Annotated in this window: 59 protein-coding genes (2 of these 59 cut by a window edge); 32 read left to right on the top strand and 27 right to left on the bottom strand. The window is 69.2% G+C overall.

Features of this window, described 5'->3' with window-relative positions:
* From ACWF7A_RS14210 to ACWF7A_RS14200, 3 genes are all read left to right on the top strand, one after another.
* Positions 1-161, top strand: partial view of a DUF4230 domain-containing protein gene (locus ACWF7A_RS14210; protein ID WP_452250869.1) — the 3' end only. It extends 433 nt beyond the left edge of the window; the window shows 161 of its 594 coding nt (coding positions 434-594); the start codon falls outside the window, past its left edge; the stop codon is at positions 159-161.
* A 70-nt stretch (positions 162-231) separates the two neighbouring features.
* Positions 232-1,836 carry a serine/threonine-protein kinase gene (locus tag ACWF7A_RS14205; RefSeq protein WP_452250868.1) on the top strand — a complete coding sequence of 535 codons (1,605 nt, stop codon included), beginning with the start codon at positions 232-234 and terminating at the stop codon, positions 1,834-1,836.
* Positions 1,837-1,919: 83 nt separating this feature from the next.
* Positions 1,920-2,411 carry a hypothetical protein gene (locus ACWF7A_RS14200; RefSeq protein WP_452250867.1) on the top strand — a complete coding sequence of 164 codons (492 nt, stop codon included), beginning with the start codon at positions 1,920-1,922 and terminating at the stop codon, positions 2,409-2,411.
* A gap of 4 nt (positions 2,412-2,415) precedes the next feature.
* On the opposite strand, the gene ACWF7A_RS14195 is transcribed toward ACWF7A_RS14200, so the two are convergent.
* From ACWF7A_RS14195 to ACWF7A_RS14180, 4 genes are read right to left on the bottom strand one after another with little or no spacing between them, the layout of a single operon-like run.
* Entirely contained in the window at positions 2,416-4,428 is a 2,013-nt protein-coding gene (locus ACWF7A_RS14195) for a DUF3488 and transglutaminase-like domain-containing protein (RefSeq protein WP_452250866.1), read from the bottom strand.
* A gap of 32 nt (positions 4,429-4,460) precedes the next feature.
* The gene (locus ACWF7A_RS14190; RefSeq protein WP_452250865.1) at positions 4,461-5,567 is read right to left on the bottom strand and encodes a DUF58 domain-containing protein; all 1,107 of its coding nucleotides are present in this window, start codon (positions 5,565-5,567) and stop codon (positions 4,461-4,463) included.
* Positions 5,564-6,529: an AAA family ATPase gene (locus ACWF7A_RS14185; RefSeq protein ID WP_452250864.1), complete on the bottom strand. Its 966-nt coding sequence runs from the start codon at positions 6,527-6,529 to the stop codon at positions 5,564-5,566. Before ACWF7A_RS14185 ends, ACWF7A_RS14190 begins: the two co-directional genes overlap by 4 nt.
* Positions 6,526-8,670 carry a hypothetical protein gene (locus tag ACWF7A_RS14180; RefSeq protein ID WP_452250863.1) on the bottom strand — a complete coding sequence of 715 codons (2,145 nt, stop codon included), beginning with the start codon at positions 8,668-8,670 and terminating at the stop codon, positions 6,526-6,528. The genes ACWF7A_RS14185 and ACWF7A_RS14180 overlap by 4 nt, the downstream gene beginning before the upstream one ends.
* 187 nt (positions 8,671-8,857) lie before the next feature.
* On the opposite strand from ACWF7A_RS14180, the gene ACWF7A_RS14175 reads away from it, so the two are divergent.
* Positions 8,858-9,502, top strand: a complete 645-nt coding sequence (locus ACWF7A_RS14175; RefSeq protein WP_452250862.1) for a hypothetical protein — start codon at positions 8,858-8,860, stop codon at positions 9,500-9,502.
* Between the two features lie 178 nt (positions 9,503-9,680).
* Here the strand turns inward: ACWF7A_RS14175 and ACWF7A_RS14170 are convergent, their stop codons facing one another.
* Positions 9,681-10,355 (bottom strand): fibronectin type III domain-containing protein, encoded by a 675-nt coding sequence (locus tag ACWF7A_RS14170; protein WP_452250861.1) that lies wholly within the window; start codon positions 10,353-10,355, stop codon positions 9,681-9,683.
* Positions 10,356-10,365: 10 nt separating this feature from the next.
* The gene (locus ACWF7A_RS14165; RefSeq protein WP_452250860.1) at positions 10,366-10,968 is read right to left on the bottom strand and encodes a hypothetical protein; all 603 of its coding nucleotides are present in this window, start codon (positions 10,966-10,968) and stop codon (positions 10,366-10,368) included.
* A gap of 80 nt (positions 10,969-11,048) precedes the next feature.
* Here ACWF7A_RS14165 and ACWF7A_RS14160 point away from each other — a divergent pair, with 80 nt between their 5' ends.
* Entirely contained in the window at positions 11,049-11,936 is an 888-nt protein-coding gene (locus tag ACWF7A_RS14160; RefSeq protein WP_452250859.1) for a LysR family transcriptional regulator, read from the top strand.
* Here ACWF7A_RS14160 and ACWF7A_RS14155 read toward each other — a convergent pair.
* On the bottom strand, positions 11,839-12,702 hold the full coding sequence (locus tag ACWF7A_RS14155) for an EamA family transporter (protein ID WP_452250858.1): 864 nt from the start codon (positions 12,700-12,702) through the stop codon (positions 11,839-11,841). The genes ACWF7A_RS14160 and ACWF7A_RS14155 overlap by 98 nt on opposite strands.
* Positions 12,703-12,795: 93 nt before the next feature.
* On the opposite strand from ACWF7A_RS14155, the gene ACWF7A_RS14150 reads away from it, so the two are divergent.
* Complete coding sequence (locus tag ACWF7A_RS14150) at positions 12,796-13,704, top strand: RluA family pseudouridine synthase (protein ID WP_452250857.1); 909 nt, start codon at positions 12,796-12,798, stop codon at positions 13,702-13,704.
* On the opposite strand, the gene ACWF7A_RS14145 is transcribed toward ACWF7A_RS14150, so the two are convergent.
* Positions 13,699-14,592 carry a hypothetical protein gene (locus tag ACWF7A_RS14145; protein ID WP_452250856.1) on the bottom strand — a complete coding sequence of 298 codons (894 nt, stop codon included), beginning with the start codon at positions 14,590-14,592 and terminating at the stop codon, positions 13,699-13,701. The two genes, ACWF7A_RS14150 and ACWF7A_RS14145, sit on opposite strands and share 6 nt — an antisense overlap.
* A gap of 69 nt (positions 14,593-14,661) precedes the next feature.
* Between ACWF7A_RS14145 and ACWF7A_RS14140 the strand changes: the two genes are divergently transcribed.
* Positions 14,662-15,732 (top strand): acyltransferase family protein, encoded by a 1,071-nt coding sequence (locus ACWF7A_RS14140; RefSeq protein WP_452250855.1) that lies wholly within the window; start codon positions 14,662-14,664, stop codon positions 15,730-15,732.
* On the opposite strand, the gene ACWF7A_RS14135 is transcribed toward ACWF7A_RS14140, so the two are convergent.
* The gene (locus ACWF7A_RS14135; protein WP_452250854.1) at positions 15,680-18,967 is read right to left on the bottom strand and encodes a GH92 family glycosyl hydrolase; all 3,288 of its coding nucleotides are present in this window, start codon (positions 18,965-18,967) and stop codon (positions 15,680-15,682) included. The two genes, ACWF7A_RS14140 and ACWF7A_RS14135, sit on opposite strands and share 53 nt — an antisense overlap.
* Between ACWF7A_RS14135 and ACWF7A_RS14130 the strand changes: the two genes are divergently transcribed.
* On the top strand, positions 18,928-20,190 hold the full coding sequence (locus ACWF7A_RS14130; protein WP_452250853.1) for a BNR-4 repeat-containing protein: 1,263 nt from the start codon (positions 18,928-18,930) through the stop codon (positions 20,188-20,190). The two genes, ACWF7A_RS14135 and ACWF7A_RS14130, sit on opposite strands and share 40 nt — an antisense overlap.
* Here ACWF7A_RS14130 and ACWF7A_RS14125 read toward each other — a convergent pair.
* A complete protein-coding gene (locus ACWF7A_RS14125) occupies positions 20,187-20,621 on the bottom strand; it encodes a hypothetical protein (protein WP_452250852.1) in 435 nt (144 codons plus the stop codon). The genes ACWF7A_RS14130 and ACWF7A_RS14125 overlap by 4 nt on opposite strands.
* A gap of 58 nt (positions 20,622-20,679) precedes the next feature.
* Here ACWF7A_RS14125 and ACWF7A_RS14120 point away from each other — a divergent pair, with 58 nt between their 5' ends.
* From ACWF7A_RS14120 to ACWF7A_RS14095, 6 genes are all read left to right on the top strand, one after another.
* Positions 20,680-21,063, top strand: coding sequence for a VOC family protein (locus tag ACWF7A_RS14120; protein ID WP_452250851.1), 384 nt, complete (start codon positions 20,680-20,682; stop codon positions 21,061-21,063).
* A gap of 118 nt (positions 21,064-21,181) precedes the next feature.
* On the top strand, positions 21,182-21,877 hold the full coding sequence (locus tag ACWF7A_RS14115) for a chitinase (protein WP_452250850.1): 696 nt from the start codon (positions 21,182-21,184) through the stop codon (positions 21,875-21,877).
* A gap of 122 nt (positions 21,878-21,999) precedes the next feature.
* Entirely contained in the window at positions 22,000-23,067 is a 1,068-nt protein-coding gene (locus ACWF7A_RS14110; RefSeq protein ID WP_452251149.1) for a glycoside hydrolase family 19 protein, read from the top strand.
* Between the two features lie 53 nt (positions 23,068-23,120).
* Positions 23,121-23,612: a DinB family protein gene (locus ACWF7A_RS14105; RefSeq protein WP_452250849.1), complete on the top strand. Its 492-nt coding sequence runs from the start codon at positions 23,121-23,123 to the stop codon at positions 23,610-23,612.
* Positions 23,613-23,692: 80 nt separating this feature from the next.
* Positions 23,693-23,950 (top strand): hypothetical protein, encoded by a 258-nt coding sequence (locus tag ACWF7A_RS14100; RefSeq protein ID WP_452250848.1) that lies wholly within the window; start codon positions 23,693-23,695, stop codon positions 23,948-23,950.
* A gap of 14 nt (positions 23,951-23,964) precedes the next feature.
* Entirely contained in the window at positions 23,965-24,267 is a 303-nt protein-coding gene (locus tag ACWF7A_RS14095; RefSeq protein WP_452250847.1) for a hypothetical protein, read from the top strand.
* Positions 24,268-24,271: 4 nt separating this feature from the next.
* Here the strand turns inward: ACWF7A_RS14095 and ACWF7A_RS14090 are convergent, their stop codons facing one another.
* Positions 24,272-24,517, bottom strand: a complete 246-nt coding sequence (locus ACWF7A_RS14090) for a mycoredoxin (RefSeq protein ID WP_090069138.1) — start codon at positions 24,515-24,517, stop codon at positions 24,272-24,274.
* Between the two features lie 296 nt (positions 24,518-24,813).
* On the opposite strand from ACWF7A_RS14090, the gene ACWF7A_RS14085 reads away from it, so the two are divergent.
* Together ACWF7A_RS14085 and ACWF7A_RS14080 are read left to right on the top strand one after the other, a co-directional pair.
* Positions 24,814-25,437 carry a DUF4360 domain-containing protein gene (locus ACWF7A_RS14085; RefSeq protein WP_452250846.1) on the top strand — a complete coding sequence of 208 codons (624 nt, stop codon included), beginning with the start codon at positions 24,814-24,816 and terminating at the stop codon, positions 25,435-25,437.
* Between the two features lie 62 nt (positions 25,438-25,499).
* A complete protein-coding gene (locus tag ACWF7A_RS14080) occupies positions 25,500-26,144 on the top strand; it encodes a DUF4360 domain-containing protein (protein WP_452250845.1) in 645 nt (214 codons plus the stop codon).
* Positions 26,145-26,223: 79 nt separating this feature from the next.
* Here ACWF7A_RS14080 and ilvA read toward each other — a convergent pair whose 3' ends face one another.
* Positions 26,224-27,459 carry a threonine ammonia-lyase IlvA gene (ilvA, locus tag ACWF7A_RS14075; protein WP_452250844.1) on the bottom strand — a complete coding sequence of 412 codons (1,236 nt, stop codon included), beginning with the start codon at positions 27,457-27,459 and terminating at the stop codon, positions 26,224-26,226.
* An 86-nt stretch (positions 27,460-27,545) separates the two neighbouring features.
* Between ilvA and ACWF7A_RS14070 the strand changes: the two genes are divergently transcribed.
* Entirely contained in the window at positions 27,546-28,382 is an 837-nt protein-coding gene (locus ACWF7A_RS14070; RefSeq protein ID WP_452250843.1) for a lytic polysaccharide monooxygenase auxiliary activity family 9 protein, read from the top strand.
* Between the two features lie 83 nt (positions 28,383-28,465).
* Complete coding sequence (locus ACWF7A_RS14065) at positions 28,466-29,707, top strand: ThuA domain-containing protein (protein WP_452250842.1); 1,242 nt, start codon at positions 28,466-28,468, stop codon at positions 29,705-29,707.
* Here the strand turns inward: ACWF7A_RS14065 and ACWF7A_RS14060 are convergent.
* Complete coding sequence (locus ACWF7A_RS14060; protein ID WP_452250841.1) at positions 29,694-30,095, bottom strand: hypothetical protein; 402 nt, start codon at positions 30,093-30,095, stop codon at positions 29,694-29,696. The two genes, ACWF7A_RS14065 and ACWF7A_RS14060, sit on opposite strands and share 14 nt — an antisense overlap.
* A gap of 144 nt (positions 30,096-30,239) precedes the next feature.
* Here ACWF7A_RS14060 and ACWF7A_RS14055 point away from each other — a divergent pair, with 144 nt between their 5' ends.
* The 5 genes from ACWF7A_RS14055 to ACWF7A_RS14035 all read left to right on the top strand — a co-directional run bounded on the left by ACWF7A_RS14055 (position 30,240) and on the right by ACWF7A_RS14035 (position 34,037).
* Entirely contained in the window at positions 30,240-30,677 is a 438-nt protein-coding gene (locus ACWF7A_RS14055; RefSeq protein WP_452250840.1) for a helix-turn-helix domain-containing protein, read from the top strand.
* Between the two features lie 3 nt (positions 30,678-30,680).
* On the top strand, positions 30,681-31,193 hold the full coding sequence (locus ACWF7A_RS14050; RefSeq protein WP_452250839.1) for a hypothetical protein: 513 nt from the start codon (positions 30,681-30,683) through the stop codon (positions 31,191-31,193).
* Positions 31,194-32,303, top strand: a complete 1,110-nt coding sequence (locus ACWF7A_RS14045) for an MAB_1171c family putative transporter (RefSeq protein ID WP_452250838.1) — start codon at positions 31,194-31,196, stop codon at positions 32,301-32,303.
* 70 nt (positions 32,304-32,373) lie between these two features.
* The gene (locus tag ACWF7A_RS14040; protein WP_452250837.1) at positions 32,374-33,441 is read left to right on the top strand and encodes an ATP-dependent DNA ligase; all 1,068 of its coding nucleotides are present in this window, start codon (positions 32,374-32,376) and stop codon (positions 33,439-33,441) included.
* The gene (locus ACWF7A_RS14035) at positions 33,438-34,037 is read left to right on the top strand and encodes a YigZ family protein (RefSeq protein ID WP_452250836.1); all 600 of its coding nucleotides are present in this window, start codon (positions 33,438-33,440) and stop codon (positions 34,035-34,037) included. The genes ACWF7A_RS14040 and ACWF7A_RS14035 overlap by 4 nt, the downstream gene beginning before the upstream one ends.
* A 172-nt stretch (positions 34,038-34,209) precedes the next feature.
* On the opposite strand, the gene ACWF7A_RS14030 is transcribed toward ACWF7A_RS14035, so the two are convergent.
* Complete coding sequence (locus ACWF7A_RS14030) at positions 34,210-34,989, bottom strand: alpha/beta hydrolase (protein WP_452250835.1); 780 nt, start codon at positions 34,987-34,989, stop codon at positions 34,210-34,212.
* 91 nt (positions 34,990-35,080) lie between these two features.
* Here ACWF7A_RS14030 and ACWF7A_RS14025 point away from each other — a divergent pair, with 91 nt between their 5' ends.
* On the top strand, positions 35,081-35,638 hold the full coding sequence (locus ACWF7A_RS14025; protein WP_452250834.1) for a TetR/AcrR family transcriptional regulator: 558 nt from the start codon (positions 35,081-35,083) through the stop codon (positions 35,636-35,638).
* Between the two features lie 25 nt (positions 35,639-35,663).
* Here the strand turns inward: ACWF7A_RS14025 and ACWF7A_RS14020 are convergent, their stop codons facing one another.
* A complete protein-coding gene (locus tag ACWF7A_RS14020) occupies positions 35,664-38,267 on the bottom strand; it encodes a glycoside hydrolase family 3 protein (RefSeq protein WP_452250833.1) in 2,604 nt (867 codons plus the stop codon).
* Positions 38,268-38,588: 321 nt separating this feature from the next.
* On the bottom strand, positions 38,589-40,235 hold the full coding sequence (locus tag ACWF7A_RS14015) for a glutamate--tRNA ligase (protein WP_452250832.1): 1,647 nt from the start codon (positions 40,233-40,235) through the stop codon (positions 38,589-38,591).
* A 100-nt stretch (positions 40,236-40,335) separates the two neighbouring features.
* On the opposite strand from ACWF7A_RS14015, the gene ACWF7A_RS14010 reads away from it, so the two are divergent.
* On the top strand, positions 40,336-40,956 hold the full coding sequence (locus ACWF7A_RS14010; RefSeq protein WP_452250831.1) for an L-threonylcarbamoyladenylate synthase: 621 nt from the start codon (positions 40,336-40,338) through the stop codon (positions 40,954-40,956).
* Here ACWF7A_RS14010 and ACWF7A_RS14005 read toward each other — a convergent pair whose 3' ends face one another.
* Positions 40,957-42,780, bottom strand: a complete 1,824-nt coding sequence (locus ACWF7A_RS14005) for a S8 family serine peptidase (protein WP_452250830.1) — start codon at positions 42,778-42,780, stop codon at positions 40,957-40,959. It lies immediately after the preceding gene.
* Positions 42,781-43,021: 241 nt separating this feature from the next.
* On the opposite strand from ACWF7A_RS14005, the gene ACWF7A_RS14000 reads away from it, so the two are divergent.
* Both ACWF7A_RS14000 and ACWF7A_RS13995 read left to right on the top strand, forming a co-directional pair.
* On the top strand, positions 43,022-43,975 hold the full coding sequence (locus tag ACWF7A_RS14000) for a hypothetical protein (RefSeq protein ID WP_452250829.1): 954 nt from the start codon (positions 43,022-43,024) through the stop codon (positions 43,973-43,975).
* 68 nt (positions 43,976-44,043) lie between these two features.
* Positions 44,044-44,202, top strand: a complete 159-nt coding sequence (locus ACWF7A_RS13995; protein WP_452250828.1) for a hypothetical protein — start codon at positions 44,044-44,046, stop codon at positions 44,200-44,202.
* A 106-nt stretch (positions 44,203-44,308) separates the two neighbouring features.
* Here ACWF7A_RS13995 and ACWF7A_RS13990 read toward each other — a convergent pair whose 3' ends face one another.
* Entirely contained in the window at positions 44,309-44,890 is a 582-nt protein-coding gene (locus tag ACWF7A_RS13990; RefSeq protein ID WP_452250827.1) for an NUDIX domain-containing protein, read from the bottom strand.
* 122 nt (positions 44,891-45,012) lie between these two features.
* Between ACWF7A_RS13990 and ACWF7A_RS13985 the strand changes: the two genes are divergently transcribed.
* Positions 45,013-46,116, top strand: a complete 1,104-nt coding sequence (locus ACWF7A_RS13985) for a helix-turn-helix domain-containing protein (RefSeq protein WP_452250826.1) — start codon at positions 45,013-45,015, stop codon at positions 46,114-46,116.
* Here ACWF7A_RS13985 and ACWF7A_RS13980 read toward each other — a convergent pair.
* The 6 genes from ACWF7A_RS13980 to ACWF7A_RS13955 all read right to left on the bottom strand — a co-directional run bounded on the left by ACWF7A_RS13980 (position 46,113) and on the right by ACWF7A_RS13955 (position 49,971).
* Positions 46,113-46,595 (bottom strand): DUF6346 domain-containing protein, encoded by a 483-nt coding sequence (locus tag ACWF7A_RS13980; RefSeq protein WP_452250825.1) that lies wholly within the window; start codon positions 46,593-46,595, stop codon positions 46,113-46,115. The genes ACWF7A_RS13985 and ACWF7A_RS13980 overlap by 4 nt on opposite strands.
* Positions 46,592-47,641: a WXG100 family type VII secretion target gene (locus ACWF7A_RS13975; RefSeq protein WP_452250824.1), complete on the bottom strand. Its 1,050-nt coding sequence runs from the start codon at positions 47,639-47,641 to the stop codon at positions 46,592-46,594. The genes ACWF7A_RS13980 and ACWF7A_RS13975 overlap by 4 nt, the downstream gene beginning before the upstream one ends.
* Positions 47,641-47,937: a hypothetical protein gene (locus ACWF7A_RS13970; protein ID WP_452250823.1), complete on the bottom strand. Its 297-nt coding sequence runs from the start codon at positions 47,935-47,937 to the stop codon at positions 47,641-47,643. Before ACWF7A_RS13970 ends, ACWF7A_RS13975 begins: the two co-directional genes overlap by 1 nt.
* The gene (locus tag ACWF7A_RS13965; RefSeq protein WP_452250822.1) at positions 47,934-48,488 is read right to left on the bottom strand and encodes a YbaB/EbfC family nucleoid-associated protein; all 555 of its coding nucleotides are present in this window, start codon (positions 48,486-48,488) and stop codon (positions 47,934-47,936) included. Before ACWF7A_RS13965 ends, ACWF7A_RS13970 begins: the two co-directional genes overlap by 4 nt.
* A gap of 114 nt (positions 48,489-48,602) precedes the next feature.
* Complete coding sequence (locus ACWF7A_RS13960) at positions 48,603-49,499, bottom strand: streptomycin biosynthesis protein (protein WP_452250821.1); 897 nt, start codon at positions 49,497-49,499, stop codon at positions 48,603-48,605.
* Between the two features lie 79 nt (positions 49,500-49,578).
* On the bottom strand, positions 49,579-49,971 hold the full coding sequence (locus ACWF7A_RS13955; protein WP_452250820.1) for a CoA-binding protein: 393 nt from the start codon (positions 49,969-49,971) through the stop codon (positions 49,579-49,581).
* Between the two features lie 117 nt (positions 49,972-50,088).
* On the opposite strand from ACWF7A_RS13955, the gene ACWF7A_RS13950 reads away from it, so the two are divergent.
* Positions 50,089-50,511, top strand: coding sequence for a YciI family protein (locus ACWF7A_RS13950; protein ID WP_452250819.1), 423 nt, complete (start codon positions 50,089-50,091; stop codon positions 50,509-50,511).
* 17 nt (positions 50,512-50,528) lie between these two features.
* Here ACWF7A_RS13950 and ACWF7A_RS13945 read toward each other — a convergent pair whose 3' ends face one another.
* A complete protein-coding gene (locus ACWF7A_RS13945; protein WP_452250818.1) occupies positions 50,529-51,242 on the bottom strand; it encodes a LysR substrate-binding domain-containing protein in 714 nt (237 codons plus the stop codon).
* Positions 51,243-51,299: 57 nt separating this feature from the next.
* On the opposite strand from ACWF7A_RS13945, the gene ACWF7A_RS13940 reads away from it, so the two are divergent.
* Entirely contained in the window at positions 51,300-51,665 is a 366-nt protein-coding gene (locus ACWF7A_RS13940) for a DUF5997 family protein (protein WP_452251148.1), read from the top strand.
* A 7-nt stretch (positions 51,666-51,672) separates the two neighbouring features.
* On the opposite strand, the gene ACWF7A_RS13935 is transcribed toward ACWF7A_RS13940, so the two are convergent.
* Complete coding sequence (locus ACWF7A_RS13935) at positions 51,673-51,813, bottom strand: hypothetical protein (protein WP_452250817.1); 141 nt, start codon at positions 51,811-51,813, stop codon at positions 51,673-51,675.
* Positions 51,814-52,094: 281 nt separating this feature from the next.
* Here ACWF7A_RS13935 and ligD point away from each other — a divergent pair, with 281 nt between their 5' ends.
* Both ligD and ACWF7A_RS13925 read left to right on the top strand, forming a co-directional pair.
* A complete protein-coding gene (gene ligD / locus ACWF7A_RS13930) occupies positions 52,095-53,039 on the top strand; it encodes a non-homologous end-joining DNA ligase (protein WP_452250816.1) in 945 nt (314 codons plus the stop codon).
* Positions 53,029-53,961 (top strand): DNA polymerase domain-containing protein, encoded by a 933-nt coding sequence (locus tag ACWF7A_RS13925; RefSeq protein WP_452250815.1) that lies wholly within the window; start codon positions 53,029-53,031, stop codon positions 53,959-53,961. The genes ligD and ACWF7A_RS13925 overlap by 11 nt, the downstream gene beginning before the upstream one ends.
* On the opposite strand, the gene ACWF7A_RS13920 is transcribed toward ACWF7A_RS13925, so the two are convergent.
* Positions 53,940-54,554 carry the final stretch of a caspase family protein gene (locus ACWF7A_RS13920; RefSeq protein ID WP_452250814.1) on the bottom strand. Its footprint extends 1,800 nt past the window's final position, so the window shows 615 of its 2,415 coding nt (coding positions 1,801-2,415); its start codon lies beyond the right edge, outside the window — the gene reads right to left on this strand; its stop codon occupies positions 53,940-53,942. The two genes, ACWF7A_RS13925 and ACWF7A_RS13920, sit on opposite strands and share 22 nt — an antisense overlap.

The raw sequence follows: 54,554 nt of genomic DNA, 5'->3' as shown, positions 1-54,554 counted from the left end.
GACCTCCCGACCAGCAGAAGTTCTACGTCGCCGCCGAGGCCAAGCTCGCGGAGGCGGCCAAGCAGTCGGAACTGCTGCGGCGGGCCGAGGACAACACGCGCGTGATGCTCACCGGAATGCTGCAGTCACTGGGGTTCCAGGTGAACGTGGTCACCGACTGATTCGAACCTTTCAGACCGATCCTTCCGAACGTTCAGCGGTGACCACAGCACTCCGGGATAGGATCCGTTGGTGGAAGACGATCTGATGGCCTGGGCTCCCGCGCAGGGCGCTGCGCAGGCGCCCGGGATCGCGTTGCCGGGCTTCAGCGCCTTCCGCGTGATCGCGCAGGGCGGCGAGGGCACGATCTACCGCGCCCGCCAGGACGGTCTCGGCCGCGACGTCGCCGTCAAGGTGCTGCAGGTGACGGACCCGGCGACGGTGGCGCGCTTCCGCCGTGAGCTGGCGATCACCGTGGAGCTCGGCCGCCAGCACCCGCACATCGTCACGGTGCTCGACACGGGCACGTTGCCGGACGGCCGCCCGTGCATCGTCATGGAGTTCTACGAACGCGGTTCGCTGCACGACCGTCTGCGCGCCATGGGCCCGTTGCCCGTGCCGGACGTCATCGCGGCAGGGATCGCGGTGGCGGACGCGCTGGCGTTCGCGCACGGCCAGGGCATCCTGCACCGGGACGTGAAGCCGCAGAACGTCCTGGTGCTCCCGACTTCGTACGTGCTGGCCGATTTCGGCATCGCGCGCGGCGCTGACGCGGGCCATTCCGCGTCACTGCAGATGGTCAGCTACCGGCACGCGGCCCCGCAGATGCTGGAGGGCGCCACGCCGTCGTTCGCGGACGACATCTGGTCGCTCGGCTCGACGCTGTTCACGTTGCTGGAGGGCAAACCGCCGTTCGCGTCGGACAACCCGGACGAGGACACGCTGCTGTCCTACGTCGGGCGGGTGAGCAGCGGAGAACCGCGTCCGCTGACCCGGTTCGACGTACCGGCGTGGCTGGTCGCGGTGATCGACCGCTGCCTGCGCAAGGACAGGGCGGACCGCTTCGGTTCGGCGCTGGAGCTGCGGGACGCGCTGATGTCGGCGAACTCGGGCACCGCGCTGTCCACTGTGGATCCGGACGCGACGGCGATGCTGGGCGAACGTCCCGACTTCTACCCGGAGGGCCCGACCGAGGCTCCCGGTTTCGGGCCGCGCGGGTTCACGCCGGAACCGGAACCAGAACCGGAACCCGAGGCCGAGCGCGACGATTCGTGGCGAGGGCAGCTCGAGGACCTGACGTACCGGCAGCGCGACTTCGTCCCGCCGCCTCCCCCGCGTCCCGTTCCGGTCGCGGTGCTCCCCAGCGTGGACCTGCCGCCCGTCGAGCCGATGACGGCGCCGGTCCCGAAGAGCAGACGCGGTGGAGTTCTCGCGTTGCTGGCAGTGATCGCGGTGACGGGCGGCATCGCCGCGGGCATCGTCCTCAACCGCGGCGGCGACGGCCAGCAGGCCCAACCACCGGTGACGACGACAACACCGCCCGTGCCGACGTCGGACTCGGCCGACGCGGGCCCGTCGCCGAACACCGACCCGAAGTTCGTCCCGGTGCTCAAGCGCGCGGAGTACAAGGGCAGGTCGATCGAGCTGGAGTGGACCGATCCGAGTGACGGCCAGGCGCAGTTCGTGGTGGTCGACGTGACCGGCGCCAAGCCGAACGCGCTCACGACCGTGACGGGTGGCGGCACGTCGTACGTCGTCGAGGACGGTGGCGGCGACCGGCGTTGTTTCCAGATCGCGGCGCTCGGCCTCAACGGCGAACGCGGCAGCTCCGCAAAGGTCTGTGCCAACAAGAACTGAACGTTGCGGGCCCGATGTTGTTGCGGGCGCACGAACTGGCGTACGGTCCCCCGGTGCAAAGCGCTCGTTATGCCGGCCCACCGATGTTCGCTCGTGGACGAAAGCGCCGAACACTCGTGGTGTGGGCGGCCGTTCCGCTCGTCGTCGGCATCGGGATCGGTGTGCTGATCGGCGGCAGCCTCGGGTCCCAGGCCCCTCAGAACACCGGTGGCACACCCGCGACGTCCCCTGTGCCCGATCAGCTCGAATACACGGACATGCCCTGCGACCCCGGCTCGTCCGTCCTCGTGCTGCACTCGCTGGAGGGCGCGATGCCCGAGACGGAAGTCCGGGTGCTCGTCGACTACGAGACGCTGTGGGTGAAGTACCGCGAGAGCGTGAACCCCGCGCTGCGCGGCCAAAGCGCGTTCCTGAGCAGACGCGACGACGTCTGCCCGGTCATCGTCCCGGAGGACCCGCGGTTCACGCAGTTCATCTGGATCGGCCCGTTCCCGTCGGACACGGCTCCGAAGCTGTGCGAGGCGCTGCTCAAGGTCACCGGGAAGAACTGCATCCCCGCACAGGTGGTGCGCTGATCCGTCAGCGCCGGAACAACGGCCGCGGGTCGATCGCCCAGAGCACCCGGCGCCACCAGGAAGCCTTGCGCCGCACCGCTTTCCTCACCTGACGGGCCAGACGCCAGCTGTTCTCGTGCTGCTCCGGCTGCGGCGCGAACGCGGCCTGGTCGACCATGACCGCCAGCTTCGCGCCCGCGTCACCCCACTCGCGGGCGACGTCCGGCACCGTCCGGCTCGGCTTTGGTCTGAGCCCCGCGAGTTGTAGTGCGTCGAGCACCTCGTTCCACGCCCCGACCGGTCCCGCGGCCCGAAGCCGGAGACGACGCGACGTGCGTGCCACGAACAGGGCGACCAGGAGCAGCACGGGCGTGAAGACCCAGAACGGGAAGCTCTTCTGGCTCGCGGGCGCGGCCGTGTTCTCGCCCCGCACCGCAGTCGGCTGCACCAGCGGTGGCACCGACGGCAACGAGGTCGGCGTCGGCTTCGCGGTGGTCGACGCGAGCCGGTTCAGCACCTCGCGCTTCGAGGCCGCGCTGGGCCCGCTTCCGTTGCCGGACACGGGATCGAACGCGACCCAGCCCCACCCGCTGAAGTACACCTCTGGCCACGCGGTGGCGTCCGCGGCGCGCACGATCCGTTCGCCGTTCTCCTCGGGCACCGGCTGGAACCCGACCACCACCCGCGTCGGCAACCCGACCGAGCGCGCGAGCACGGCGTACGCCGACGCGAACTGCTCCGCCGTCCCGGCCCCGGCGCCGGACTCCCCCGCCGCCCCGAACAGGAACGTCTCCAGGCGCGCGTAGGACGACCCGACCGGCGCCTCGGCGTCCGGCCGGCGGTTGAGCCGCACGACCTGTTCCAGCGCAACGGCCTTCTCGTACGGCGTGCGCGCGTTCTGCGTCGCCTGCCGCGCGTAGTCGGCCAGCGTGAACGGCAACCGCGGCAACGCCGTGTACTTCGTGACGTTCGCGGGAACCTGCGCCTCGGCCAGATCGGCGTCGGCCGGAGTCTCGACGACACCTCGGACCGTGTAGCTCAGCCCGGTCTCGAGCCCGTCGGCCACCACGAGAGACCCGGTGTCCGGATCCACCATGGCGTTGCTCAACGACACCGCCTGCGGCTTGCCCACACCGGGCAACCACTCGCCCTGCAACCCGGTGATCAGCAGATCGGCGCTGGCGTCCTGGAACTTCCCGCCGGTGGGCAGGTCGGGCGCGTCGACGACACCGAGCGGCCCGTACGTGGAGGCCGCCTCCCACGACGCCCCCGTGTACCGGCTGAGCGTCACCAGCCGCACCGGCACCTCGGGCCCGCGCATGCGGAACAGCTCCGCCTCCCCCTGCGCCGCCCACGCCGCGAGCTGCGGCAGGGGGTTGGAGATGGCGATGTTCGTGATGGGCGGCGTGACGAGCTTGCGAGGCTCGAACCCGTTGGTGGGCAAGACGAACGTGAGCAACGTGAGCGTGGCCAGCGCCGTGGCCAGCACCGCGGGCGGCAGCACGGGCCCGCGCCGGTCGATGATCAGCCACCCCAACGCCAGCAACACCACCACGGCCAGCGCCACCAGCCCGTACCGGTCCGCGCGGCCCGTGGTGAGCAGCGCGGCCGACACGTACAGCGTGGCCGAACCGAGTGCCGGCACGAAAAGTGCCGTGCCGCGCTTCGTCACCGACAGCACCATGCCCGTGGAGATGCCGATGATGAGCAGCAACCCGGGCACGAGGAGTTCGGGCGTGGCGGGGGCGGGGCGGGCCGCGGTGAGCAGTCTGGGGACGGTGTCCAGGAGGACCCAGGTGGGGTCGCGGTCCGGGGAGGCGCCTCGGGCCAGGAAGAACCCGCCCGCCATGGCCGCCACCATGATCGCGAGGGCGGCGAGGCCTGCCGGGACGATCCGTTTCAGCAGCAGGGCCGCGAAGCCGGTGAGCGCGGCCAGTCCGAAGTAGAGGGTGGCGCCGTCCCAGGCCTGGGAGAGCTGGAGGGCGCCGATCAGGAGGAGGGCTGCCACCCAGGCGAACTTCAGGAGGGAGCCGGTCACGGGGCCACCGCCTCGCAGGCTCGTGTCGCGTGTCATCGCGCCACCACCGCGTTCCACGAGTCGACCAGGTCCTCCGCGCGCTCCCCGCTGACCACCAGCACCGATCCGGCCGCACCCACCGGCCGCTTCTCGTCCACCACCAGGACCACGCCGAACGCGGCACGGCCCGCCTCCAGCACCAGTGCCGGGACCTGCTCGCCGCTCACCACGGCCACCACGTCCAGGTCGCGCACCGGCACGGTCGGGCGGCCGTCGACGTCCTTCAGCTCCAGGTCGGCCAGAGCGGACAGGATCGGTGCCGAGTCCTGCTGCTCCTCGATGTCGGTGCCGCCGGACGACGTGAGCAGCCGCACCGGGTGTCCCTGCTCCAGCGCCGAGGTGATGAGCGACGCCGCCACCTCCACGGCCTCCTCGAATCGTTGCGGGTCGGAGTAGGAGGACGCGCTGTCGTCCAGCAGCACCGCCAGGTGCGGGCGGGCCGGGTCTGCGTCCTCGCGGATCATCAGGGTGCCGGTGCGGGCGGAGGTGGCCCAGTGCAGACGCCTCAGGTCGTCGCCCGGCACGTACTCGCGCAGGCCCACCAGGTCCGTGCCGCCTCGCTCCACTCGTTCGTCGGCTCCCACCTGGCCTCGTCGAGCGCCTGACGGCAGGCCCCGGACCGGGAGCACTCGGGGGACCACTCGCACCTGGACCACCTCGCCCAGGACCGTGCGGGCCTGGGCCAGGCCGGCCAGGCCCTTGCGGCGCAAGGTGAGCGGGCCCACGTCGAAGACGCCTCGGCGTTCGGTCGGGATGGCGTAGTCGACGGCCTCCACCTCGCCCGGCTCGAGCAGCGGCACGTCCACGTCCATCGGAGCACCGGCCACCACGTCGACGGCGTCCAGCGCCACCGGCCACCTGCCGGTGGACGAGAGCTCCAGGCGGCCGTTGCAGCGGGCGAGTCTCGGGACCGTGCGCGGGCGGACCGTGCGGGAGACCGTCAGCGGTGAGGCGATCAGCACGGAGACGATCGACGCCACGACCAGTGCCGTCAGCGCCAGTCCGAACGCCGCCATGCCCGCGTAGCGCCACCACAGGCCCACGCCGAGCATCAGCAGCCCCAGCACCGCGGTGCCGGTGCCGCGGACCGTGAGTCTCACTGTGCCGCGGGCTTGGGCACCGCCACGCGCGAGAGCACGTCGGCCAGCACCTCCGACGTCGTCACGCCCGACAGGACGCTCTCGCGCGTCAGCACCAGGCGGTGTGCGAGCACCGGGTCGGCGATGTCCTGGACGTCCTGCGGCACCACGAAGTGCCGGCCCTTCGACGCCGCGTACACCTGTGCGCAACGCACGAGCGTGCGCAGGCCACGGGTCGAGGTGCCCAGGCGCAGCCGTTCGTCGGAACGCGTTCCGGTGCCCAACGACGAGATGTACTGCAGGATCGGGTCCGCCACGTGCAGCAGCTGCAGGCGGCCGCTGAACGAGCTGATCTCGCGCGGTGACGACACCGTGCGGACGTCGGCGATCCGGCCCGCGCCGCTGCCGGGACGCAGTACTTCCAGCTCGTCCTCGACCGACGGGTAGCCGATCGAGGTGCGCAGCATGAACCGGTCGAGCTGGGCCTCGGGCAGGCGGTAGGTGCCGTCGAGGTCGATCGGGTTCTGCGTCGCGACCACGAGGAACGGGTCGGGCACCGCGTGCCCGACGCCGTCGATCGTGACCGTGCGCTCCTCCATGACCTCCAGCAGCGCCGACTGCGTCTTGGCCGCCGCGCGGTTGATCTCGTCCGCCAGCACGATGTTCGCGAACACCGGACCCGGCCGGAACCGGATCTGGCCCGTCTGCGGGTCGTAGACCGAGGTGCCCGTGACGTCGGACGGCAGCAGGTCCGGCGTGAACTGCACGCGCCGCGACACCCCGCCGAGCGCGCCCGCGACGGCACGCGCCAGCGTCGTCTTGCCCGTGCCCGGCACGTCCTCGAGCAGCACGTGGCCGCCCGCGAACATCGCCACCAGCACCAGGTCGATCACGTCGCGCTTGCCTCGCACGGCGCTCTCGACCGCATCGCCCAGGCGGGTGTGCAGGTCGCGGAACGCGGAGACCTCACCGGTGTCGATCACTTTTCCTCATCTCCGCGACGAACACCGATGCGCAGCAGGAACGCGCACGCCAGCAACCCGAGGCCACCCGCGCCCATCGGCGCGGTCTCCACCCCGGCGGGCGCCATCTTCGGGATGCAGTTCGGCTTGCCCGCACACTCGTCGTAGGTGAAGAAGGTGTTCCTCGCCGCCGAGTCGACCTGGCCCGCCCCGGAGGCCGCGTAGGCACGCACGACGAGCGAGTTGCTGCCCTCGTCGACGTCGATCGTCGCCGAGGTGGCGTTGCACGGGATCCCCACCGAGTAGCCGTACGTGTTGTTCACGACCTCGCAGCGCCCGTTGTGGCTCGCCCAGTCCGCGGGCGGGGCCAGCGTCAGCCGGCGCGTCGGCACGTTGCGGCCACCCGTTGCCCCGGTGATCACCAACGCACCGGCGCTCGGCAGCGACGGCGGAGGCGGGGGCGGCGGAGGCGTCGTCGTGGTCGTCACGGGTGGAGGCGGAGGCGGAGGGGGCGGCGTGGTCGTGGTCGTCACCGGGGGCGGAGGCGGCGGGTTGTTCGGCGGCGGCGTCACGGTGAACGCGGCCATGCCCGCGGCACCGGCGACCGACGCCGTCGACGCGCGCACCGTCACGTCCAGCCGGCCGCTCGTGCAGAACGTGGAACCCGCGCACGGCACCGACAGGTCGACGGAGGTACCCGCCGACTGCGCCGACACCGAGCCGCCGCTGAACGAACCGGAGCCCGCCACGGTGTAGCCGACGATCGGGTCGGCCGAGGTGGCCGCGCTCCAGCTCACCGTCACGACGAGCGCGGAGGCGTTGCGGGACTTCTCCCGCACCGAGACGCCCGCGGGCGCGGCGGGAGCCGTCCCTCCGGCCGAAGGCGGAACGGACGGCACCGACGGCGGCGGGGGCACCTCGGTGGTCGGGTTGTTGGTGCCGTTGCCGGGGTTGCGCGGCGGCTTCTGCGGCTCGTTCGGGTTCGGCGGCGGGGGCGGCGGCACGGACGGCGGCGGCGAGCGGTCCGGGTCCTTCACCGGGAGCTCGGGGCTGCGGATCGTCAGCGAGCGCGTCGCACCGTCGGGGTCGACCAGCACCCCCGTCGACGAGCCGGTGACGTTCACGAACAACCGGCCGTCGTCGAACACGAGCTCGGGGTCGGCGCCACCGGACGTGCGGACGTCGTCGCCACCGCGGCTGCCACCGCGGTCGAGGATGATGACCTTGCCGGATCCCTTGCAGGGCACGTAGACCTTGTCGCGGAACACCGCGGGACGCCCCGGCTTCGGGCACCCCATCGCGCCCACGTCGACGCGCAGCACGTCACGGCCGACGACCAGCACCACGACCGACGACGACGGCACCGACGCGGGCACCAGGTCGATCGGCGAGGACTGCGCGGCGATCACCTCGGCGTCCGAGCGGTCCGTCATGGAGTCGACGTCCTCACCCGTGCCGTCGCGCACGACGACACCGCCGTCGAGACCGATGAGCGTGACGCCCTGGTCGTGCGGCACGAGGACGGTGCGAGGCCCGGCACCGGTGACCTGGCGGTGCGACCGCTCCTGGAACCGCTCCTCGTCGTCCGACCAGTCGAGCGACCTCAGCGTGCCGCCGTGGTCGACGAGCCACAGCACACCGCGCTCGTCCACGACGGCGTCGGCGAGGGGCTGACCGGCCTGCCACGTCTGCCCGACGTCGGCCAGGGTCAGCGGGTCGGCGGTGTGCACCGTGCCGGACGCGCGGTCGACGACGTACACCATCCCGTTCGACACCAGCACCTTGCTCGTCGCTCCGGGCGGCGCCTGCCTGCGGCCGGAGGCGAGCAGCGTCGCCAGGTCGATGACGGTGATCTCGCCGGTGCGCCGGTTCAGGACGATCAGCCGGCCGTCCTCCTGCGCGATCTCGAGCTGCGAGTCGGGGCCGCTGATCTGCAACCGCGTCTGCGGCTTGCCCGAACCGGGGTTGATCTGCACGACCTCACCGCGCTGGTCGTCCCCCAGCCAGGTGAGCCCGTCCGACACCGCGACCGACGTGCGGGAGATCCCCTGCCCGAGTGCGGCGCCCGCGAGCACCAGGACACCCAGCAGTGCCGCGACGAAACTCGCCGACTCCCGCCCTCCACCGGAGATGATGCGTCTGATCCGGTGCCACCAAGACATAACGCGCCCTCCCTCGCCCGCCGGGCATGCTAACCCTGGACTCTGACAACTTCGGACGGCGCATGGTTCCCGGTTCGCCCGATCTGCCGGTTGGCAGACATGTGTGAATGTAATGACGGGGTCCGACAGTTCTGAAAACCGAATGGCGTTACGCCAAAACGACGAACGCGTAAGGCAGAGTGGACGCATGGAGATCCCCGGCATGGGACTTGCCAAGCAGGCGCTCGACACCGCACTCGGCACGACTGCGGCCGTGGCGGCGGTTCCGGCCCGTGTGCTGAGCCTCATCGGCGAAGTCGAGCAACTCGTCCGCAAGGTGAACGGCACCATAGACGCCGTTGATGGCATCGTCGCGAGAGCGGACGCGTTGGTCGACCGCACGGCCGACGTCGTCGCGGACGCGGAGAAGGCCGTCGTCGAGGTCCGCGCGATCACGGCGAGCGCGAGCGACGTCGCCGACCGGGCCGGGCTCGTCGTCACGACGGCCGGCCAGACCGCGCACACGGCAGGCGAGCTGATCGCGATCTACGAGCCGATCGCGAAGCAGGCGCAGCCGCTCGCGAAGCGGTTCGTCGAGGAGCTCTCGCCGCACGAGATCGAGGCCGCGATCAAGCTCGTCGACGAGCTGCCGGTGCTGACCGAGCACCTGACCAGCGACATCCTGCCGATCCTCGCCACCCTCGACAAGGTCGGCCCCGAGGTGCACCAGCTGCTCGAGGTCACCAGCGACATGCGCCAGGCGATCCTCGGCATCCCGGGTTTCGGGTTCATGCGCAGGCGTGGCGAGAAGAAAGAAGAGGAAGAGGGTGTGAAGGCCGAAGAAAACGGGTAGCCCACACGTATGACAGCCGACGCGCGCGACGATCAACTCACCTGGTGGCTCCTCACCAGCGTGTTCGGGCTGCTGGCCGCGATCAACGTCGCGCTGGCCGTCACCGAGAGAACGACCTGGCCCTACGCGCTCGCGGCGCTGCTGCTCGCCGCGAGCGCGTGGAGTGCCAGACAGGCCCTCAGGCCTTCCCCGTCGTCTGATGCGTCAGGTTCGACGGTGACCCGAACCGGAACGCCCGCACGCGATAGGTCGCGAGCTTCTCGTCTGGGAGTGTGATCACCCCGTACGAGGTGGTGTCCGGGTCGAGCTGCACCGCGACGCGGTAGTCCGCCGCGCCCGCGGGCCTGACCTCGATCAGGTACCCGTCCTCGTCCGACGCGCGGTCCTTCCAGGTGAACAGGATGCCGTTGGCGTTCTTCACCTCGGCCTTCAGCTCCGTCGCCGCCGCCTCGGCTGACGACACGGGCGCCCTGCCCCCGCCGGCCTTGACCGGCGCGGTCCAGTCCGGCCCCTCGATCTCCGGCACCTCGTCGCCCAGGGGCAGCGAGACGTCCACGGTCGCCGAGGCGGTCCCCGTGAACGGCCGGACCCGGTAGTAGAACTGGGTTTCCGGGATCAGGTCCGGGTGCTCGTAGGTGTCCTTCGCCGGTGCGGCGAACTCCAGGATCGTGTACTCGCCGTCGGCCGCGTTCGCGTACTCGACGACCTGCCCGGCCGACCCCGCCTGCGGACGCCAGTGCAGCGTCACGTCCACGGGCGAGGTCAGTTCGGACGTCAGCACGGGGTCCTGCTGTTCTTGGCCGCAGGCAGCCAAGAACAGCAGGAACACCAGGGACAAGCCGCTTCTGGTCAAAGAAGACAGCTCACTTGCGCCAGAACCGCACGTTGCTCCAGGTCACCGTCGCCGGTCCCTGGCCGCTGGACGTCCGGTACGCGCCGAACTTGTCGTAGAAACTCGTACCGCTGCTCGCGTACGTGTGCGCACGAGAGCCGTTGATGTACGTGCGGTGTTCCGTGGCCGTGTTGTGCACGGTGTTCACGCGGACGGTCGTGCCCACGGTCGCGCCGGTGGCGATGGTCGCGCCCCCGTGCACGGCGTAGAGCCGGCCGCCGCGTTCCACAGCGAGCATCCAGAACGGTCCCGCGCTGGGGGCCTCCCGGAACGTCTGCTTGAGACTGATGCGGGTGCCGCCGAGACTCGTGATCCGGAAGCTCCCTTCGAACTGGCGCGTGCCGCCGGTGTAAGTGGCGTAACGCCGCTCGGCACGCTGGTCACCGCTCGCGGTGGAGCAGGTGAGTTGGAAAGTCAGGTTGCTGACGGTGCCGCAGCCGCGTTCCTGGACGGTGAACGACGGGGAGTAGCTGGTCCACGGACCGGTTTCAACCTGGGCCTGTGCCGGGGCGACCGACACGAGCAGACCGGTCGCCATCGCGATCCCCGCGACGATGCGGAGTCGTTTGGACATCCCGATACCTCCTCAAAACGTGCTGAGGACAGCACGCATTTCCAGGGGGCGGTGACGGGACTGTATCGGATAATGATCCGATGTTCGACCTCCATCGTCTGCGACTGCTGCGAGAACTTTCCCGAAGGGGGACGCTCGCGGCCGTCGCGCAGGCGCTGAACTACAGCCCCTCGTCGGTGTCGCAGCAGCTGTCGTTGCTGGAGAACGAGGTCGGGGTGCCCCTGCTGGAACCGGTCGGCCGGCGTGTCAAGCTCACCCCGCAGGCCGAAATTCTGGTGCGGCACACCGAAGAGGTCCTCGCCCGTCTGGACCAGGCCGAGTCCGAGGTGGCCGCGTCGCTGCACGAGATCACCGGCACGCTGCGGGTCGCGACGTTCCAGACGGCGGCGCTGGCGCTGATCCCGGCGACGCTGGCGCGCATGAGGGACGAGCACCCGTCGCTGCGGATCGAGTTCCAGGTGCTTGACCCGGCGGAAGCGCTTTCCGCGTTGAACGCCAGGGACTTCGACCTCGTCTTCGTGGAGGAGTGGCCGGACCAGCCCGAGGCCCGGTTCACCGGCCTGGAGTACCGGGAACTGTGCCGGGACCCGATCCGGCTCGCCGTCCCACGTGGACTCCCCGTCGCCGAGATCGGCTCCCACCCGTGGATCATGGAGACCGAAGGCTTCCCGCAGCGGATCTTCAACGTGAACTGGTGCCGCCACAACGGCTTCGAGCCGGACGTGCGCTTCTCCTCGACGGACGTGCTGGTGAAGCTGCGGTTCGTGGAACGGGGTCTCGCGGTCGCGCTGCTCCCGGACCTGGTCTGGTACGACCGCGAGATCACCGTCGACCTGCACGAACTGCCGGTGCCGATGTCCCGGCTGCTGTTCACTGCGGCACGGGCAGGACGAGGTCAGCATCCCGCTGTGCGGGCGTTTCGCGAGGCGCTGGCGCTCTCCGTAGCGCCGCTCCGACCCCCGCCGTGATCACGAGTGCCATGCCGCACAACGAGATCACGCCCAGGTGCTGACCGAGCAGCAGCGCACCGGCGAGCGCGGCCGCGGCGGGTTCGAGCGCGAGCACCACGCCGAACGTGCTGGCCTGCAACGTCTTCAGCGCACGGATCTCCAGCGTGTACGGGATGGCGGACGCCAGCAGCGCCACCAGGGTGCCGAGCAGGAGCATCTTGGGCTCGAACAACGCGGCCCCGGCCGTCGAGAGCCCGTACGGCAGCGTGAGCGCCGCCGCGATCAGGCTCGCCCCCGCGAGACCGCCGGTGCCGAGCCCGGCCGTCGCGAGCTCGCGCCCGGCGAGGACGTAGCAGGCCCAGAAGGCGGCCGCGACCAGCGCGAGCGCCACGCCGATCAGGTCGAGCTCCGCGCCGGTGTACTCGTGGACACCGAGGAGCACGACACCCGCGAGCGCCAGCCCGACCCACACGAAGTCCCGCGCCCGCCTGCTCAGCGCCGCCGCGAGCCCGAGCGGCCCGAGGAACTCGATCGTCACCGCCACGCCGAGCGGGATGCGGTCGAGCGCCAGGTAGAAGGTGCCGTTCATGCCGGCCATGGTCATCCCGAGCACGAGCGTCTCCTGGCGGAACTTCGGCCTGACCACCACGCACAGCATCAGCGCGGCGATGCCGAGCCTCAGGGCCGTGGCGCCGGGCGCGCCGATCTGGCCGAAGAGCTGGTTCGCGAACGCCGCGCCGAACTGCAGTGAGATGACCGAGCCGAGTACGAGGAAGACCGACATGAGCCCAGTCTCGGTTCCGGCGTCCCTTCGGTACAGCGAATGTTTTCGAGCGATATCGTTCGGCTTTCCCGAACATTTAGACTGGCCGGTGCGATGAGACGCAAACCCTCCTCCCCTCTCCCCCAGCGCCACGGCCTGGACGCGGCGCGGTTGAAGCTGCCCTCCGAGGGCCACTGGTCGTCGTTGCGCGACCACCTCGTGGAACGGCTGCCGCGTGTAGCGGCCGAACGCGTCGACGAGATGCTGGCCGAGGAACGGATCTGGGGTGTCTCCGGGCCGTTGGGCGCCGACGCGCCGTTCGTGCCCGACTCCTACATCTGGTTCCACCGCGACCTGCCCGTCGAGGTGCCGGTGCCGTTCGAGGTGGGCGTCGTCCACCAGGACGACGACATCGTGGTGGCCGACAAGCCGCACTTCCTCGCGACGATCCCGCGCGGCGCCCACATCATGCAGACCGCGCTGGTGAGGCTCCGCGACTCGCTGGGCCTGCCGGACCTCTCCCCCGCACACAGGCTCGACCGCGTCACGGCCGGTCTCGTGCTCTTCGTGGTGCGGCGCGAGCTGCGCGGCAAGTACCAGACGATGTTCCGCGACCGGTTGGTGCGCAAGGAGTACGAGGCGATCGCGCCGTACGACCCGGCACTGGAACTGCCGCGCGTGGTGCGGTCGCGGATCATCAAGGAACGCGGCATCATCACCGCGTTCGAGGTCGACGGCGAGCCGAACGCCGAGACGCACGTGTCCCTCGTGGAGCATCGCGACGGCCTGGGCCGGTACCACCTCAAGCCGGTGACCGGCCGCACCCACCAACTGCGGCTGCACATGTCCGGGCTCGGGGTGCCGATCGTGAACGACGACTTCTACCCCGTGCTGCGGGACCGCCCGCTCGACGACTTCTCGGCACCGCTGCAGCTGCTGGCGCGCGATCTGTCCTTCGTGGACCCGCTGTCGGGTGTGGAGCGGTCGTTCACCTCGGAGCTGAGGCTGTCCGCCTGGTCATGAGACGTGCGTGCGGATCGTCCCGATCGGCTGCGGCTCCCAGACCTCGCCCATCCGGTCGAGCAGCCGCCGCGCCAGCGCACTCGTCTCGGGGTGGGTCTCGGTGAACGTCGCCACCACGCGCGCCCGGTACATCAGCCGGCCGCGAGCCGTGGTGCTGTACCAGAACCAGTCCTCGTCGACGACCCTGGCGAGGTGGTCGGTGCCGTCCCGCTCGGCGCGCTGCACCAGCGCGTCACCGTTCACGAACCAGCGCACGCACGCGTCCTCGAGCGGGGCCGTGAAGCCGCGCTCCTCGAAGTAGGCCTGCTCGGCGGCCTCCCGCAGCGCCCGCGGAGTCTCGGTGACGGTCGCGCAGGTCGGGAAGCCGATGCGGAGGTAGACGACCTCGGCCAGCCCGTCGCCGAGCGAGGCACCTTCGAGGTCGACGAACCTCGCGCCCTGCGGCGTGTACATGTCGTTACCGGCACACGGGTCCCCGTGCAACAGGTCGAACTTCCCGGTGTCCTCGAACACGAGCTCGGCCTCGGCGCCGCCGATCTCCACCTCCATCGCCCGCACGAACCGCAGGAACGGGGTGGGGTCCGGGATCTCCTGACGCGGTAGCAACCCGGCGTGCTCCGGCCCGGTGGCCATGTGGAGCCGGGCGAGGCCGCGGGCGTAGTCGACCACCCAGTCCTCGCGCGGCGGGTCCGAGCGCAGCTTCTCGAGCACCACGGTCCGTTCGGCGTGGTCGACGTCGAGGACCCGCGGCACCACGCCCGTGTGCGCGGCCAGCCCGAGCGCGGTCACCTCCCGTTCGAACGCGGCCTGGTCCCCCACCACCTGCTTGACGATCCGGTCGCCGTCCGCCCAGACCTGCGACCGCACACCGCTCTTGAGCCGTTGCATGGGAACGATCCTATTCCACACGCGCGCCGAATTTGTAACAACGGCCGGGTACCGCACGAATCCACCGGCGTGCAGAACCATGGGGCGGAAGCGAAGCTGGGGCGATTACCCTCACTGACCGGCATGAGATTCATCGCCGCGTTCATCGTGTTCGGGTTCCACATCAACGCGGCCGGCCTGTGGCCCTATCTGGACGTGCCTTTCCGTCAAGGTGCGACCGGAGTGAGTTTCTTCTTCATCCTGTCCGGGTTCGTGCTCACGTGGTCCGCCAGGCCTGGCACCTCCGCGCCCACCGCGTGGCGGCGCCGAGCAGCGAAGATCTTCCCCAACCACGTCGCGACCTGGCTCGTCGTCCTGGTCGCGGTGTCGGTGACGCCCGTGACGGCGCTTGCGAACCTGTCACTGCTTCAGGCGTGGTTCCCCAGCGAGAGCGTCTACTTCAGCATGAACACGCCGGCCTGGTCGCTGTCGTGCGAATTGGCCTTTTACCTGGCGTTCCCCTTGCTCGTCAAGTGGAAGATGCGCACACCGTGGCTGGTCGCAACAGGAATGGCCATTGCGATCATCGCCATTCCTGCAATCGCACCAACGATGCCGGGCAACATCGAATACTGGTTCGTATTCGTCTTCCCGCCGGTGCGCGCACTGGAGTTCGTATTGGGAATGGCGATGGCCCGAGTGGTCCAGCAGGGCAAGTGGATCGGACTGAACCTGTGGGCCGCGAGCGCCTTCTTCGTGGCCGCCTACATCGGGTCCTGGTACCTGCCCGGGTCGTTCCCGTACGTCGCGGGCACGGTCGTCCCGCTGGCGCTGCTGATCCCGGCCGCCGCGGTCGCCGACCTCACCGGCAAGTGGTCGCCGTGGCGCTCGAAGCCGATGGTGTGGCTGGGCACCGTGTCGTTCGCCTTCTACATGGTCCACCAGATCGTCATCCGGGTGAGCGAGAAGTTCCTCGACGTGCACGCGTTCCCGCTGCTCGCGGCGCTGGGGATGTTCGTCGTGTCGATGGTCGCGGCCTGGCTGCTGTACCGGCTGGTCGAGGTGCCCGCCGAGAAGTTCATCAAGGGGGCACCCCGACCAGCGCTGGTCACGCCAGCGTCAGTGCGTACAGCTCCACCCGCGGATCGTCAGGCAGCGTGACCGAACGGACCGTCTTGGTCGCGTCCAGCCTCAGCGACTGACCGAACAACCGGACCGGCGGCCCGTCGACGCCCTGCCCCGCCTTGATGCGGTGCGGCATCTCCAGCACGGTCGGGCCGCCACCCGCCCAGTCCGCGATGGACGCCGAGACCTCGGCCGAGGTGCCGTCGGTGTACCAGACGGTGAAGCCGGCCGACACCGGTCCGTTGTGCGACGAGCCCACGACGTGCAGCCAGGAGTACTGGCCGGTGGGCAGCAGGAGCCCCTGCCCGTGCGCCTCCACGAAGTTCGGCTTCGTGCCGGTGGGGTCGGGCGCCTGGTAGGTGATGCCGCCCCACGTCACGGGCCCCGCGGGCGGCAGCAGCGACGCGTCGTAGCTCCAGCCGCCGCCGTCGAAGTCGCCCGAGGCGGAGTCCGCGACCGTGGCCGTGCCGTCGTGGTTGAGCTCCGGCGTCACGTCCACCGAACACGTCGACAGCGCGCACAGGGCAGCGGGCTTGACCTCGACCACCGCCTTGAGCGACACCGACTCGACCTGCACGGCGACCTCGTACGAGCCAGGCGCCACACCCGCGGGCACCGTGAACGTCAGCGGCACCGTCCTCTGCGTCGGCAGGTGCCTCGACACGATCACGAACGGCTTGGCGCCACTCACCTTCCACCCGGCGGGCGCGGTGACGACGGGCCGCACCGACGTGGCACCGGGCGCCTGCGCCAGCACGTCGAGCTGCACCGTCAGCGACTGCGCGGACTCCGAGGTCGGCAGCACGATCTCGGTGCTGCGCAACGACGCCGAGAGCGCGCGGCGCGAGTCCTCGTCGCCGTCGTTCAGCGACGGCGGCTCGTCCCCGCGCCCGGTGCCCCACGACGACGGCTTCGACGACACCTCGTGCGTCAGCTTTCCGCCGCGCTGCAACGAAGACCACGACAGCCAGGTCTTGCGGACGTCACGGCCGCCGAAGGACACGTTCTTGATGTACCGGTTGGTGTCCGACACACCCTTCGCCGACACGGTCAGCGTGCCGCCCTGCGAGCCGTGCTGTCCGATTCGGACGGTCGCGGACTCGAACTGCGGTGAGGACAGGGCGAGGAAGTCCGCGCCGTTGAACGTCGGGTAGATGCCCAGCGACGAGAAGACGTACCAGGCCGACATCGTGCCCAGGTCGTCGTTGCCGGTCATGCCGTCCGGACCGGTGGTGAACAACGTCATCGCCGCCCGCACGACCGTCGCGGTCTTCGACGGCGTGCCCGACCACAGGTACATGTACGGCGCGAGCAGGTCGGGTTCGTTGTTCGGGTTGTAGGTGGGCTTGCCGTAGTAGTCGTACGGCTCGGTGATCCAGTCGCGCTTGGCGGTGCCGGCCGGGTCGAGCAGCAACTTGTCGTAGACGAAGAACGAGTCGAGCCGCTTCTCCGTCTCCTTGCGGCCGCCCATCAGCGACACCAGCCCGGCCGGGTCCTGCGGCACGAGCCACTGGTACTGGTAGGCGCCGCCCTCGTGGAACTGGTGCGACGCGTCCACCGGGTTGTACGGCGCGAGCCACGTGCCGGCGGCGGTGCGCGGCCGGAACTGGCCGATCGAGGAGTCCCACAGGTTGCGGTACCACTGGCCGCGGTCGGCGAACATCCGCGCGTCGGCCTTCTTGCCGAGGCCCTTGGCCATCAACGCGAGCGACGCGTCGGCCGCCGAGTACTCCAGCGTCGCGGACGCCGGGTGCACGCAGTCGTTGTCGCCGCCCTTGTGAGCGCAGTCCTTGCCCAGCTCCAGGCCGGACGGGATGTAGCCGCGTTCGTTGTAGTAGGTGACGCCGGAGCGTCCGTTGTAGGGCGACTCGGCGGGAGGCAGCGACGTGGCGTTGGCGCGCAGCAGCCCGTACGTCTCCTCCTCGTAGCCCTTCAGCAGCCCCTTGGACCAGGCCTCGACGAGGAAGGGCGTCACCGGGTCGCCGGTCATGATGTTGGTCTCGGACGACGCCAGAGCCCAGCGCGGCAGCCATCCGCCGTCCCGTCCACTGGCCACAACGGACAGTGCGACGTCGCGGGCGACCTCGGGTTCGAGGATCTGGAGCAACTGGTTCTGCGGCCGATACGTGTCCCACAAGGAGAAGTTCTGGTACGGCGTGTAGCCCGAGGCCGTGCGCACCTTCCCGTCGAAGCCCATGTACCTGCCGTCGACGTCGCCGGCGAGGTTCGGGTGCAGCACCGAGTGGTAGAGCGCGGTGTAGAACGCGACCTGCCGGTCCCGCGGCCCGCCGGACACGCGCACGGCGTCGAGCTGCTTCCTCCACACCTCCTTCGCGGCCGCCACCGTGGCGTCGAAGTCGTGGGCGGGAGCCTCCGCCGCGAGGTTCTTCCGCGCGCCCTCGATGCCGGTGTACGACAGGCCGAGCTTCAGCACGACGTCGCGGTCGGCGGTCGCGTCGAACGTGACCCAGGCACCGTTCCCGCCCGTGCCGGCGGCGTCCCGGACACCCGGCGTGGGAACGCTCCCCCGCCACGCGCCGAAGGAGGCGAACGGGCGGTCGAACGTCGCCGTGAAGTACACGGTGTGCTCGTCCTTGCCCGCGCAGAACCGGCCGTTGCGCACCCGGCCCTCGATGGTTCTGTCCCCGACGACGTGGATCTCCGAGTCCAGCACCGTCTGGTTCGACCGACCGGTGTTGAACAGGACGTTGGCCGCGCCCGAGGACGGGAACGTGTAGCGCTGCCACCCGGTGCGCTGGGTGGCCGTCAGCTCGGCGTTCACCCCGTACTTCGGAAGCCCGACCCGGTAGTAGCCGGGCTGCGCCGCCTCGTCCGAATGGCTGAAGTCCGACTTGTAGGCGTTGATGTCAACGTTGTCGACAGACCCGACCGTAGGCATGACCGGCAGCTCGCCCATGACGCCGCAGCCCACACCGGACAGGTGCGTCTGCGAGAAGCCGTAGAGGGAGGTGGCCTTGTAGTCGTACCCGCCCTGACCTCCCGTGTCAGGGCTGACCTGCACCATCCCGAACGGCACCGAGGCGCCCGGGAAGGTGTTGCCGAAGTTCTGCGTACCCACGAAGGGGTTCACCAGGGACGAGGGGTCCTCGTCCGCCTGAGCCGCTTGCGCAGGAACTGTTAACCCTAGTAACAGTCCGACTACAACCAGTGTCCGCATGGAAGGCAGTATTGTCCGAACGTCGCCGCCCCGACACCCATCGGAGGTCGGCGATGCGCGTTTTTGCAGCGGTGTTGCTGATTCTTGTCGCATTTTGTCAACCGGCCCAGGCCGCACCTGCTCTCGACGCCGTCACCACAGCGAGCGTCTACGGGTGCCTGCGCACCAACGGCGCGGGCGTGTACGACGCGACGGTGAACAAGACGTTCGTGACGTACTCGGGGACCCGGCACGACATCTACGTCAAGGCGTTCGACCACGCCGCGAACACGTGGTCGGCGGCCGTCAAGGTCGCCACGCTGAACCTGACGCACGACAACGCCTACCACGACTACCCGGTGCTCACGCAGCTCGGCGACGGCAGGCTGGCGGTCTTCCGCGCCACGCACACGGCGTCGATGCAGCTCTACACCGCGCCCACACCACGTTCGATCACGGGCACGTGGACCGCGCGGACGATCAGCACGGACAGGAACACCTACCCCGAGCCGATCGTCACCGGAAGCACGATCCACCTGTTCTACAGCCACAACACGGACCTGTCGTACCCGTACCGCACGTACAAGGTGATCAAGTCGACGGACGACGGCAGGACGTGGTCCGCGCCGCGCACGATCATCGACTCCGGCCGCACGGCCGACAGGTACGCCGAGGTGTACGCGTTCGGCGTGACGCACCGCAACGGCCGCATCTACCTGACCTGGTCGCTGCACGGCGGCCCCAAGGGCCACAACGGCGGCGGCAAGAACATCTACGCCGCCTACTTCGACACGGCGTCCGGAAACCTGTTCACGGTCGGCGGCGCGTCGCTCGGCACGGTGATCGACTCGGGTGACACCGACAAGGCCCGCGTCGTCACGACGAACCCGGCGGACCTGCCCGCGGACAAGGCGCTGCCGGAGGAGAACCCGGTGACGGTGCCGTTGAACGACGGCTCGCTCGTGCTGGGCTACGGCGTGCACACCAGCACCAGCAACAAGATCGTGCTCGCGCGGTTCGCCGCCGGCACCTGGACCTCCACGACGGTCGACACGTCGACGTCGTTGTTCAAGGACCTGGTGGCGACCGGCAACGGCGTCGACTTCTCCTACGCCGGCAAGGATCGCAGGCGGTTGCTCGTGAAGTCGTGGACGCCGGGTGGCGCGGTCACGACGAAGCACGACCTGGCGGTGCCGTACTCGGCCGGCGCCGACACGACGTTCTACGCGAACTTCGTGGAGAACCGGCCGAGCGACCTGATCGCCGGCACGATCGACTACGAGACCCGCAAGACCAACCACACCGGCACGTGGCCGGTGTTCTCCATCAGGGGTTAGCAGCGCTTGCTGGAGAACGCGGTGAAGTTGTCGTCCTGCTGGACGCTGATCATGCCGTAGGCGGCGGTGCACCGGGACAGGGTGGAAGCCGGCTTGCCCCAGAGCTCGACGGGGGCGAACTGGCTGCTGTTCCCGCCCTTGCAGGTGTCCGGTGTGCCGTCGCCGGCGCTGCCGTACACGGCGATCGCCGTCTGCGTGCCCCAGTAACGGCCGGTGGCGCGGAAGCTCTCCCAGACGTAGACGTAGGAGTAGTTCGCACCGCACCCCGCGAACTGCTTCACCGACGCGATGTTGTTGCCACGCCACTTGACGTACCCGGTCGAGCCGATCTGCGCGGCGCTCACGCATCCGGGCACGGTCTCCGCGGTGGCCACACCGGGAAAGTCGAAACCGAGCAGCACGAACGCGATTCCGATGAGTGCCCTCTTCATGCGGGTGATCATCACCGTTCGCGCTGACAACTCGCTGACACGAGGGTAAGCAGGAAACATGCCCGTACAGCTCAACCACACCATCGTCCACGTCTCCGACCAGAACCACTCCGCGCGCTTCCTGACCGAGCTGCTCGGCCTGCCGGATCCCGTGCGCTACGGCCCGTTCCTCGTCGTCGAGGTCGCGAACGGCGTGTCCCTCGACTACATGACCGCGCAGGGCCCGATCACCGAGCAGCACTACGCGTTCCTGGTGTCCGAGGAGGAGTTCGACGAGATCTTCGGCCGCATCCAGGAGCGCGGCCTGGACTACTGGGCCGACCCGTTCCACTCCCAGCCCCAGCAGATCAACCGCAACGACGGCGGCCGGGGCGTCTACTGGAACGACCCGGACGGCCACGCGCTGGAGATCATCACCCGCCCCTACGGTTCCGGTTCCTGACGAACCGGTTCACGTATCTAAAAGGTATAGACCACCTCTTGTGCTCGGAGTGCCTTGCCTGCCACCGTGAGAGCGGTAACACGCAGTGGCCGCCCTGACACTCCGAGGAGTTGGTCCCATGTTCAGGACCCGCGCCGCCGCCCTGATCGTCGCGCTGATCGGCGTCTTCACGCTCGTTCAGCCGGCGACGGCAGCGCCGTTTCCGTTCACCCAGGCGCAGTTCAACCAGATGTTCCCGTCGCCGCCCCGCAACAGCTTCTACACCTACACCGGCCTGAAGAACGCGATGGCGACGTTCGGGACGTTCGCGAACTCGGGCGACAACACGGTGAAGGGACAGGAACTCGCGGCGTTCCTCGCCAACGTCTCGCACGAGACCGGCGCCCTCAGGTACATCGAGGAGATCAACAAGACCGGCGACTACTGCGACGAGCGCCAGCCCTACGGCTGCCCCGCCGGTGTCAAGCAGTACTACGGCCGCGGCCCGATCCAGCTCTCCTGGAACTTCAACTACAAGGCGGCGGGCGACGCCCTAGGCATCAACCTGCTGAACGACCCCGGACGCGTGGCCCGTGACGCGACCGTCGCGTGGCGCACCGGCCTCTGGTACTGGATGACGCAGAGCGGCCCCGGCACCATGACCCCGCACAACGCGATGGTCAACAAGCGCGGTTTCGGCCAGACCATCCGCAGCATCAACGGTTCCCTGGAGTGCGACGGGAAGAACCCCGGGACCGTGGAGAGCCGCGTCTCGAAGTACCGGCAGTTCACCTCGATCCTCGGCGTCGCGCCTGGAGCGAACCTGTACTGCTAGTCGTGAATAACCCAGACAGAGAAAAAGGTCTAGACCCTTGACTGGTCTGGACCATTGGTGCCAACCTCAGCGTTGTTCACATACCTGATCCTCCGGGCGCAAGACTCCAGGAGTGAGTGACCTTGCTGAGAAAAAGAATTCTGGCGTCTCTGGCGGCGGTGGCGATGGCGGCGACCGTGGCCGTCATCGCGCCGACCGCCTCATCACAGGCCGAAGTGTCCGCACAGGCCTGTTCGGGCAACAACTGGGTGGCCGGGCAGTGGTACACGGCCGGCACCACCGTCAAGTACACCGACGGCAAGTATTACACCGCCGAACACGACAACCCCGGCTACGACCCGGTCATCTCCACCTGGTACTGGGAGCCGCAGGACTGTGGTGGCGGCACCCCGGGCGGCGGCACCTGCGCCGGCGCCCCGAACTGGGCGGCGGGCACGTGGTACCCCGCCGGTTCGATCGTCAGGTACACCAACGGCCAGTACTACCGCGCCAAGAACGAGAACCCGGGCTACGACCCGATCATCTCCACCTGGTACTGGGAGCCGCACAACTGCGGCGGTGGCGGAGAACCGGGCACCGGCTTCCCCATCAGCGAGTCCCAGTTCAACAGCTTGTTCTCCGGTCGCAACAGTTTCTACACCTACCAGGGCTTCGTCGACGCGGCACGCACCATCCCGGCGTTCGGCACGTCCGGCAGCGACACGGTGAAGAAGCAGGAAGTCGCGGCGTTCCTCGCGAACACCGCGCACGAGACCGGCAACTTCGTCTACATCGAAGAGATCAACAAGAACAACGACCTCTGCGACGAGAGCCAGCCCTACGGCTGCCCGGCCGGCACCTACGCCTACTACGGCCGCGGTCCGATCCAGCTGTCGTGGAACTTCAACTACAAGGCCGCCGGTGACTACCTGAACCTGAACCTGTTGCAGAACCCGTACCAGGTGGCGCAGAACTCCACGACCGCGTGGCGGACGGCGATCTGGTACTGGATGACGCAGCGCGGTCCCGGCTCGATGACCGCGCACGACGCGATGGTCAACGGTGCCGGATTCGGCCAGACCATCCGCAGCATCAACGGTTCCCTGGAGTGCGACGGCCGCAACCCCGCGCAGGTCCAGAGCCGCGTCAACAACTACAACCGGGTCACCGGCACCATCGGCGTGACCCCCGGCGGCAACCTCTACTGCTAGTGGTTGTCCTGACTAGGACTTGAGCGGTCCTAGTTCGGCCATAGCTTCACTGCATGACCATGGAGCTCACCGATCTGCTGCACGAACTGAACGACCAGCGCAGGACCTTTCGTGTCACCGTGCGGGGTCTGACCCCGGCCGACGCGGTGAAGCGCACGACGGTCAGCGAGCTCACGCTGGGTGGGTTGCTCAAGCACCTCACCTGGTGTGAGCGCGGCTGGACGCACATCCTGACCGAGCAGCCCCTCCCCCCGCCCGGCATGCTGGACTTCGACCAGTACACCTGGACGGGAACGGACTTCGAGGAACTGCTCGCGTCGTACGACGAGGCGGTGCGCCGGACCGATGAGGCCCTGCGCGCCGCCTCGCTCGACAAGCTCGTCCCGCTGCCCTCCGCGCCCTGGGACGAGAATCCGCAGCCCATGTCGATCCGGCGGATCGCGCTGCACCTCATCCGGGAGACCGCACAGCACGCGGGCCACGCGGACATCATCCGCGAGATGCTCGACGGCCAGTCGACCACGGCATTCCTCTACGAGCCCTAGACCTTCGCGCCGAAGCGCCCGCGAGGTCGCATGCCTCCGCACACTCCGGACGGTCGTCCGGGCCGGGAGGGGAGGCCGCGGTGAGCGGTGTCAGGGTGCTGGTGGCGGGAGCGAGCATCGCGGGCGGCGACCGGCGGCGCTTCGACCTGGTGGTCGGGGCCGACGGGCTGCACTCGGCGTTGCACGGGACGGTCTTCGGGCCGCGGGAGCGCTACCTCCGCCACCGCGGGCTCGTGCCGGCCTTCAGCAGCGTGCCCAACGAGTTCGGGCTGGACCGCTGGTTCCTCGAGTACCAGGAGAAGGAGTCCAGACGCTCCGCCGCGGGCGGGCCGGGCTGATCGGCGACGCCGCGTTGCGCCCGTCGCCGATGTCCGGCCAGGGCACGGGACTCGCCCCGGTCGGCGCCTACCTGCCGGCAGGTGGACTGGCCGCCGCCGGCTGGGACCCCGCTGACGGGTTCGCGGGTCACGAGACGCGCTTGCGCTCGTTCGTCGAGGCCGACCAGAAGATCGGCCGCGCGCACGCGGAGAGCAGCCTGCCGGGCGCCGTGCACGCCCCGGAGCCCGGCATGGACGCGTTGACGGCGCTGGTGGACCGCGCGCTCAACGGCGTCGAACTGCCCGGCTGCGCCGGGGTGCCGGACTCCGGGGCCTGAGCACTCAGGCCGCGAGCTGCTCCTTGACCTGCGCCAGCGACGGGTTGGTGAGCGCGGCCCCGTTCGGGAAGTGGACGGTGGGCACCGTGCGGTTGCCGCCGTTCACCTCCATCACGAAGTCGGCCGCGCCCGGCGTCTCCTCGATGTTGATCTCGACGTACTCGATGCCTTCGCGGTCGAGCGAGCTCTTCAGGATGCGGCAGTAGCCGCACCACGAGGTCGAGTAGACGGTCAGCTGGTCGGGAGCCATCAGGGCGCACTCCTCGTCGGGGTTGGACTGTGTCGCCAGTATCAACACCCGGCGAGGGGCGCTTCTTCCCAGGGTGCCGCCGGGATCGTCAGGCAATCGTCAGGTCAATTCCCCTAACGGTGAGTCAGCATAGTTCGCGCACGTCCGAAAATTTCGGCCGTGCAATTAGTCGCGCATTCACGCGAACACCCCCAACGAATTCAGTCACCCATTCGGCGGCCCATCACCACACAGAGTTTCCGATATCGTCTGAATTCCGCCGCCGCTACCCGCAGTCATGAACAGAAAGGCTGGCCATGCTGAAAAAGGTGGCGGCTGCTGCCCTCGCGCTGTCCGCGGTCCTGACCGCGCCGGCCGCCCACGCAGCACCCGACGTTCCCGACTTCGTGACGATCGACGTCGTCACCGTGAACGGTTCCGGCTGTCCCGCCGGCACCGCGGCCGTCGCGGCCGCGGACGACCGCACGGCGTTCACGGTCACGTACAGCCAGTACCTCGCGCAGGCCGGACAGGGCTCCGGCCCCACCGACTTCCGCAAGAACTGCCAGCTCAACATCAGAGTGAGCTACCCGCAGGGCTTCACGTTCGGCATCGCCCAGGCCGACTACCGCGGGTTCGCGAACCTGCAGCAGGGCGCGACCGGCACCGAGAAGGGGAACTACTACTTCCAGGGCATGTCGCAGGGCGCGAGCCGCAGCCACACGTTCGCCGGCCCGAAGAGCGACAACTGGCAGGCGACCGACCGCGCGACGGTCGCGGAAATCATCTACGCGCCCTGCGGAGAAGTCCGGCACCTGAACATCAACACAGAACTGCGCGTGAACGCGGGAACAGCGTCGAAGGCGAACAGCTTCATGACGATGGATTCCACGGACAGCAGCGTGAGCACGAAGTACCAGTTCTCCTGGAAGCGCTGCTGACCCAGGCACCGACCGCCGCCGCCCGTTCATTTCGTTGAACAACCCCGACGGAAAGGTGCCCGATGCTCAACACACTGGCTGCGGCCGTGTTCGCGATGTCGACGATCGTCATCCCGCCCGGCGGCGCCCCCGGCGACACTCCCCCGCCCGACCACATCACCATCGACGTCGTGACCATCAACGGCTCTGGCTGCCGGGCGGGAACGGCCGCCGTGGCCGTCAGCCCGGACAACAAGGCGTTCACCGTCACGTACAGCGAGTTCATGGCGCAGGTAGGCCCGCAGGCCCTGCCCACCGACTTCCGCAAGAACTGCCAGCTGAACCTGCGCGTCAACGTGCCGTCCGGCTTCACCTACGGCATCTCGTCGACCGACTACCGCGGCTTCGCGCACCTCGAACGCGGCGCCACGGCCCTGGAGAAGGCGAACTACTACTTCCAGGGCATGTCGCAGACGGAGTACAAGCAGCACAACTACAAGGGCCCGTTCAGCGACGACTGGCAGGCGACGGACACGACCGACGTGGCCGCCATCGTCTACCACCCGTGTGGTGAGAAGCGGAACTTCAACATCAACACGGAGCTGCGGGTCATGGCCGGCACGTCCGACAAGAAGCTCACGAGCTTCATCGCGATGGACTCGACGGACGGGTCCATCGAGACGACCTACCACTTCGCGTGGAAGGTGTGCCCGCCCCCGAGGCCGTAGTTCCCGCTAGGTGCCGGGCATTCCGCGAACGGGGTGCCCGGCACGCCCCCGCGGACTCGCCCCGGCCCGCTGACACCGCCTAGATCAGGAAGCGGTACGCCGTCGACCCCGGCTCCACGTGCTGGATCTTCAGCGGAGACTCCTTCATCCGCCCCCACAGCAGGTCGTAGTCCTCACGCCGCCCCAGCTCGATGCACACCAGCGCGGCCCCGGTCTCCCGGTTGTCCCGCTTCATGTACTCGAACTGCACGATGTCGTCGTCCTTGCCCAGCACGTCGTCGAGGAACCGCCGCAGCGCACCGGGCTCCTGCGGGAACTCCACCAGGAACCAGTGCTTCAGGCCGCGGTGGATCATCGACCGCTCGACGATCTCGGCGTAGCGCGACACGTCGTTGTTGCCGCCGGACAGCAGGCAGACGACGGTGGAGTCGGGCGCGACGGAGATCTCCTCCAGCAGCGCCGCGGACGCGAGTGCTCCCGCGGGCTCCGCGATGATGCCGTCGATCTGGTACAGCTCCAGCATCTCCGTGCAGACCGCGCCCTCGGAGACGGTCAGGAGCTCGGCGCCGCTGTCGCGCACCATCGGGAACGTCACGTCGCCGGCGCGGCGGACCGCTGCTCCGTCGACGAACGAGTCCACCTCGGGCAGCGTCACGGGGCCGCCCGCCTGGATGGCGGCGATCATCGAAGCGGCACCTGCCGGCTCGACGCCGATGATCCGGGTGCGCGGGAAGCGTTCCTTGAACCACGTGCCGACGCCGGAGAGCAGGCCTCCGCCGCCGATCGGGACCACGACCACGTCGGGGGCGCCGCCGAGCTGCTGGACGATCTCCAGGCCCACGGTGCCCTGGCCCGCGACGGTGCGCGGGTCGTCGAACGCCGGAACCAGGGTCGCGCCCGTCGACGCGGCGTACTCCTTGGCCAGCGCGGCCGCGTCGTCGTAGGTGTCGCCGTCGACGACCAGCTGCACCATGCCCTGGCCCAGGGCGTGGATGCGGTCGCGCTTCTGGCGCGGGGTGGTCCGCGGAACGTGCACGCGGCCCTCGATGCCCAGGCGGCGGCAGGCGTAGGCCATGCCCTGGCCGTGGTTGCCGGCCGACGCGCAGACCGCGCCGCCGAACGCGAACTCGGTCTGGCAGAGCAGGTTGAACGCTCCGCGCAGCTTGTAGGAGCGGCCGACCTGGAGGTCCTCGCGCTTGAACCACACGCGGGCGCCGGTCCGCTCGGACAGCCGCTGGTTCACCTCGAGCGGCGTGGTGCGGGCGACTCCACCGAGCCGGGCTGCGGCCGCGGACACCTCATCAGCGAAGGACATGTCAATACATCTTCCGTGAACGACTTGGGTCTGGCACGCGTACCCCTAGAAGGAAGGGGGCGGTGCCCGTGTTTCGCCTTGTGGGCGTGCTATCGCTGCTCATGTTGCTCTCCGCGGTCCCCGCGCACGCCCATGGCGCGCCCACCGACCCCGCGAGCAGGGCTTTCCTGTGTTCACCTGGTCAGCCCACAGCATCATCCTCGCCGTGCCGCAGCGCCATCGCGGCGGGGTTGCCGTCCAAGGAGTGGGACAACATCCGGCTCCCGAACGTGCGCGGGCAGGACGTCGCGAAGGTCCCGGACGGCCGGTTGTGCAGCGCGGGCCTGGCGAAGTACGCCGGACTGGACGCGCCGAGCGCCGAGTGGCCCGCGACGAAGCTCAAGAGCACCGGATTCATCTACAAGGCGACGATCCCGCACCAGGGTTCGTTCCGCTTCTACGTCACGCGCGACGGCTACACGCCGAACCAGCCGCTGCGGTGGGCGGACCTCGACCAGTTCCTCACCGTGCCCTCTCCCCCGCTCGTCAACGGCTCCTACGAGTTCAAGGTGCAGCTGCCCGAGGACCGCACCGGCCGTCACCTGATCTACACGGTCTGGCAGAACACGGACACGCCCGACACCTACTACTCGTGCACGGACGTGGAGATCGCGGCAGCGGTCAAGCCGCCGGTGGTCCAGCAGGCACCCGCCGCGCCACCGGTGAAGGCCGCGCCTCCCACCACCTCGGCGAGCCGGTCCTCGGCGCCGTCGACGAAGCCGTCCGCGCCGGGGTCGAGCGTCCCCCGGCCCGTTCCCGTTGCGTCGAGTGCCGAACAACCTCCTTCGGACACAACGAGGTTCGGCATGGCGGCCGTGGTCGCCGCACTGGGCGGGCTCGCCGTGCTCGGCGGGTTCATGTTGTGGCGCAAAAGAATTCTGTGAACGTCCCGGTCCCCAACAGGTCTAGACCTTCTCTACGATGATCTTCGGGCGCGCAACCCCTGCTACACGAAGGTGTGTACCCGATGGCACGAAAACTGTTGGCGTTACTGGCAATGCTCGCCGCCACACTCGTCCCGGTTTCTCTCTCGGCATCGAACACGGCACAAGCGGCACCGTTCAAGGTGCTGGCGTTCTACAACGGCACCTGGGACGCGGCGCACATCGCCTTCGTCAAAGAGGCGAACCCGTGGCTCACCCGCGCGGGCCAGGAGAACGGCTTCACCTACGAGTCGACCACCGACTGGAACCGGCTCAACACCCTCACCCCGGCCCAGGCACAGGTCGTGGTCTTCCTCGACGACGCGCCCACCGGGTCCGCGGCACGCGCCGGCTTCCAGCGCTACGTCGAGGCGGGCGGCGGGTTCTTCGGCTTCCACGTCAGCGCGTTCACCCAGAACGCGAACGAGTGGTCGTGGTACCACAACACGTTCCTGGCCAAGGGAAACTTCGTCAGCAACACGTGGGGCCCGACCACGGCGGTGCTGAAGGTGGAGACTCGCGGCCACCCGTCGACGCTGCGGCTGCCGGAGAGGTTCACCTCGGCCGTCAGCGAGTGGTACAGCTGGGACCGCGACCTGCGCCAGAACCCGAACATCCAGGTCCTGGCGAGCGTCGACCCGTCGAGCTTCCCGCTCGGCACCGACCCGAACCAGCAGTGGCGCAGCGGCTACTACCCGATCATGTGGACGAACAAGAACTACAAGATGATCTACGCGAACTTCGGCCACAACGCCATGGACTACGCGGCGAACAAGCCGCTGTCGTCCACGTTCGCGAGCCAGACGCAGAACAACTTCCTCATCGACAGCCTGCTGTGGCTGGGCGGTGGCGGCACCCCGCCGCCACAGGGTGAGTGGAAGACGGTCGTCAACCGCGGCAACGGCAAGTGCGTCGACGCCGCCGCCGCGGGCCTGAGCAACGGCACCGTCATCCAGCAGTACTCGTGCAACGGCACCACGGCGCAGAACTTCCGCGCGGTGGCGACGACCGACGGCTACTCCCGCGTCGAGTACCGCAACGACCCCGCCAAGGTGCTGGACGTGAGCAACGTGTCCAGCGCCGACAACGCCGGCATCCACCTGTGGGACTTCGGCGGCGGCACCAACCAGCAGTGGCGGGTCACGACCGGTTCGGACGGCTACTCGACGCTGACCGCACGCCACTCCGGCAAGTGCCTCAGCGCTCCGGCCAGTGCGAACGACGGCGTGCAGCTCGTCCAGGCGACCTGCAACGGCTCCGCCGCGCAGAGCTTCAAGATCGGTTAGGTGAGGACCGCGGGCGGTTCCGGTCGTCGAGGCGGCCGGAACCGCTCACGACCACCCGCTCGCCGGGAACCGGGCTGTCCACGTGCGGAGCCCCGAGGAACCCGTACATGTCGTTGAGCTGGTGCAGCGCCTGCACCGCGTCCCGCCACACCGGGCAGGGCCACGCGCGATGCCGCCCGTACCAGGCACGACACGACCTGCACCGATGCCGCTCGTTCGGCTCGTGCATCCGCAGCAGCCCTCGCCACCAGGGCAGGGCGTCACGAAGCCGCTCGCGCAGCGCGAAGACCTCGTGGGGCGCCTCGGTCTGGGCGAGCTGGTCCATGGTCTTGTAGACGACGTCGATCACCGAGCGGTGAAACGACCCCTGTCGTTCAGCAAGCGCCATCTCCCAGATCCTCCGAAGTTGAGACAGGGACGGGCGGAGTCTATGTTGGGCGTTGGAGGGCTTTCAACTGGCGAAAATCCACTCACTCGGATGGCTCTTTCCGTGGGTGGAGACTTTCACGGCGCGCGACCTGGGGAGGCGGCGATGGCGGGGCACCGTTCCCTTGCCGACAGGCTCAACCACCTCTTCGCCCGGTACACGTCCCGCACCGGCCAGGAGTTCAGCAACGAACAGGTGGCCGCGGCCATCGCCGACACCGGCGTGACCATCTCCCAGAGCTACATCTGGCAGCTGCGCAAGGCCAAGAAGGACAACCCGACGTTCAAGCACCTGCAGGCACTGGCAGGCTTCTTCGGTGTGCCCGTGAGCTACTTCTTCGACGACGAGGTCACCGACCGCGTCGACGAGCAGCTGAAGTCGTTGCAGGACGAGCAGTCGCGCCTGCACGAGATCGCCTCGGGCAGCGACGCGCAGCTCATGGCGATGCGCGCGGGGGAGCTGTCACCGGACCGCCGCCGCCTGGTCATGGAGCTGCTCGACGTCGTCTACCGGCAGGAACAGGCCGAACGCGGCGAGGGGTGACCCGTGGCCGAACGAGAGTTGCGCAGGCGGTGCCGCCGTCTGCTGAACGAGCTGGACATCCAGCCCCCGCTCGACGTCTCCGAGCTCTGCCGCCGCGTCGGTGACCAGCGCGGCAGGCCGATCCGGCTGATCGCGCACCCGATCCCGGTGCCCGGCCCGTACGGGGTGTGGATCGCGACCGCCAAGGCCGACTACATCCTGTACCAGCAGGAGACGTCGAAGGCGCACCAGAACCACATCATCCTGCACGAGCTCGGCCACCTGCTGGCCGGTCACACGAGCGACGAGCAGGACGACGACCTGCTCACGGGCCTCTACCCCGACCTGGAACCGGACGCGGTGCGGCGGGCGCTGCGGCGCACGTCCTACGACTCGGAGCACGAGCGCGAGGCCGAGACGGTCGCGACGATCATCCTGGAGTGGGCGTCGGTGCTGGACGCGGTGGCGCCCCGCGCGTCGGAGGGGCCCGCGCGCCGCATGTCGTCCTCGCTCGCGGACCGCCTGGGGTGGTTGTAGGTGGAGTACCTGAAGGAGACGCAGGGCATCGTCGCGTTCTCCGCACTCGCCGTGGTGCTGTACCTGCTGGTGCGCCGTCCTCGCGACCCGCGCCTGCGGTCGGTGACGGCGCTGGTGGCGGGCTGGGCGGTCGGCTACCCGTTCGGGCGGGCGGCGTCGGGCGGGCGGTGGTTGCTCGGGCTCGACCCGATGGTCTGCCAGCTGATCCAGCACTCGATGCTGCAGATCGGCGTGTACGGCCTGATCTGCTTCTTCATCTTCTCCGCGCTGGACGACCTCCGCGCGCAGCGCCAGGCGTTGCTCCAGCTCGTGCCCTTGGCCCTGTGCATCAGCGCCATGACGTGGGCGGTGCTCTCGATCCCGGACGACCTCCGCGTGGCGGCGGCGCGCGTGCCGAACTCGCTCGGCGGAGGCCCGACCGGGGTCCTCGCGATCACGGTGTTCTACGCGCTGGGCAACGGCTACCTGCTCTACGGCTTCGCGACGATGTTCGTGTGGGCCCGGCGCTACGCGCGCGGCGCCGAACCCCGGTTGCGGCGCGGCCTGCTGATCACCTCGACCGGGCTCGCGCTGCTGGTGCCGGCCGACGCGATCTTCGTGTCCTCCAACGTCTCCCGCTACTTCGGTGAACCGCTCCCCCGCTGGCTGCTGACCACCGCCGTGTGGTTCCTGCTGCCGGGCGTGCTGCTCTGCGTGGTCGGCGTGATCTACCCGATCGCGGCGATGCGGTTCGCCGCGACCCGCCTGTGGTTGCGGCACCTGCGCGCGTACCACCGACTCGCTCCACTGTGGATGTTGCTGCACCAGTCGTTCCCCGAGGACGCCCTGCACCGCGTGCCGTCGCGCCGTGACGCGTTCTCGCTTCGGGGTGTCCACCGGCGCTACTACCGGCGCGTGATCGAGTGCCGGGACGGGCTGGTGCGGATCAGCCCGTACGTCGCCGAGACGCCCGAAGAGCTGCCGCTGGCCGAACGGCTGCGGGCGGGGCTCGAGACCCGCCGGTCCGGGGTGGTAACGCTGCGGCGGCCGATCGCGCTGGCCGTGCCGGACGAGGACGGGATGGACGCGGACGTGCGGGAGCTCGAAAAGCTCGCGGTGTCCCTGCGCTGAGCCAGGCCGCGCCGGGGCTCAGACGTGACTTCATCGGACGGATCGCCCCGGCACGGCCTATGGTCCCTTCGTGGACCTGCCCGTGATGCCGCCGGTGAAGCCGATGCTCGCGAAGTCCGTCCCGTCGCTGCCACGCGGGGACGGGCTCGCGTACGAGCCCAAGTGGGACGGCTTCCGCTGCATCGTGTTCCGCGACGGCGACGAGGTCGAGCTGGGCTCGCGCAACGACAAGCCGCTGACCCGGTACTTCCCCGAGGTCGTCGAGCTGCTGAAGCAGGCGCTGCCGCCGCGGTGCGTGGTGGACGGCGAGATCGTGCTGGTCACGCCGGACGGACTGAGCTTCGACACGCTCCAGCTGCGACTGCACCCGGCGGCGTCGCGCGTCCGCAAGCTCTCGGTCGAGACCCCGGCGAGCTTCGTCGCGTTCGACCTGCTGGCGCTGGGCGACGAGGACGTGACCGGGCTGTCGCTGGCGCAGCGGCGGTCGCGGCTCGAGAAGGCGGTCACCGAGGTGCCCGGGATCTACCTGACACCGTCCACGGCGGACCCGGACGTGGCGCAGGACTGGTTCACGCGGTTCGAGGGCGCGGGGTTCGACGGCGTGATGGTGAAGGCCCTGGACGGCGTCTACGAGCCGGACAAGCGCGTGATGTTCAAGGTGAAGCACGAGCGGACGGCCGACTGCGTGGTCGCGGGCTACCGGCTGCACAAGGACGGCGAGAGCGTCGGCTCGCTGGTGCTCGGGCTCTACCAGGACGGCGAGCTGCACAACGTCGGTGTCGCGAGCAGCTTCACGGCGGCGCGGCGGCGGGAGCTGGTCGAGGAGCTCGCACCGTTGCTCGGTCCCGCTGAGCACCCGTGGAGTGCGTGGGCGACGTACGAGGGTCCTGGCATGAACAGCCGATGGAACCCCGGGAAGCAGCTTCAGGTCGTGCTGCTCGAACCGAGTCGCGTGGCTGAGGTGCGATACGAGCACGTCCAGGGTGGACGGTTCCGGCACACGGCGCGGCTGGTGCGGTTCCGCGAGGACAAGACGCCCGCGGAGTGCACGTACGAGCAGCTGGAAGAGGTGGCGCCGGCCGAGCTGGACGCCCTGTTCGGTGAGGCCGAACAACGCAGGCGGACAATCGAGCCGTGAAGGTGATCAGGCGGGACGGCACGCACGAGATCGAGATCCAGCGGTCGAGGTTCCTGTGCCACGTCGCTCGCGTCACCACCGACGCCGAGGCTTCGGAGTTCTTCGCGCGTGTCCGCAAGGAGCACTGGCAGGCCTCGCACAACTGCACGGCGTTCCGGACCGCGGACACCCAGCGCTCGTCCGACGACGGCGAACCCGCCGGCACGGCCGGCGTGCCGATGCTGGAGGTGCTGACGCGCCGGGACCTGGTCGACACCGCCGTCGTCGTGACCCGCTACTACGGCGGGATCAAGCTGGGCGCCGGTGGCCTGGTCCGGGCGTACGGACGGTCCGTGTCGGAGGCCATCGACGCGTTGGGCACTCTCACCCGTGAACGGCACGAGAGCGTGCTTCTGGCCGTGGACCACGATCAGGCGGGAAAGCTGGAGAACGCGTTGCGCGCGGCCGGGCACCACGTCGCGGACACCGACTACGGTCATGACGTCACCTTCACCGTTCTCACGAAGGACCCGGAGGCGTTCGAGGTCTGGCTCGCCGCTCAGACCGGCGGTTCCGTGACCGCGATCAGGGGCGAGCCCGTGGACCTCGACGGCTAGGCGCTGTCCTGCAAGTTCGTTCGGTGACAGGCGCGGGCGAGAGACCGGAGGCGGTGCCGCCGCGACGCCCTCATACCGGGCGTATCCGGGCGTTGCGGCGGTGCCGTCTCCGGGTCCCTCGGCCGCCACTGTCGCCCAACGAGACTTGCGGGACCGCGCCTAGTGGCGTGCCTCAGAACTTCTCGGCCCAGTTCAGGGCGTAGTCCGCGACCTCTTCCCAGCCCTGCGTGCCCATGACGAAGTGCGGGCGGTTCGGGAACTCCTTGATCTCGGTGACGGTGGGCGTCTTGTAGCGGCGGGCGTTCTCGCGGTTCATCGACGCCGGGACGACGTTGTCGCCCTCGCTCGCGATGAACAGCAGCGGCGCGCGGTCCGGGTTCCTGTAGTCGACCTTCGTCGCGTTGTGGGTGGTGAAGTTCGCGGTCGCGGCCTGCCACAGCGGACGGCCGGGTGCGGTGATGGCCCACTTCTGGCGCAGCTCCTCGGCCTCTGCAGCGGGCAGCGTGTTGGTGAAGGCGTAGTGCCATTCCTCGGGCGAGAGAGCCACGTTGCGCTTGGCGTTGGCCGGGTTCTTCAGCACCGGGAACGCGGCCTTGAGCGATGAGAACGGCAGGCCCAGCGTGCCCTTCGCGGGCGCCGAGTGGATCGCGACGCCGGCCTTGCTGAGGCCGCGGTCCAGCAGCTTCTGGGTGATCAGGCCGCCGAACGAGTGACCCATGATGATCGCGTCCTCCGCGTGGTGGTCGCGGATGAACTTCTCGACGTGGTCGGTGATCTCGACGACGCCGAGGCCGTTCGCGATCTCCGGGTGGGCCCGCATCTCGGCGACCTCGCCGTAGCCGGGCCAGGTCGGCGTGAGCACCTCGTGGCCTGCGGCCTCGAAGCGCTCGGCGACGTTCTTCCAGCTGCCCGCGGTGAGCCACAGTCCGTGAACCAGCACGATCTTCGACATTTCCGTCTCCCTCGGTAGTGGAGAACGCTCGTTCTCCGGCCTGAGTGCTAAGGTAGAGAACGAGCGTTCTCCAGCACAAGGGGTTATCGAAGTGACGACGGACACAGAGGCTCGTGAGAAGGTCCTGGAAGCCGCTGACCGGCTGTTCTACGCGAAAAGCGCGCACGCGGTCGGCATGGACGAGCTGCGCTCGGAGGCCGGCGTCTCGTTGAAGAAGCTCTACCAGCTCTTCGACGGCAAGGAGGCGCTCGTCGAGGAGGTGCTGCGCAGGCGGGAGGAGGCCATCACCGCCGCGACCATGACGTACGTGCTGCGCGAGTCGACACCGGAGGAGCAGATCCTCGCGGTCTTCGACTGGATGGCGGACTCGTCGGGCACGACCGACTTCCGCGGCTGCGCGTTCATCAACTCCTACGCGGAGCTGGGGCCGTCCTCGGAACGCGTGACGGCGGTGGTGCGCCACCAGAAGTCCGGCGTGCGGGGCGCGCTCGCGGCGATGGTCGCGGCGACGGGCCGGCCGGAGTGGGTGGCGGACTCGATCTTCCTGCTGTTCGAGGGGGCGATGACGAACACGGCGATCACGGTGTCGTCCGAACCCGCCCGGCAGGCGCAGAAAGCGGCGCGCTTCCTGCTGGAGAAGACAGCCTGAAGCGCGCCGCGAACCTAGCTACTGCTTACGTACAAGGCAAAGCATCGGCATCGGCGCCCGCCTTGGGCACCCACCGGATGTTCGCGAACGAGGCCTGGAACGCGCCGTCGGTGTAGACGAGGAACGGCGTGTTGACGGACTCGAGGTCCAGCCCCTTGTTCGAGAAGCAGGAGACCGGGATCTTGACGGTCGACTTCTGCCCGACGGGGAGGTCGCGGAACGCCTGCGTGGCATCGATCTCGGCCATGCACGGGTACTGGCAGTGCGAGCTGATGACCGTGCGGTTGGCCGGGGCCTGGTGCACGATCACGTCGAACACGATGGCCGCGTTGGCGTTGCCGTAGCCGCGCAGGTCGCTGACCGCGGGGCTCTGCAGGTACACCTGGCCGGGGCCGGTGCCGGTCCACGTCGTCTTGAGCGCGTCCTGCTGGACGTTGACGTCGGACTGCACGACGTTGATCTCGGCGTGCGAGGCCTGGCCGTCGGGCCCGACCACGGTGCCGCCCCAGTTCTCCGCCGAACCGATCATCGAGACGTACGGCGCGATGTCGGTGCGGTTGAAGACCTCCAGGTCCTCGGTGGCCGTGCCACCGCCACCACCGGAGCACAGGACGCCGGGGCTGGTCTCGTCGAGCTTGCCGACGTTGCCGGTCTGCCAGTCGCGCAGGCCGTAGCCGAGCTTGAACAGCGGCTTCTTGGCGGGCTCTCCGGCGAGCGCCGGGCAGGCCTCGCCCGGCCACGAGTAGGACAGCTTGCCGCTGAAGCCGTTGTGGCGGCCCTTGATCAGCAGGTCAGCGATGCCGCCGCCCTCGGAGCCCGGCAGCCAGGCGGCCACGAACGCGTCGGAGCGGTTGATCTCCTTGTTCATGTACAGCGCGCGGCCACCGACGTAGACGGTGATGACCGGCTTGCCCTTGCCCGAGACCTTGTCCAGCACGGCCAGGTCCTGCGGCTGCAGGCGGGCGGACTCGAACGACCGCTTGCCCAGGTCGCCCACGCCCTCCGCGTACGGGGTCTCACCGATCACGGCGATGACGGCGTCGAACTGCGACGCGTCCACACCTTCGGCGGTCTCGGCGAACGTCACGTTCGCGGCGCCCAGGGTGTCCTGGATGCCCTTGAGGATGCTGGTGGCGTTGGGGAAGTCGGCGTTGGTGTTGCCGGTGCCCTGCCAGGACAGCGTCCAGCCACCGGTCTGGTTGCCGATGTTGTCGGCGCTCTTGCCGACGACGAGGACCTTGCTGCGCTTGGAGAGCGGCAGCACGCGCTTGTCGTTCTTCAGCAGCACGGCGGACTCTCGCACGGCCTCGCGCGCCAGTTCCTTGTGCTGCAGGGCCTTCTGGGAGCCCGCGTGCTCACGCTGCGAGGGCTTCTTCGCCTCGAACAGGCCGGCGCGCAGCTTGACGCGCAGGATGCGGGTCACGGCGTCGTCGATGCGGGCCATCGAGATCTCCCCGGCCTGGACCTGGGCGATCGTGTTGGTGATGAGCGCCTTCCAGTCGTTCGGCACCATGAGGATGTCGAGGCCGGCGTTGATCGCCGCCGCACAGCTGCCGTTCGTGCAGCCCGGAACCTGGCCGTGGCCGTTCCAGTCGCCGACGAGCAGGCCGTCGAAGCCCATCTTCTCCTTGAGGATGCCGGTCTGCACGTACTTGGAACCGTGCACCTTGCCCTCGTTGATGACGTCGTTCGTCCAGCTGTTGAACGAGATCATCACCGACTGGGCACCCGCGGCGAGAGCGCCGTAGTAGCCCTGGCCGTGGATGTTGATCATGTCCTTCTCGGACGAGGCGTTGACGCCCTGGTCCTTGCCGCCGGTCGTGCCGCCGTCACCGAGGAAGTGCTTCGCGGTGGCGATGACGCCGTCCGAGCCGATGCGCTTCTTCGCGTTGTCCTGCAGGCCCCTCACGGCCTCGTAGCCGTAGGCGCGCGTGATGCGCGGGTCCTCGGAGAAGCCCTCGTACGTGCGGCCCCACCGGTCGTCCTGCACGACGGCGAGCGTCGGCGCGAAGGCCCAGTCCTGGCCCGTCGCACGGATCTGCTCGGCCGTGGCCTCGTTGATGTCGCGGATGAGGCACGGGTCCTGCGTGGCGCCCAGACCGATGTTGTGCGGGAAGACCGTCGCGCCGTAGACGTTGTTGTTGCCGTGCACCGCGTCGATGCCCCACATGACGGGGATCTTGGTGCGCGACTGCTTCGAGGCGTCGAAGTACGCGTCGGCGAGCGCCAGCCACTCCTGCGGCGTGGCGTTCTTCTTGGCGCCGGGCCAGCTGCCGCCACCGTTGAGGACCGAGCCGAACCCGTAGGTCGTGACGTCCGCGGCCGTGATCGCGGCGATCTCGGGCTGCGTCATCTGGCCGACCTTCTCGGCCAGCGTCATGTCCTTGAGGATCGCCTTGATGCGGGCCTCGTCCTTGCGGTCACCGTCGAGCTGGCTGTCGACCTTCGGCCAGCCCTTGAGCTCCGGCAACGACTTCTCGATGCGAGCACAGCCGTGCTCCGTCCTCGGCTGCCCGATGACCGTCTGCTTCGGCGGCCAGTGCTGCGCTTCCTGCGCGCCGGCCGCCGAGGTCGCGCTGGCGGCGAGCGTCAGCCCCAGCACTGCGGCGAGAGTGCTTCTCCAATGCATGCCGCGATCCTCAACGGCGTGTTACGTCCACGTCAATGGGAACGCTCTCACGACTTTTTTTCCGGGAAACTTCCAGGACGAAGTTCCCATACCGGGCTTGGGGTTCGTCAAAGCCCGACGAGGTCCCACCGGAGACGGCCCTGAGCCCCGCGGGACCGCCGCGGGATCGGCGGAGGCCTGCACCGATTCACCAAGCCGATGGAGGTCCGTCCACGCCCGCGGACGGTCTCGTGGCGACCCGCTGCCCCGGCTGGACCCCCTCCGGACAACGTGAACGGCCCCTGACTCCCGCGGGAGTCAGGGGCCGTTCACACACGTGCGTCAGCCGGCGAGCGCGCGCACCCGCCGCAGCACCTCGTCCGCACCCAGCGTGCGGGCCACGGCGTGCAGGTCCGGGCTCGCCTTGGAGCCGGTGAGCGCGACGCGGATCAGCTGCGCCGCCTCACGGATCGAGCCGGGGTACGCGTCCGGGTTCTTCTTGAGCTCCTTGGGGTTCGGCGCGAACCCGTGCTTCGCGGCGAGCTCGCGGATCTGGCCGAACCACTCCTGGCCGTCCTCCAGGTCCGCGTAGCCGTCGGCGAAGTCCGCGGCGAACGCGGAGATCAGCTCGGGCGACAGGCCGCCGAGACGCTCGTCGGAGCGGTCGGAGACGAGCGGGAAGAGCGACGGGAAGAAGAAGCCGTAGGCGGTGCGGAAGTCCGACCACTTGCGGAGGTCCTTGCGCGGGTTCGCGACCTCCGGGCCGCGCTCGACCTGCAGGGCCGCCAGGGCGGCGTCGCGCTCCGCGGTCAGCACGGAGACCAGCTCGGGGTCGTAGGTGGCGGCCCACTCCGAGACGCGCTCCACGATCTCCTCACCGGAGAGCGTGGCCACGTAGTCCGCGCAGATGTCGTCGAGCTTCACCAGGTCGACGAGCGGGCCCGCGACGCCGCACTCGGCCAGCGAGATCGGCGTGGACAGGGCCTCGGCCAGCGGCAGCTCCGCGAGACGCGCGTTCACGAGGCCGCGCAGGTAGTACTGGACGGCCTGCGCCGGGAAGCCCGCCTCGATGAAGAACTCGACGGACGCCTCGGGGTCCTTGCGCTTCGAGAGCTTGCGGCGGGAGCCGCCCTGCTGCTTCATCAGCGGCGCGATGTGGGCGTACTCGACGCGCTCGAAGCCCAGGGCGTCGAAGAGCTGCAGGTGCGTCGGGACCGAGGAGATCCACTCCTCGCCGCGGATCACCAGGTTCACGCGCATCAGGTGGTCGTCGACGGCGTGCGCGAAGTGGTACGTGGGCAGGCGCGGCGACTGGTCGGACGCCTTGAGGATCACCACGTCGTTGCGGTTGGCGTCGTGCTCGAGCTCGCCGCGGATGGCGTCGGTGAACTTGGTGCGCTCCCCCGCCTTGCCCGGCGAACGGAAGCGCACGACGTACGGACGGCCCTCGTCCAAAGCGGCCTGAACGTCCTCGGCGGTCTTGTCGCGCCAGATCGCCCACCGGCCGTAGTAGCCCGTCGGCAGCTTCGTGGCCTGCTGGCGCGCGGTGATGTCCGCGAGCTCTTCCTTCGTCGCGAAGCACAGGTACGCGTCGCCGGAGCGCACGAGCTCACGCACGTACGTCAGGTAGATCTGCTCGCGCTGCGACTGGTGGTACGGGCCGTAGGCGCCCACGGCGTCGGCCTCGTCCGGCTGGATGCCGAAGTACTCGAACGCCTGGTTGAACTGCGCGACCGCGCCCTCGACCTCACGCGCCTGGTCGGTGTCCTCGACGCGCACGATGTACGAGCCACCGGAGTGGGTCGCGATGTCGCGGTCGATGGACCCGACGTACAGGCCGCCGATGTGCAGGAACCCGGTCGGCGACGGCCCCAGGCGGGTGACCTTCGCGCCTTCGCCCAGCCCGCGGGGCGGGTACTGCTCCTCCCAGTGGGACGGCTCGGGCAGGTCCGAGGGGAACAGGGCGTCGACGACGGCACGGTCGAGCATCGCTAGGGGTCTCCAAACCAGGGAAAGAAGTACGCCCAGGTTATCAACGTGCGCGAGCCGAAATGCTGGCCCCCGGATGATCGGCCTAAGCTGCCGGGTCATGGCCAAGTACCTCGACGTCCACCCGGTCAACCCGCAGAAGCGCGCCATCGACCAGGCAGTGCGGATCCTGCAGGAGGACGGCCTGATCGCGTACCCGACCGACTCCTGCTACGCGCTCGGCTGCCGGCTGGGCAACAAGGACGGCATCGACCGCATCCGGGAGATCCGCAAGCTCGACGACAAGCACCACTTCACGCTGATGTGCGAGAACTTCGCGCAGCTCGGCCAGTTCGTGGTGGTGGACAACGCGGTGTTCCGCTCGATCAAGGCCTCCACGCCGGGCAACTACACGTTCATCCTGCCCGCGACCAAGGAGGTGCCGCGCCGCATGATGCACCCGAAGAAGAAGACGGTGGGCGCGCGCATCCCGGACCACGTCGTGACGCAGGCGCTGCTGGAGGCGATGGGCGAGCCGCTGCTCACGTCCACGCTGCTGCTGCCCGACGAGGCGGAGCCGCTGGTGCAGGGCTGGGAGATCAAGGAACGCCTGGACCACGTGGTGGACGCGGTGATCGACTCCGGGGAGTGCGGCACCACGCCCACCACGGTGGTGGACTTCTCGAGCGGCGAGGCCGAGATCATCCGCTACGGCGCGGGCGACCCCGACCGGTTCGAGTAGCTAGGACACGACCAGCGCGTAGTCGGCGTCGGTCGCGGCGGTCTCGACGTGACCGTCCACGTTGACCGAGGTCGCGATCACCTCGACCGTCCAGTTGCCCGCGGCGGGCGTCTGGACGAGGACGTTCTCCACGGTGTCGACGGTGTTCGCGACCCCGCCGGACGTGGACCAGTTGCCGGCCAGCAGGCCGTTGTTGCCCCAGTAGACGGTGCCGTTGGGGGCGGTGACCTTCAGCGTCAGGTCGTTGACGGTCGCCTTGGCGGCGGTCGGCGAGCCGGCCGGGTCGGTGTAGGCGAGGGTCGCGCGCAGCGGCGTCTGGCCGTTGGACGCGACGGTGTACTTGCGCGACTGGCCGGTGGCCAGCAGGTCGGTCTCGTTCACGAGCACCGGCAGCTTCCAGCCGCCCGCCTTCGCGCGGTCGTAGAGGTTGCGCACGGACGCGGTGCCCCAGCCCTGGTGCGTGCGGGTCTGGTCGTGCGTGGTGCCGGAGAACGCGTGCTGGTCGGCGGTGTTGATCAGCAACGCCTTCGCGGTCGCCGCGTGCGGGCGGGAGGCGAACACGTCGCGCTTCTTGCCGGGCGCTCCGTCGAACACGCCGTCGGCCCACATCTGGAACAGCAGACCGGCGTTGCCGCAGGTGATCGGCGTGGCGCCGGACGTGCCGCCGAACGACGTGGTGTACGCGGTGTCGCTGGTGGACGTCGTGGTGTCGATGCGGTCGTAGAAGTTCGAGATCTCCGGCTTGATGCGGCCGTCGGCGGCGGGGCCGATCGACGCTCCGCCGTTCCACTTGTCATCGGCGCGCGAGGCGGTGTTGTAGTGGTAGTGGCCGCCGACCGACAGCACGTTCTTCGCCCAGGCCTGCGGACGTGAGCTTCTGGTGCCCGCGTTGCTCTGCGACTGGCAGATCAGCAGGTCGTGGTCGAAGACGATCCGGTCCATCTGCTGCGAGATCGAGTTGTACGCCGTGGTGAGCGAGTCACCCCAGCTGTTCGACTGGAACACCGCGCGGTACTGGCCCGCCGGGTCGACGAGCTGCTTGGTGTGGGCGTAGCGGTCGCCGGTGTTGTAGACGGCCGTGATGCCCTGGCCCTCCGGCAGCAGGCCGCGGTGCGCGGCCGAGACGCCGGACGCGAAGATCTGCCCGTACGTCGACGTGCCGTGCGAGGTGTTCGTCGTGTTGGCGGTGTGCTGCAACGGCGGCCGGGCGCGGAACTCCTGGTGCGTGATGCGGAACCCGCCGTCCATCACCTCGCCGCGCACGCCCTGGCCCTTGTAGCCGCCGACCGACTCGACGTAGTTCGCACCGGACGACTCGCGCGAGATGGCCATGTCGGTCTCCGGCGCGGACACCGGGTCGATCGCGATCACGGCGGGCAGCTTCGCGAGCTGCGCGGCCTGGCCCGCGTCCAGCGTGGCCATGATGTGCTCACGGCTCTCGGAGATGACGTTCACCTTGCCGCCCAGGGACTTCACCTTGGCGGCGACGGCCTTCTGGTCACGCGCGTCCTGCTCGACCAGCGTGATCAGGTAGTCGGAGGAGCCGCCCAGCGCCATGATCCGCGGCTGGGCCTCGAACGGCGTCACGCCGCTCACGTAGCTCAGGCGCGAGACGCGCGCGGCGTCCGTCATGCGGGCGAGGTAGGTGCCGTCCTGGACGAACGTGCCGAGACGGACGCCGAGCCCCTGGAGCTGGTGGCGCTGGCCGTCGGACAGGGTGGTGCGGAACTGCAGCAGGTAGGCGCCCTCGGCCGGGGCAGCGACGGCAGGAACGCCGCTGATCAGCGAGAACACGGCGGCGACGCTCACTATTGTGCGCAGCACGAATACAACCTCCATCGGCAGGGGTGGCGGCGACCGGAGGGAGTCACCGCCCGTGACCAGCACGTTACTCGCGAAGACCAGGTCAGGACATCAGTCGTTCGGCGGTGATCATCTCGCGGGACGGTGTAGAAGAATCCGTTCGCCCGCGATATTCACGTTCACCCGGATGGTGCATCCGGAGTAACGTCCGATCAGGTAAGCCCGACATGCCCGGCAAAGCATTTCCGCGCGCGGAGGACGGATGTCTGTCTCACCTGAGCAGCTGATGGAAGAACTGCGCACGTTGTGCCGGGGGCGCGGTGTGCAGACTCCGGGTATCGACTTGCACGTCGGCCCGGCGTTGCGCCAGGTGTGCGGCGTCGTCGAGACGGACGGCGCGGAAGCGGTGCGAACGAAACTGCGCGACTGGGTCGCGAACGCGGCGCGCGCTTTCCCCGTCGAGGTCCGCAACGCCGTTCTGGCGCCGCTCGGACTGCACGACGACGCGCAGTTCCGGTTCCTCAACGAACGCATCGAGTGGCTCGCGCGGCAACAGGACCGCGGTGCGCGCACGGTGCGCAGGAGGATGGACGCCGGACTGCAGCGCCTGGTGGAGGTGGCGCTGCAGCCGGCTCCTTCGACGACGCACGTGGCGCCGTCCGAACTGTGGCACGTCAAGGAGTTCGACGCGCTGCTGAAGCTGGACGGTCCGACGCCCGCGTGCACGGAGCGCCGGACCGTGGTGGCCGACACCGATGGTGTCAACGAGATCGCGTGGTCGATCACGATCCCCTCCCCCACGCCCGATGGTGCTCCAGGTGACCTGGACGTGGAGGTGTTGCACGGGGTCGAGCTCATCGGCCACGAACGTCCGTCCCCGCGGCGGTTCCTCATGAAGCTGCGGTTGCCCCGACCCCTCAACGCAGGACAAACGCACCAGTTCGCGCTCGAGGTTCGCGTACCGCGTGGACAGTCGATGCGTCCGACCTACGTGTTCTGGCCGGAGCGGATGTGCGAGTCGTTCCGGTTGCGGGTGCGATTCGACCGGGACGACCTACCGGGATCGGTGTGGCGCGTCGAGGAAGCCCTGGCGCGCGACACCGATGACCTGACGCCTTGGCCGCAGACGCTGCCGCTGGACGAGATCGGGGAGATCGACGTGCAGTTCCCCCACCCTCGTCAGGGCCGCGGCTACGGCGTGCAGTGGACGCCGTAGCGAGTAGCCGGAGACGCTCAGATCATCTCGATGCAGAAGTGCGGTTCCACGGCTGACACCTCCCTTTGATGGTCAGGGAGAACCGCAGTCCGAAGTCGAGTCAGATCACCGTTGCAATGAAGACGCTGCCGGCCATGAATCCCACGAAAAGGCAGATCGCGGCAACCTTCATGACGGTGGCGAGTGAGCAGATCATTCTCATCGAGAAATTCACCTTCTCATTCTGACTGGCTTTCGGGCTGTTGTTCTCGCCGATGCACCAAGAGTGGCTTTTCGCCAGTCGAATGAGAACGGGTTTCCTGTTTCACGCTGAATGAGGAAACCCTGCGGGCACTATTTCTGGGTCGTGCGGCGCAGCGCCATGACGAGCAGCGCGTGCGAACTGCCGGCGTGCGGGAGCATGCCCTGGCCGACGAGGTCGAGCGCGTGGCAGAACGGCATGGTCCGCACGCGCAGGTCCGCCTCACCGGGCTCGAGCGCCGGCTCGCCCTGGGTGAGGTCGGTGGCCAGGAAGATGTGGTCGACGTGGTTGCTGAGGCTGTCGGCGCCGTGGATCTGGCCGAGCCGTTCCCACTTCGCCGCCCGCAACCCGGTCTCCTCCGCGAGCTCACGACGTGCCGCGGCCAGCGGATCGGTGTCCGTCTCGTCGACGGCACCGCCGGGCAGTCGCCACTCGGTGCCGCCGTGCGTGTAGATCCACTGGCGGGTGAGCACGACCTCGTCGTCGTCCTGGATCGCGAGGACGGTGACCGAGCCCGGCGCCACGACGTGGGTGTAGGTGCCGTGGCCGCCGTCGGGTCTGACGACGCTGTCGGCGCGTACCTCGAACCACTGCGACCGGTGGACCACGTTGGTCGCCAAGCGCTGCCAGACCATCACCACACCAGCCGCCTCGTCGGACCGCGTCATCACCATGACTCACATGGAACCATCGCCGACCGCTCCAGATAGCCCCAGTTGATCGTCAATCACAGGCCAATTAATGGACATTCCGCATTCGGGTGTTTGACGACGTACACACTTCCGGGGGGAGGGGGGTGAAGCCGTTGTCGCCCACGTTCGCCCAGGAGGTTCGCCGCCTGCGCAACGAGCGCGGGCTGTCGCTCAGCCAGATGACCGGCCTCGTACCGTACAGCAAGGGACACCTCAGCAAGATCGAGAACGGCCAGGTTCACCCGAACCCCGAAATGGCGAGGCTGTTCGACAACGTCCTTCAGGCTGACGGTCACCTGATCGAGCTAGCCGACGCCCCGGCCCGCCCGATCCCGAGCGACCACGCGACGCTGCTCACCTTCGACTCGATGTTCGACCACCACCGCGCGCTGGGCCACCGCCTGAGCCCCGACGTGGTGCTGTCGAGCCTGCGTCCCCAGGTCGACGCGCTGAGCTCCATGGCCCGATCCGCCGACGACCCCGGGCTGGGGCGCGGCCTGTGGCTGCTGGCCGCCCGCTACGCCGAGTACGCGGGCTGGATGGAACAGGAACGCGGTGACGACGGCTCGGCCGCCGAGCTCACCCGGCGCGCCGTCGAGTACGCGGCGAAGGGCGGCGACCCGGACCTGGCGTCCTGGGCCTGCGTCCGCATCTCCGAGTTCAACCTGTACCGCGGCGACGCGCACGCCACCGTCGGCTACGCCCGCAAGGCAGGCAAGTCCCGTTCGATCGCGGTGCAGGCGGCGGCCGCCCTGCGCGAAGCCCAGGGCTACGCCCTCGCCGGAGCCGCCGACCGCTGCCAGCAGGCACTGGACCGCGCCGCCGAGCTCCAGCGCGCCCTGAGCGATTCCCGTTACGGCTCAACGAGTCTCGTCGACCAGGTGGCCATCGCCCGCGCCTGGTCGTTCCACGACCTGGGCCGCCACGCCGAGGCCGCCGCCATCCTCGACACCCAGATGCCGCTGATCTCGCCCACGGCCCTGCGCGCCCGCACCCGCTTCGGCCTGCGCAGAGCCCTGGCGCACGCGGAGGCGGGCGACGTGGACCACGCCTGCGACCTGGTCGAGGACCTGCTCGACGACATCCGCCAGGTACGGTCCGCGACCGTCCACATAGACCTGACGGCGTTCAGCAAGTTGTTGTCGCGCCTGCGTCCCGCGGCCGGGCGCGAGGTGGCGGGCGAGATCGGCGAGATCCTCTTCGCCTAGCTCGGCGGCTTCGGTTGCTCGGGCTGCTCGAGGTCCTCCGGCATCTTCCGGAACCTCTCCGGGAAGGCCGGAACGGCGATCTTCGCCCACACGTTCAAGAACAGGATCGCGAACACGAACGTGCACAACCAGCCGATGAAGACATGAGGCCGTTCGTCCGGCGCGGACTGCGCACGCCGCATGGTGTGAGCGGCGTACTGCTTGCCGATGTCCGACGGGTCAAGCCAACCGGTCACGGTCGACGTGTTGACGGTGCCGCTCTTGAACCGACGCTCGATCCTGCAGTCGTAGTAGTAGCCGAACCCTCGCAGGGCTACGGGGCCCTTGCGCTCGCAGGACTGAGCCACCGCGATCATGTCGGCATTCTTCAGATCGCCGGGTTCGGCCTTGTCCCAGAAGAAGTTGAAGATCGTGGCTCCGAGCAGGTAGCCGAAGAACGGGACGAACAGGAAGGCGAAGACGCGATGCAGTGCTGTCACGACTTCTTCTCCTCGTCCTCTTTTTGCTTCAGCTCGCGCCAGTTCAGCCAGCCGCCGTTGTCCCAGACCTTGGCGACCTCCTTGCGGAACTCCTCGCCCATGGCCGGACCGATGTCCTTCGGCAGGCCGGTGAGACCGTCGACGAGGACCTTCTTGGTGGCCTGACCGGCTTCCGACGCCATCTCGCCGAGGTTGAACGCCCTCGTCTTGCGGGCGACGTCCGCGGCCTCGGTCGCCCGCAGCACCGTCACGAAGTCGTCGCCGCTCTTCGTGAGGTTCTTGCTCGCGTTCGCGAGAATGTCGTCGAGCTTCTTGAACAGACCACCGGCCTTGCCGAATGCACTGGTGAGCTTGCGGCACCACTCGATGCACTTGTTCGCGTACCGCACCGCGGTGGGCACGCACTCGGCGACGGCCCCGGCCACACCCGCGCCGAACGCCGCCATCGCCGGGGCCCAGCGCAGGCAGATGCTGATCAGCTTGCCGATCGCCTCGGTGATCAGATCGCGCACGATGTCGCGGACGACCTTGAGGATCGTCCGGCAGATCGTGATCAGGATGCCCATGCCGCTGGCAGCGGTGCCGACGGCGGCGTAGGTGTCCGCGCGGTCCTCGCTGAACGCGCGGTAGGCGACCGAGTCGTCGCCCAGCCACTGGTCGGCGTCCTTGCTGACGGTGCTCTTGAGGTCGGTGGAGATCTCGTCCAGGTAGCTGCCGACGGACTGCCACGTCTGGGCCATGCCGTCCAGCGTCTGCTGGTCACCGGTCAGCCAGTCGAGCGGTTCCTTCAGGAAGCTGACGTACTCGAACAGCCAGCCGAGGCCCGAGCTGAACAGGTACGCGAGTGGGTCGGTGGCGAACTTGGCGAAGTCGCCGGCAGCGCTCGCCACGTTCAGCAGACCCTCGGCCCAGTTGCCGTCCACGAAACCCTTCACGGCTTCGGTGGCGTCGTGGAACATCCGCAAGCCCTCGGTGTCCGCGGTCTCGGCACCGTCCCGGACCAACGGGTTCGGGGCCGGTGCGGGCCCCACGCTCGCGGAGGTCATCAGTCCTCCACCTTGAAGCGGTCGCGCTGCATCTCTTCGTTGTTCCTGACGTCCTCACGCCATGCGAGGACGCGCTTGTGGTGGTCGGTGGCGGCCTGTGCGGCTTCCTTCAGCACGTTCATCGCCATGTGCTGCGCGCCGGAGCAGATGGCCGCGAGCGGAATGCCGAGCAGCCCGAACGCCTCGGGGTTGTCGGACGCGCTGCCCGCGCCGACGGCGGTGTTGATCCGCCCGCCGATCTCGCTGACCCGCCCGGCATGACTCTCCATCTCGCCGAGGTCGATGCGGTAGTTCATCGCAGGAACCCTTCGTTGCCGAAGTCGTCGTCATCGTCGCCGGAACGGTGCCGGGGTGGCCGTGGCGACTGCCGCGGGGGTTGCTGCGGGGACTGCTGCGGGCGGGCTTGAGGCGGCGGCACTCCGTCGTCCTCGATGGCGCCCAGCCGCTGCTCGGCAGGCGCCCAGCCACCACCGGACGGATACGGCCCGGCTGGAGGCGGCGGCTGAGCGCTGCGCAGCTTGTCCATCATCATGTGCATGGCCTCGGAGTCGGCGCCCATCAACGGCGCCATGGCCTCCTGGACCGTGTTCGCGATCCTGCTCTGCGCCGCCTGCAGCGTGCGCAGGATGTCCTGCGCGACAACAGCACCGTCCTTGCGTTGCAGCGCCTGCCCCAGCTGCAGGCCGACCAGGTTGCCCGAGTCGTTCACGGTCACCGTGATCTGCCCGTCCGGGCTGCGTTCGGTGACCTGCAGGTGAGCGAGGTTCTCGCGGATGGCGTCGCTCTTGGCTCGAGCCTCGGCGAGCTTGCCCTCGTACTGGCTGAGCAGCTGCTCAGGGTCGATCATGCGTCCCCCAGGATCGCCTTGGACATCACGCGACCAGACGCTAGCGGAAGATCTTGCGCCATACGGGCTAACCGCCCTGATCCACTGGTCAGGGCGATCAGACCGGCAGGAGGACTAGACGGCGGTCCGCCGCCCTTCCCTCTCCAGCGCCTCGGCCATCTCCACCCAGGCCTCCGCACACCCGCGAGCCATGTCCGCGACCAGTTCACGGCAGTGCGCGGGCACCCCGGACACGACGGTGGACCACTCACCGGACGACACCGCGTGCGCCTCCAGCCAGCGCAGCACCAGCCGCCCGTGCTCGTTGAACCGCAGCGAGGGGTCCCGCCGCAGGATCGGCAGCGTGGCGTCGGGATCGCGCACGTCGCCGCGGCTCGCGGGCAGCACGGACTCGGCCCTCTCGGCGGCCCGCATGCGTTCGGGCACCGGGTCCATGCCGGCGCTCAGCCGGCGGCGGACGTCCCGGACGGTGCCGGGCGAGACGCCGGCCGCCCGCGCGATGTCGCGCAGCGAGGCGTCGGGCCGTTCCTCCACCATCCGTCCGGCGAGGCGGCGGCCCGCGGCGGAGTTGACCGGCCTGATCTTCCCGTCCCTGCCCACCCGGACCGGGGCCTGGCCTCCGACGGCGCGGCGCAGCACGCCGACGGACTTGGCCGCCAGACCGGTCGAGGCGGCGATGGCACGGTCCGACCACTGCGCGTGCGAGCGCAGCAGACGCCGTGCCGCCGCCTCGCGGTCGGCGGTCGAGAGCGTCGAGAGGTTCAGGGTGACCGACAGGCCGAACAGGTCTTCGGCGGGTCCGTCGACGTACTCGACCTCGACGGCGCGGCAGCCTCGCAGGACCGCCGCCTTCAGGCGGTGGGTGCCGTCGACGACCTTCATCGTCGAGCGGTGCACCACGATCGGTGACAGGTGGGCGCCCGAAGACGCCAGTGAACGGACGTAGTCGTCGCTGCAGCCACGGAGTCGTGGCGAGTCCGCGGACCGCAGCGCGGTGATGTCGACGAGCATGCTGAATCAAGCCCCCCAGGCTGAATCTCTCCGGAACCCCCAGGTGTCCGGAGACGACCAGAGCAGGTTAGCCAGATGTTCAACGGGAGCGCCACTCAATCGCGGGGCAAACGTCCATCACCATGCGCAGGCCTGCCTCACGGGCGCGTGCGTACGCGGCGTCGTCCACCACGCCCAGCTGGAACCACACCGCCTTCGCGCCGATCGCGACGGCCTCGTCGACGAACTGGCCCGCGTCCTCCGAGCGGCGGAACACGTCCACGACGTCGACGGGGAACGGGACGTCCGCCAGCGTCGCGTAGCCCTGCTCGCCGTGCACGGTCTCGGCGGACGGGTGCACCGGCACGATCTTCTTGCCGCGTTGCTGCAGGAAGCGGGCCACGCCGTGGGCCGCGCGGGACGGGTTGTCCGAGAGGCCGACGATGGCCCAGACCTGGCAGTTCTCGAGGATCCAGTCGACGTCTTCGCGCATGCTTCCCACACTAACCTTGTGACCACGGTCACAATCGGACGAAGCCGGTCGAAACGACGGGGGCGCCGATCGACGGCTGGGTAGAACAACACCGGACACCAGCCAGAGGAGATCGACATGCGGTTCATGGTCATCGTCAAGGCGAACGAGGACACCGAGAACTCCGTCATGCCCACCACCGAGGAACTGGCCGCGATGGGCAACTACAACGAGGAGCTCGTCAAGGCCGGCGTGATGCTCGCGGGTGACGGCCTCTACCCGAGCTCGAAGGGCGCGCGCGTCGCGTTCGACGGCAAGGGCTCGACGACGGTGATCGACGGCCCGTTCACCGAGACCAAGGAACTGATCGCGGGCTTCTGGATCTGGGAGCTGCCGTCGCTGCAGGACGCCGTGGAGTGGCTGAAGAAGGCGCCGTTCCAGGAGGGCGAGGTCGAGATCCGCCAGATCCACGGCCCCGAGGCGTTCGGTGACGCGCTGACGCCCGAGATCCAGGCGCAGGAGGACCGGATGCGCGAGCAGATCGCCGCGCAGAACCAGTGACTCCGTCCTGACAGGACTCAGCGACCGCGACGGGGTTTCACGCGCTTGGCAGGCTGCTTCTTCTGCTGGGGCGCGGGACCCCGTCGCTGCTGGGGCTTCTTCGGAACCTGCTTCTTGGCCGGTTCCGGCGCGGGACCGCGGGTGCTGTTGACCGTGCGGCCGCGGACGATGCCGATCAGGTGCTCGATCAGCTCGGGGTTCTCGTCGCGGATCGGGAACGACAGCGCGACGCGGGACTGCGGTGCGTCGGTGAGCGGCACGTACTTCAGGTCCTTGCGGTGGTGCAGCCGCGCGAGGGACTGGGGCACCACCAGCAGGCCGACGCCCGTCGCGACGATCTCCACGGCGGCCGCGGCCGTCTCCGGGCGGTCGTACCGCGGTTCCTGCCCGGCGGGCTCCTCCCACACGAGCGCGTCGTCGAGCGGCTGCCACAGGACGTGCTCGGCCAGGTCCGCGAGGGACAGTTCGTCGGCGGCGGCGAACTCGTGGTCCTTCGGGAACACGACGACGCTCGTCTCGGTGTAGAGCGGGATCGCGTGCAGGTCCTCGCGGTCGCCGGGCAGCCGCAGCAGCGCGGCGTCGGCCTCACCGGAGCGCACCTTCGCGGCGGCTGCGGCGACGGGCACCTGCACGAGGGTCAGCTCGGTGTCGGGCAGGCGTTCCTGCCAGACCCGCGCCCACTTGCCCGGCGTCACGCCTGGGACGTACGCGAGCGTGAACGATCCGGTCACGTGCTGAGGCTACCGGACGAGCCCGTTACTCTTTTCCGCATGAAGTCGCAGCAGACCATGAAGCCCGCCACCGCCGCCAAGAAGCTCGGCGTGTACCTCGAGGCGACGCCCGAGGAGTTCCAGGCTGGCGTCGTGTCGCGCGACGAGCTGAACGAACTGCAGGCCAACCCGCCTCAGTGGCTGGCGGACCTGCGCAGCAACGGCCCGCACCCCAAGCAGCTCATCGCGCAGAAGCTCGGCATCTCGACGTCGGGCCTCGTGCGCGCCGGCATCACCGAGGCGCTGACGACCGAGCAGATCACCGCGCTCAAGACCGAGAACCCGGACTGGCTGGTGCGCGAGCGCGCCACCTACAAGGAGTTCAAGGCCGAGGAGGCGCGGCTGGCGGAGAAGGCGCGGCTCGAGGCCGAGGAGCAGGACTAGGCAGACATCAGCCCAGCACGTACGGGATCTCCAGAGCTCCCAGCCCGGCGCGCTCCGACTCGCTCGGGGCGCGCCGTCCCGTTCCCACCAGCAGCACGTCCACGTCGGACCACGTCCTGGGGAGTGGTCCGGCGATCTGGTCGAGCATCTCGCGGCACCGCGCCAGGGCCCGCTCGGCGCGGCAGGTGCTGGAGCAGGTCGAGGTGGTGCAGCCGCGGCACGCAATGCCGCCTGCCCACGTCGTCGACGTGGTGCTTCAGCATCCACGGCTCCCCGCACGCGGCGGCGAGCCTGCGGGTCAGGGCCGCCAACGGGTCGCCGGCGGTGAGCTCGCCGACCGCTCTCAGGAGCGCCCCCAGGGCAAGCGAAAAGAGGTCCACCACCGCAAACTACGAGGATCGAGGCGGACGACCGGTTAGGTTGGTGGGCATGGGCAAGTCCCCGGCTGTGGAGCTCGAGGTGGAGGACCGCGTCGTGCGGATCTCCAACCCCGACCGCGTCTACTTTCCCGCGCGCGGCGAGACGAAGCTGGATCTCGCGAACTACTACCTGTCCGTCGGTGACGGGATCGTCCGCGCGTTGCGGGAACGGCCGTGCATGCTGCACCGCTTCCCCGAGGGCGTCACGGGCGAGAAGGTGCACCAGAAAAGGCTTCCGAACGGCGCGCCCCCGTGGGTGCGGACCGTGCGGGTGCATTTCCCCCGCTACAACCGGCATGCGGACGAACTGTGCGTCACGCACATCGCGGACGTGATCTGGGCCGTGCAGATGTCCACTGTGGAGTTCCACCCGTGGAACTCCCGTGCGGCGGACACGGAGAAACCCGACGAGTGGCGCATCGACCTCGATCCCGGTCCCACGTGCTCGTTCGACCGGGTGCGGCGCGTGGCGCTGGTGGTGCAGGAGGTGCTGGCCGAACTGGGCGCGACGGGGTTCCCGAAGACGTCCGGGTCGAAGGGCCTGCACATCTACGTGCGCATCAAGCCGGACCACGGGTTCCAGGACGTGCGGAAGGCGGCGCTGGCGTTCGCGCACGAGGTCGAACGCCGCGCGCCCGACGACGTGGAGACGACGTGGTGGCGCAAGGACCGCGACCCGTCGCTGGTGTTCGTGGACTACAACCAGAACACGCGCGACCGCACGATCGCCAGCGCGTACTCGGTGCGCGGCCATCCCGAGGCGACGGTGTCCACGCCGATCCGGTGGGACGAGGTCCCGGACGTCGACCCGCACGAGTTCACCATCGCCACCGTGCCGAAGCGCTACGCCGAACTGGGCGACCTGCACGCCGGGATCGACGACGCGGTCTGGTCGATCGAACCGCTGCTGGAGTGGGCCGCCCGCGACGAACTCGAGGTCCCCGATGAGCAGTAGCCCGCTGAAGTTCTCGTCGCTCGACCAGCCGCTGTTCGGAGGCCTGCTCAAGGGCGACCTGGTGGAGTACCTGGACTTCGTGGCGGACAGGTTCGTGCCGGTGCTCGCCGGGCGGCAGCTGTCGGTGTGGCGGATCCTGCGCGGCCAGGACCCGTTCATGCAGAAGAACGTCCCGAAGTACACGCCCTCGTACGTGCGCACGGTCGAGGTCTGGGCGGAGGCGTCGCATCGCAAGATCAAGTACGCGATCTGCGACGACGAGCAGACGCTCATGTGGTTCGCGAACCAGCGCGCCGTCGAGTACCACGTGCCGCTGTACCTCGGCGACCACTTCGGCGAGGACCACCACCAGACCCACATGGTGCTCGACATCGACCCGCCGGAGGGCGCCGGTTTCGACGTCGTCGTCGGGTCGGCGCTGCTGATCCGCGCGGCGTTGGCCGACGCGGGCCTGGAGAGCGTGGTGAAGACCAGCGGCGCCAAGGGCGTGCACATCTTCGTGCCGCTGCAGGAGCACTCCCCCGACGACGTGGCGGCGGCGACGCGTGCGGTGGCCGCGCGCGCGGAGAAACTCGACCCGTCGCTGGCGACCACGGCGTACATCAAGGCGGAGCGGGGCGGAAAGGTGTTCCTCGACTCGACCCGTGCCTGGGGAGCCACGGTCGTCGCCGCCTACAGCCCGCGGCTGCGCGAGGGCCTGCCGATCTCGTTCCCCGTGCCGTGGGACTCGCTGGCCGACGTCACCCCGGCCGACTTCACGATCAAGACCAGGTTCGACGGCGACCCGTGGACGACGCTGATGCCCGCGCCGCAACGGCTGCCGGACGACCTGGTGGCCGAGGGGCACACCATCCCGGTCGCCCGCGTCGTCGCGATGCACGAGGGCAAGCGCCGCAAGGCTCAGCGCGAACGCGAGAAGTAGGCGACGAGCGCGGCGGCCAGCGGCAGGCTCACGTGGGCGACGGTGGTGAACGTGGGTTCGCCGGCGGACACGTAGTCGTTGGCGCGGACGAGCACCCCGGCCGCGACGGCCGTCACCGCCGCGAACCGGGCGGTGCCCGTGCTCAGGGTGATGATCAGCGGGACGACGACCAGCCCGGCCAGGGCGGCGTGGGTGACGTACAGCGGGACCTCGGCGGTCAGCGTCATGACCGCGTCCAGCAGCAGTAGCGCGGGCCCGATCGTGCTGAGCCACCGCTTGTCGAGCCAGGTGCGGTAGGCCGCGAGTGCGACGAGCGCGACCGCGGCGGCGATCACCGTGACGTCCTCGCCGTCGCCGTTGATGGAGGTCAGGTCCCCGCCCGCGTAGGCGACGACGTAGACGCCCAGCGCGCCGAGCGCGCCTGCGGTCAGGGCGAGCCACCACGGGGTGGTCGTGGTGGCGAGGGCCAGGGCCGTGGCGGCCAGTGCGTACGGGACCCACTCGTAGGTCTCGCCGCCGCTGAACAGGCCGGTGGTGCCGGCCAGCAGACCCAGTGCGGCTCCCTGCGCCCAGGGGTGGTCGCGGCAGGTGAT

This window comes from Lentzea sp. NPDC055074 (assembly GCF_053608005.1).
This window is presented reverse-complemented; position numbering and strand designations above follow the sequence as displayed.

Excerpts from the sequence above, each read along its gene's own strand:
- ACWF7A_RS14155 (WP_452250858.1), bottom strand. The coding sequence starts at position 12,702 with ATGTCGGTCTTCCTCGTACTCGGCTCGGTCATCTCACTGCAGTTCGGC.
- ACWF7A_RS13965 (WP_452250822.1), bottom strand. The coding sequence starts at position 48,488 with ATGATCGACCCTGAGCAGCTGCTCAGCCAGTACGAGGGCAAGCTCGCC.
- ACWF7A_RS14135 (WP_452250854.1), bottom strand. The coding sequence starts at position 18,967 with ATGCGACAAGAATCAGCAACACCGCTGCAAAAACGCGCATCGCCGACC.
- ACWF7A_RS14015 (WP_452250832.1), bottom strand. The coding sequence starts at position 40,235 with ATGCTCGACCGTGCCGTCGTCGACGCCCTGTTCCCCTCGGACCTGCCC.
- ACWF7A_RS14010 (WP_452250831.1), top strand. The coding sequence starts at position 40,336 with ATGGCCAAGTACCTCGACGTCCACCCGGTCAACCCGCAGAAGCGCGCC.
- ACWF7A_RS14080 (WP_452250845.1), top strand. The coding sequence starts at position 25,500 with ATGCTCAACACACTGGCTGCGGCCGTGTTCGCGATGTCGACGATCGTC.
- ACWF7A_RS13925 (WP_452250815.1), top strand. The coding sequence starts at position 53,029 with ATGAGCAGTAGCCCGCTGAAGTTCTCGTCGCTCGACCAGCCGCTGTTC.
- ACWF7A_RS14055 (WP_452250840.1), top strand. The coding sequence starts at position 30,240 with ATGGCGGGGCACCGTTCCCTTGCCGACAGGCTCAACCACCTCTTCGCC.
- ACWF7A_RS14000 (WP_452250829.1), top strand. The coding sequence starts at position 43,022 with ATGTCTGTCTCACCTGAGCAGCTGATGGAAGAACTGCGCACGTTGTGC.
- ACWF7A_RS14130 (WP_452250853.1), top strand. The coding sequence starts at position 18,928 with ATGCGCGTTTTTGCAGCGGTGTTGCTGATTCTTGTCGCATTTTGTCAA.
- ACWF7A_RS14165 (WP_452250860.1), bottom strand. The coding sequence starts at position 10,968 with ATGTCCAAACGACTCCGCATCGTCGCGGGGATCGCGATGGCGACCGGT.
- ACWF7A_RS14200 (WP_452250867.1), top strand. The coding sequence starts at position 1,920 with ATGTTCGCTCGTGGACGAAAGCGCCGAACACTCGTGGTGTGGGCGGCC.
- ACWF7A_RS13990 (WP_452250827.1), bottom strand. The coding sequence starts at position 44,890 with ATGGTGATGACGCGGTCCGACGAGGCGGCTGGTGTGGTGATGGTCTGG.
- ACWF7A_RS14085 (WP_452250846.1), top strand. The coding sequence starts at position 24,814 with ATGCTGAAAAAGGTGGCGGCTGCTGCCCTCGCGCTGTCCGCGGTCCTG.
- ACWF7A_RS13940 (WP_452251148.1), top strand. The coding sequence starts at position 51,300 with ATGAAGCCCGCCACCGCCGCCAAGAAGCTCGGCGTGTACCTCGAGGCG.
- ACWF7A_RS13970 (WP_452250823.1), bottom strand. The coding sequence starts at position 47,937 with ATGAACTACCGCATCGACCTCGGCGAGATGGAGAGTCATGCCGGGCGG.
- ACWF7A_RS14125 (WP_452250852.1), bottom strand. The coding sequence starts at position 20,621 with ATGAAGAGGGCACTCATCGGAATCGCGTTCGTGCTGCTCGGTTTCGAC.
- ligD (WP_452250816.1), top strand. The coding sequence starts at position 52,095 with ATGGGCAAGTCCCCGGCTGTGGAGCTCGAGGTGGAGGACCGCGTCGTG.
- ACWF7A_RS14180 (WP_452250863.1), bottom strand. The coding sequence starts at position 8,670 with ATGTCTTGGTGGCACCGGATCAGACGCATCATCTCCGGTGGAGGGCGG.
- ACWF7A_RS14145 (WP_452250856.1), bottom strand. The coding sequence starts at position 14,592 with ATGCAACGGCTCAAGAGCGGTGTGCGGTCGCAGGTCTGGGCGGACGGC.
- ACWF7A_RS13950 (WP_452250819.1), top strand. The coding sequence starts at position 50,089 with ATGCGGTTCATGGTCATCGTCAAGGCGAACGAGGACACCGAGAACTCC.
- ACWF7A_RS13935 (WP_452250817.1), bottom strand. The coding sequence starts at position 51,813 with ATGCTCGACCAGATCGCCGGACCACTCCCCAGGACGTGGTCCGACGTG.
- ACWF7A_RS14030 (WP_452250835.1), bottom strand. The coding sequence starts at position 34,989 with ATGTCGAAGATCGTGCTGGTTCACGGACTGTGGCTCACCGCGGGCAGC.
- ACWF7A_RS14160 (WP_452250859.1), top strand. The coding sequence starts at position 11,049 with ATGTTCGACCTCCATCGTCTGCGACTGCTGCGAGAACTTTCCCGAAGG.
- ACWF7A_RS14115 (WP_452250850.1), top strand. The coding sequence starts at position 21,182 with ATGTTCAGGACCCGCGCCGCCGCCCTGATCGTCGCGCTGATCGGCGTC.
- ACWF7A_RS13955 (WP_452250820.1), bottom strand. The coding sequence starts at position 49,971 with ATGCGCGAAGACGTCGACTGGATCCTCGAGAACTGCCAGGTCTGGGCC.
- ACWF7A_RS14105 (WP_452250849.1), top strand. The coding sequence starts at position 23,121 with ATGACCATGGAGCTCACCGATCTGCTGCACGAACTGAACGACCAGCGC.
- ACWF7A_RS14065 (WP_452250842.1), top strand. The coding sequence starts at position 28,466 with ATGGCACGAAAACTGTTGGCGTTACTGGCAATGCTCGCCGCCACACTC.
- ACWF7A_RS13995 (WP_452250828.1), top strand. The coding sequence starts at position 44,044 with ATGGTCAGGGAGAACCGCAGTCCGAAGTCGAGTCAGATCACCGTTGCA.
- ACWF7A_RS14120 (WP_452250851.1), top strand. The coding sequence starts at position 20,680 with ATGCCCGTACAGCTCAACCACACCATCGTCCACGTCTCCGACCAGAAC.
- ACWF7A_RS14060 (WP_452250841.1), bottom strand. The coding sequence starts at position 30,095 with ATGGCGCTTGCTGAACGACAGGGGTCGTTTCACCGCTCGGTGATCGAC.
- ACWF7A_RS14175 (WP_452250862.1), top strand. The coding sequence starts at position 8,858 with ATGGAGATCCCCGGCATGGGACTTGCCAAGCAGGCGCTCGACACCGCA.
- ACWF7A_RS14150 (WP_452250857.1), top strand. The coding sequence starts at position 12,796 with ATGAGACGCAAACCCTCCTCCCCTCTCCCCCAGCGCCACGGCCTGGAC.
- ACWF7A_RS14090 (WP_090069138.1), bottom strand. The coding sequence starts at position 24,517 with ATGGCTCCCGACCAGCTGACCGTCTACTCGACCTCGTGGTGCGGCTAC.
- ACWF7A_RS13960 (WP_452250821.1), bottom strand. The coding sequence starts at position 49,499 with ATGCTCGTCGACATCACCGCGCTGCGGTCCGCGGACTCGCCACGACTC.
- ilvA (WP_452250844.1), bottom strand. The coding sequence starts at position 27,459 with ATGTCCTTCGCTGATGAGGTGTCCGCGGCCGCAGCCCGGCTCGGTGGA.
- ACWF7A_RS13975 (WP_452250824.1), bottom strand. The coding sequence starts at position 47,641 with ATGACCTCCGCGAGCGTGGGGCCCGCACCGGCCCCGAACCCGTTGGTC.
- ACWF7A_RS14020 (WP_452250833.1), bottom strand. The coding sequence starts at position 38,267 with ATGCATTGGAGAAGCACTCTCGCCGCAGTGCTGGGGCTGACGCTCGCC.